Annotated in this window: 46 protein-coding genes and 1 other RNA gene (2 of these 47 running past the window's edge); 10 read left to right on the forward strand and 37 right to left on the reverse strand. The window is 57.5% G+C overall.

Translation table 11 applies throughout. From position 1 onward, the window contains the following. Positions 1-968, reverse strand: the 5' end (the start) of a protein-coding gene (gene ligA / locus J0X15_RS00505) for an NAD-dependent DNA ligase LigA (RefSeq protein WP_206937262.1). The gene continues 1,186 nt to the left of window position 1, outside the view; the window shows 968 of its 2,154 coding nt (coding positions 1-968); its start codon is at positions 966-968; its stop codon lies off the left edge, out of view. 158 nt (positions 969-1,126) lie between these two features. Here ligA and J0X15_RS00510 point away from each other — a divergent pair, with 158 nt between their 5' ends. Next, positions 1,127-1,309, forward strand: coding sequence for a hypothetical protein (locus J0X15_RS00510; protein ID WP_206937264.1), 183 nt, complete (start codon positions 1,127-1,129; stop codon positions 1,307-1,309). Between the two features lie 122 nt (positions 1,310-1,431). On the opposite strand, the gene recN is transcribed toward J0X15_RS00510, so the two are convergent. The 21 genes from recN to pdxR all read right to left on the reverse strand — a co-directional run bounded on the left by recN (position 1,432) and on the right by pdxR (position 26,806). Then, the gene (gene recN, locus J0X15_RS00515) at positions 1,432-3,102 is read right to left on the reverse strand and encodes a DNA repair protein RecN (protein ID WP_206937267.1); all 1,671 of its coding nucleotides are present in this window, start codon (positions 3,100-3,102) and stop codon (positions 1,432-1,434) included. Positions 3,103-3,130: 28 nt separating this feature from the next. Next, complete coding sequence (locus tag J0X15_RS00520) at positions 3,131-3,985, reverse strand: outer membrane protein assembly factor BamD (protein WP_408015313.1); 855 nt, start codon at positions 3,983-3,985, stop codon at positions 3,131-3,133. 267 nt (positions 3,986-4,252) lie between these two features. Further along, positions 4,253-5,194: a UDP-3-O-acyl-N-acetylglucosamine deacetylase gene (lpxC, locus tag J0X15_RS00525; protein WP_206937269.1), complete on the reverse strand. Its 942-nt coding sequence runs from the start codon at positions 5,192-5,194 to the stop codon at positions 4,253-4,255. A 283-nt stretch (positions 5,195-5,477) separates the two neighbouring features. After that, positions 5,478-7,358, reverse strand: a complete 1,881-nt coding sequence (ftsZ, locus tag J0X15_RS00530) for a cell division protein FtsZ (RefSeq protein ID WP_206938242.1) — start codon at positions 7,356-7,358, stop codon at positions 5,478-5,480. A 98-nt stretch (positions 7,359-7,456) separates the two neighbouring features. Further along, the gene (ftsA, locus tag J0X15_RS00535) at positions 7,457-8,779 is read right to left on the reverse strand and encodes a cell division protein FtsA (RefSeq protein ID WP_206937272.1); all 1,323 of its coding nucleotides are present in this window, start codon (positions 8,777-8,779) and stop codon (positions 7,457-7,459) included. Continuing rightward, positions 8,776-9,711 (reverse strand): cell division protein FtsQ/DivIB, encoded by a 936-nt coding sequence (locus J0X15_RS00540; protein ID WP_206937275.1) that lies wholly within the window; start codon positions 9,709-9,711, stop codon positions 8,776-8,778. Before J0X15_RS00540 ends, ftsA begins: the two co-directional genes overlap by 4 nt. Beyond that, entirely contained in the window at positions 9,678-10,619 is a 942-nt protein-coding gene (locus J0X15_RS00545) for a D-alanine--D-alanine ligase (RefSeq protein WP_206937277.1), read from the reverse strand. The genes J0X15_RS00540 and J0X15_RS00545 overlap by 34 nt, the downstream gene beginning before the upstream one ends. A 1-nt stretch (position 10,620) precedes the next feature. After that, positions 10,621-11,592 (reverse strand): UDP-N-acetylmuramate dehydrogenase, encoded by a 972-nt coding sequence (gene murB, locus J0X15_RS00550; protein WP_206937279.1) that lies wholly within the window; start codon positions 11,590-11,592, stop codon positions 10,621-10,623. A 4-nt stretch (positions 11,593-11,596) separates the two neighbouring features. Further along, on the reverse strand, positions 11,597-13,006 hold the full coding sequence (gene murC / locus J0X15_RS00555) for a UDP-N-acetylmuramate--L-alanine ligase (protein WP_206937281.1): 1,410 nt from the start codon (positions 13,004-13,006) through the stop codon (positions 11,597-11,599). Further along, on the reverse strand, positions 13,003-14,121 hold the full coding sequence (murG, locus tag J0X15_RS00560; protein WP_206937284.1) for an undecaprenyldiphospho-muramoylpentapeptide beta-N-acetylglucosaminyltransferase: 1,119 nt from the start codon (positions 14,119-14,121) through the stop codon (positions 13,003-13,005). Before murG ends, murC begins: the two co-directional genes overlap by 4 nt. A gap of 26 nt (positions 14,122-14,147) precedes the next feature. Beyond that, complete coding sequence (locus J0X15_RS00565; RefSeq protein ID WP_206937287.1) at positions 14,148-15,305, reverse strand: FtsW/RodA/SpoVE family cell cycle protein; 1,158 nt, start codon at positions 15,303-15,305, stop codon at positions 14,148-14,150. Beyond that, entirely contained in the window at positions 15,305-16,705 is a 1,401-nt protein-coding gene (murD, locus tag J0X15_RS00570) for a UDP-N-acetylmuramoyl-L-alanine--D-glutamate ligase (RefSeq protein ID WP_206937290.1), read from the reverse strand. Before murD ends, J0X15_RS00565 begins: the two co-directional genes overlap by 1 nt. A gap of 3 nt (positions 16,706-16,708) precedes the next feature. Beyond that, a complete protein-coding gene (gene mraY, locus J0X15_RS00575; protein WP_206937293.1) occupies positions 16,709-17,794 on the reverse strand; it encodes a phospho-N-acetylmuramoyl-pentapeptide-transferase in 1,086 nt (361 codons plus the stop codon). Positions 17,795-17,803: 9 nt separating this feature from the next. Continuing rightward, positions 17,804-19,234 (reverse strand): UDP-N-acetylmuramoylalanyl-D-glutamyl-2,6-diaminopimelate--D-alanyl-D-alanine ligase, encoded by a 1,431-nt coding sequence (locus J0X15_RS00580; protein WP_206937295.1) that lies wholly within the window; start codon positions 19,232-19,234, stop codon positions 17,804-17,806. After that, positions 19,231-20,703: a UDP-N-acetylmuramoyl-L-alanyl-D-glutamate--2,6-diaminopimelate ligase gene (locus J0X15_RS00585; protein WP_206937298.1), complete on the reverse strand. Its 1,473-nt coding sequence runs from the start codon at positions 20,701-20,703 to the stop codon at positions 19,231-19,233. The genes J0X15_RS00580 and J0X15_RS00585 overlap by 4 nt, the downstream gene beginning before the upstream one ends. Before the next feature lie 98 nt (positions 20,704-20,801). Then, entirely contained in the window at positions 20,802-22,514 is a 1,713-nt protein-coding gene (locus J0X15_RS00590; RefSeq protein WP_206937301.1) for a peptidoglycan D,D-transpeptidase FtsI family protein, read from the reverse strand. Between the two features lie 14 nt (positions 22,515-22,528). Further along, positions 22,529-22,888 (reverse strand): cell division protein FtsL, encoded by a 360-nt coding sequence (ftsL, locus tag J0X15_RS00595; protein ID WP_206937304.1) that lies wholly within the window; start codon positions 22,886-22,888, stop codon positions 22,529-22,531. A gap of 5 nt (positions 22,889-22,893) precedes the next feature. Next, positions 22,894-23,952 (reverse strand): 16S rRNA (cytosine(1402)-N(4))-methyltransferase RsmH, encoded by a 1,059-nt coding sequence (gene rsmH / locus J0X15_RS00600; RefSeq protein ID WP_206937306.1) that lies wholly within the window; start codon positions 23,950-23,952, stop codon positions 22,894-22,896. Then, positions 23,949-24,419: a division/cell wall cluster transcriptional repressor MraZ gene (locus tag J0X15_RS00605; protein ID WP_206937309.1), complete on the reverse strand. Its 471-nt coding sequence runs from the start codon at positions 24,417-24,419 to the stop codon at positions 23,949-23,951. The genes rsmH and J0X15_RS00605 overlap by 4 nt, the downstream gene beginning before the upstream one ends. Positions 24,420-24,846: 427 nt before the next feature. After that, positions 24,847-25,239, reverse strand: an RNA gene (rnpB, locus tag J0X15_RS00610) — RNase P RNA component class A. A gap of 88 nt (positions 25,240-25,327) precedes the next feature. After that, the gene (gene pdxR, locus J0X15_RS00615; protein WP_206937311.1) at positions 25,328-26,806 is read right to left on the reverse strand and encodes a MocR-like pyridoxine biosynthesis transcription factor PdxR; all 1,479 of its coding nucleotides are present in this window, start codon (positions 26,804-26,806) and stop codon (positions 25,328-25,330) included. Between the two features lie 201 nt (positions 26,807-27,007). Here pdxR and J0X15_RS00620 point away from each other — a divergent pair, with 201 nt between their 5' ends. Next, positions 27,008-27,622 carry a pyridoxamine 5'-phosphate oxidase family protein gene (locus tag J0X15_RS00620; RefSeq protein WP_231710227.1) on the forward strand — a complete coding sequence of 205 codons (615 nt, stop codon included), beginning with the start codon at positions 27,008-27,010 and terminating at the stop codon, positions 27,620-27,622. Positions 27,623-27,762: 140 nt separating this feature from the next. Here J0X15_RS00620 and J0X15_RS00625 read toward each other — a convergent pair whose 3' ends face one another. From J0X15_RS00625 to J0X15_RS00635, 3 genes are all read right to left on the reverse strand, one after another. Further along, positions 27,763-28,377: a lytic transglycosylase domain-containing protein gene (locus tag J0X15_RS00625; RefSeq protein WP_408015314.1), complete on the reverse strand. Its 615-nt coding sequence runs from the start codon at positions 28,375-28,377 to the stop codon at positions 27,763-27,765. Between the two features lie 460 nt (positions 28,378-28,837). Beyond that, a complete protein-coding gene (locus J0X15_RS00630; RefSeq protein ID WP_206937316.1) occupies positions 28,838-29,596 on the reverse strand; it encodes an N-acetylmuramoyl-L-alanine amidase in 759 nt (252 codons plus the stop codon). Further along, on the reverse strand, positions 29,593-30,285 hold the full coding sequence (locus tag J0X15_RS00635) for a J domain-containing protein (protein ID WP_206937319.1): 693 nt from the start codon (positions 30,283-30,285) through the stop codon (positions 29,593-29,595). The genes J0X15_RS00630 and J0X15_RS00635 overlap by 4 nt, the downstream gene beginning before the upstream one ends. A 360-nt stretch (positions 30,286-30,645) precedes the next feature. On the opposite strand from J0X15_RS00635, the gene J0X15_RS00640 reads away from it, so the two are divergent. Further along, complete coding sequence (locus J0X15_RS00640) at positions 30,646-32,859, forward strand: putative bifunctional diguanylate cyclase/phosphodiesterase (protein WP_206937322.1); 2,214 nt, start codon at positions 30,646-30,648, stop codon at positions 32,857-32,859. Between the two features lie 74 nt (positions 32,860-32,933). Here J0X15_RS00640 and arsH read toward each other — a convergent pair whose 3' ends face one another. The 7 genes from arsH to J0X15_RS00675 form a co-directional block, all read right to left on the reverse strand. After that, positions 32,934-33,626 carry an arsenical resistance protein ArsH gene (gene arsH / locus J0X15_RS00645; RefSeq protein WP_206938249.1) on the reverse strand — a complete coding sequence of 231 codons (693 nt, stop codon included), beginning with the start codon at positions 33,624-33,626 and terminating at the stop codon, positions 32,934-32,936. 35 nt (positions 33,627-33,661) lie between these two features. Further along, positions 33,662-34,072 (reverse strand): arsenate reductase (glutaredoxin), encoded by a 411-nt coding sequence (gene arsC, locus J0X15_RS00650; RefSeq protein WP_331461854.1) that lies wholly within the window; start codon positions 34,070-34,072, stop codon positions 33,662-33,664. 218 nt (positions 34,073-34,290) lie between these two features. Continuing rightward, positions 34,291-34,749: a winged helix DNA-binding protein gene (locus tag J0X15_RS00655; protein WP_206938251.1), complete on the reverse strand. Its 459-nt coding sequence runs from the start codon at positions 34,747-34,749 to the stop codon at positions 34,291-34,293. A gap of 169 nt (positions 34,750-34,918) precedes the next feature. After that, entirely contained in the window at positions 34,919-36,223 is a 1,305-nt protein-coding gene (locus tag J0X15_RS00660) for a TRAP transporter large permease (protein ID WP_206937324.1), read from the reverse strand. Next, positions 36,223-36,780 carry a TRAP transporter small permease gene (locus J0X15_RS00665; RefSeq protein ID WP_206937326.1) on the reverse strand — a complete coding sequence of 186 codons (558 nt, stop codon included), beginning with the start codon at positions 36,778-36,780 and terminating at the stop codon, positions 36,223-36,225. The genes J0X15_RS00660 and J0X15_RS00665 overlap by 1 nt, the downstream gene beginning before the upstream one ends. A gap of 93 nt (positions 36,781-36,873) precedes the next feature. Beyond that, positions 36,874-37,869 (reverse strand): TRAP transporter substrate-binding protein, encoded by a 996-nt coding sequence (locus tag J0X15_RS00670; protein ID WP_206937329.1) that lies wholly within the window; start codon positions 37,867-37,869, stop codon positions 36,874-36,876. A 155-nt stretch (positions 37,870-38,024) separates the two neighbouring features. Then, positions 38,025-39,233, reverse strand: a complete 1,209-nt coding sequence (locus J0X15_RS00675) for a glycosyltransferase family 87 protein (RefSeq protein ID WP_206937332.1) — start codon at positions 39,231-39,233, stop codon at positions 38,025-38,027. A 169-nt stretch (positions 39,234-39,402) separates the two neighbouring features. Here J0X15_RS00675 and J0X15_RS00680 point away from each other — a divergent pair, with 169 nt between their 5' ends. From J0X15_RS00680 to J0X15_RS00695, 4 genes are all read left to right on the forward strand, one after another. After that, positions 39,403-40,110, forward strand: coding sequence for an MBL fold metallo-hydrolase (locus tag J0X15_RS00680; protein ID WP_206937334.1), 708 nt, complete (start codon positions 39,403-39,405; stop codon positions 40,108-40,110). Between the two features lie 40 nt (positions 40,111-40,150). Continuing rightward, entirely contained in the window at positions 40,151-41,725 is a 1,575-nt protein-coding gene (locus J0X15_RS00685; protein ID WP_206937337.1) for a glycosyltransferase family 39 protein, read from the forward strand. A 173-nt stretch (positions 41,726-41,898) separates the two neighbouring features. After that, on the forward strand, positions 41,899-45,483 hold the full coding sequence (locus J0X15_RS00690) for a hydantoinase B/oxoprolinase family protein (protein WP_206937339.1): 3,585 nt from the start codon (positions 41,899-41,901) through the stop codon (positions 45,481-45,483). A 511-nt stretch (positions 45,484-45,994) separates the two neighbouring features. After that, complete coding sequence (locus J0X15_RS00695) at positions 45,995-47,743, forward strand: methyl-accepting chemotaxis protein (RefSeq protein WP_209014979.1); 1,749 nt, start codon at positions 45,995-45,997, stop codon at positions 47,741-47,743. A gap of 78 nt (positions 47,744-47,821) precedes the next feature. Here the strand turns inward: J0X15_RS00695 and J0X15_RS00700 are convergent, their stop codons facing one another. Beyond that, positions 47,822-48,544: a HugZ family pyridoxamine 5'-phosphate oxidase gene (locus J0X15_RS00700; protein ID WP_231710228.1), complete on the reverse strand. Its 723-nt coding sequence runs from the start codon at positions 48,542-48,544 to the stop codon at positions 47,822-47,824. 362 nt (positions 48,545-48,906) lie between these two features. Between J0X15_RS00700 and J0X15_RS00705 the strand changes: the two genes are divergently transcribed. After that, positions 48,907-49,311 (forward strand): BA14K family protein, encoded by a 405-nt coding sequence (locus tag J0X15_RS00705; RefSeq protein WP_206937344.1) that lies wholly within the window; start codon positions 48,907-48,909, stop codon positions 49,309-49,311. Positions 49,312-49,390: 79 nt separating this feature from the next. Here J0X15_RS00705 and J0X15_RS00710 read toward each other — a convergent pair whose 3' ends face one another. Beyond that, on the reverse strand, positions 49,391-50,167 hold the full coding sequence (locus tag J0X15_RS00710) for an extensin-like domain-containing protein (protein WP_206937347.1): 777 nt from the start codon (positions 50,165-50,167) through the stop codon (positions 49,391-49,393). Positions 50,168-50,288: 121 nt separating this feature from the next. Here J0X15_RS00710 and J0X15_RS00715 point away from each other — a divergent pair, with 121 nt between their 5' ends. Next, positions 50,289-50,915: a LysE family translocator gene (locus tag J0X15_RS00715; protein ID WP_206937350.1), complete on the forward strand. Its 627-nt coding sequence runs from the start codon at positions 50,289-50,291 to the stop codon at positions 50,913-50,915. 66 nt (positions 50,916-50,981) lie between these two features. Here the strand turns inward: J0X15_RS00715 and J0X15_RS00720 are convergent, their stop codons facing one another. Beyond that, positions 50,982-52,130, reverse strand: a complete 1,149-nt coding sequence (locus J0X15_RS00720; RefSeq protein WP_206937352.1) for a DUF2336 domain-containing protein — start codon at positions 52,128-52,130, stop codon at positions 50,982-50,984. A 772-nt stretch (positions 52,131-52,902) separates the two neighbouring features. Here J0X15_RS00720 and J0X15_RS00725 point away from each other — a divergent pair. Continuing rightward, on the forward strand, positions 52,903-53,220 hold the full coding sequence (locus J0X15_RS00725; RefSeq protein WP_206937355.1) for a hypothetical protein: 318 nt from the start codon (positions 52,903-52,905) through the stop codon (positions 53,218-53,220). Between the two features lie 65 nt (positions 53,221-53,285). Here J0X15_RS00725 and metH read toward each other — a convergent pair whose 3' ends face one another. Next, entirely contained in the window at positions 53,286-57,014 is a 3,729-nt protein-coding gene (gene metH, locus J0X15_RS00730) for a methionine synthase (protein WP_206937358.1), read from the reverse strand. Between the two features lie 32 nt (positions 57,015-57,046). Further along, positions 57,047-57,671, reverse strand: partial view of a methylenetetrahydrofolate reductase [NAD(P)H] gene (gene metF / locus J0X15_RS00735; RefSeq protein WP_206937360.1) — the 3' portion only. Its footprint extends 290 nt past the window's final position; the window shows 625 of its 915 coding nt (coding positions 291-915); its start codon lies off the right edge, out of view; the stop codon is at positions 57,047-57,049.

Consider the following 57,671-nt stretch of genomic DNA (forward strand, 5'->3'; position numbering starts at 1 on the left):
GGCGAGCGTGAAATGAACCCGAGCCGCTCCTGCAGGTCCAGTCGGTCCACCTTGTAGACCACCCCGTCAATGTCATAGCCCAAGGTCGCTCGGTCTTCCTCGATCCGGTGATAGACCTCCAGCAGCTCTTCCACCGCCTCGCAGCGCTTCATCAGTGGGTTCACCTGAAACCCCCATCTGGCGAAGGCCTCGACCATCCCCGTTTGAGTCTCCGCCGGCATATCGCTCATTTCGCCCCAGCTGTAAGCAAAGAAGCGCAATGGCCGGGAAGCGGTGATCTTGGAGTTCAACTGACGCAAGGAGCCAGCTGCAGCGTTGCGTGGATTGGCGAAGATCTTGCCGCCATTGCCCGCCATGCGGTCATTCAACGCCTGGAAGTCGGTGTGTGCCATATAGACTTCGCCGCGCACCTCGACCACGTCGGGGACCTCACCGGACAACTTGTGCGGAATGTCGCCTATCGTCCGGGCATTGGTGGTGACATTCTCGCCGACCGAACCGTCTCCCCGTGTCGCCGCCGAGACCAACTCTCCCTTTTCGTACCGCAAGGAAAGCGACAGCCCGTCGATCTTCGGCTCGGCAGTGACCGCAAGAGCGCCCATCAACGGATCGAATTTGAGGAAGCGGCGCACCCGGCCGACGAAATCCCTGACATCCCCATCATCGAAGGCATTGTCTAGCGACAGCATCGCCACCTTGTGGGTGATCTTGCCAAACCCCTCGGCAGGCGCCGCCCCAACGCTTTGCGATGGACTGTCAGTTCGTACCAGTTCCGGAAAGCGTGCCTCGATCTGGTTGTTACGACGTCGCAGGGCATCATAGTCAGCATCGGAAATAGTGGGCGCATCTTCACCATGATAGCGCCTGTCATTTTCTGCGATCTCATTCGCAAGCCGCAACAGCTCTGCTTTGGCATCTTCAAGCGTCAGATGTTCAACAGGGATTGCGGCGGCGGAAGTGTCGGTCATGGCGCTCATATTCTGCTGACAGGTCGGACAGGCCTGGGTTGGTCGGCAAGACCCAGTTTACCTTGTGAACGGCATAAAGGAACCAATTCAGCCGCTCAAGAGTTGTCCTGTCACAAGCCGGTTGAGAAACTGGAATGAATACCAAGGAGAGACCTGACATGGCCTATCAAGACCGCGAGACACGCCTTGTAGAAACCCGCAAGGGATCAAGCGCTGGATGGTTCATCGCTGGCGCCCTCGTAGTCGCGTTGATCGCCGGCGCATTTTTCTACTCGCAGGGCTACTTTCAGGACGACGATGTCAGCATCGAGTTGACCTTGCCGAACCTGAAAGCAGAATAAACGACCGTCCACCTCCGGACGCGAAACACATACTAAATTTCATCTGACCTCCCCCCGATGAAACTTCGGCGGCCCACTCCTCCCGGGCCGCCGTTTTTTTTTGCGCTCATCAATGACGAATTTCAGGATCCGGCTTCAGCCATCAGCTTGCCTGCGGCCGCACGCGCTTCTTCCGTAATCGTCGAGCCAGCCAGCATCCGCGCGATTTCTTCGCGGCGCAGATCATCCTCGATGCGTCTCACGCGGGTTGCGACACGAGTCTTGCTCGTCGCTTCCTTGGCAATCAGGAAGTGACCAGCCGCCCTTGCTGCCACTTGCGGCGCATGGGTGACTGTCAGAACCTGCACCGTTGCCGCCAGTCGTGCCAAACGCACGCCAATAGCCTCGGCCACAGCGCCACCCACCCCTGTGTCGATTTCATCGAACACCAGTGTCGGAGCTGAGCCTTTGTCGGCCAGCGAAACTTTCAGTGCCAGGAGAAACCGCGAGAGTTCGCCGCCTGATGCAACCTTCATCATAGGACCCGGACGGGTTCCCGGGTTGGTCTGCACATGAAACTCCATCTGATCGATGCCAGAGCGCGCACGAACCGAAGCATCGCTTGTGGTCGCTACGATAAATTTCGCCCGTTCAAGCTTCAAAGCCGGCAATTCCGCCGCAACGGTCTTTTCCAGACTGCGCGCCGCTTTCTCTCGCTTTACAGACAGCTTGACAGCCAACGCATCATAAGCGTCGCGTGCCTTTGTAACGGCCCCTTCCAGTTCAGCAAGCCTGTCTTCCCCCGCATCCAGATCCGACAGATCCTCGGCCATACGGGCCGCAAGTGCGGGCAATTCATCGGCGGAACAGGAAAATTTCCGAGCCGCTGCCCTCAAGGCAAACAAACGTTCTTCAGTGGATTCAAGCTCTCGTGGATCAAAGTCGGTTTCGCGAAGCGCACTCTCAAGGCCACTCCGCGCTTCTTCCAGCTGATCCAAAGCCATGGAGATCCCGCGCACCGGAGCATTAAGAAGATGCGGCACCTGATCCGCTTTGCGTTCGAGACGACGCAGCAGGCTCGCCAGTTCAGGGATTGGTGACGCGGAGCCGTTTAACGTCTCGAAGGCGTCGTTCAGATCACCGGCAATCTTCTCCACCTGCATCATGGTGGCGCGACGTTCAGCCAGCTCTTCCTCTTCCCCCAGCTTGGGAGCGAGGGCACTCAGTTCATCGACAGCCGACTTCAAAAAGTCAGCTTCACGTCGTGCCGTTTCAATGCGTGTTGCATGATCCCGTGCGGACTTTTCAGCTGTTCGCAAAGCTGCAAAAGCCTCGGCAACTTTGTCCACGTCCTTGGTCAAACCGCCAAAGCTGTCGATCAGCTCCCGATGGATCTCGGGATCGACCAGGGCACGATCATCGTGCTGACCGTGGATCTCGACCAGCAGGCTGCCCGTCTGTCGCATCAAGCCAACACTGACAGGCTGGTCATTCAGAAAGGCACGTGTCCGACCGTCGGAGGACTGGATCCGGCGCAGGATGATGTCGCCGTCATCTTCGACACCGTTTTCACGCAGAAGCGTGCGGGCCGGGTGGTCTCCGGCCACATCGAAAACCGCTGTAACCTGCCCCTGCTCTTCACCATGGCGCACAAGCCCGGCATCCCCGCGCCCGCCAATGGCAAGCGAAAGGGAATCCAGCAAGATGGACTTTCCTGCACCGGTTTCGCCCGTCAGCACGGACATGCCTTTGGCGAACTCCAGGTCAAGACGGTCGATCAGGACGATGTCACGAATAGACAGCGCGACCAGCATGAACGAAGGCTCCGCAAAAACGAAGGAATTAGAAGTTAGTCATACCCTTGAACGCCTTGCTGATCCAGCTGCCGCGGTTTTCCGAGGGCTCATATCCACCCTTTGACAGCAGGGAGTAGGCATCCTTGTACCAATCGGTATCAGGGAAGTTGTGACCAAGCACAGCAGCCGCAGTCTGCGCCTCATTCACAACGCCGAGTGCATAGTAGGACTCGGTCAAGCGGAATAGCGCTTCTTCAACGTGACGCGTGGTCTGATACCGCAACACGACAACCTTGAACCGGTTAATCGCAGCGACATAGCTGCGTTTTTCGAGGTAGTAGCGGCCGATCTGCATTTCCTTACCGGCCAGCTGATCCGCTGCAACCCGCAACTTGGCTTCGGCATCAGATGCATATTCGCTATCCGGATAACGCTGCAACAACTCCTGGAAGGCCGAGGCCGCTTTTTCGGTGGCTTCCTGATCACGGGTGATATCCGGCATCTGACGGAAGTAGCTTTGGCCGATGATGTAAAGTGCATAAGCCGCGTCATCATTGCCCGGATAAAGCGTCAGGAACCGGTTCGCCGCAGAAATGGCTTCCGGGTATTTGCCGCGCGAGAAGTTCACATAGGCCATGTTGACCAGCGACTTCTTGGCGAATTCGGAATACGGATAGAGGCGATCAAGCTGCTCGAACTTGTCGTTTGCCTGACGAAGCCGACCCTGAACACGCAGGGAAAGGCCCTCATTGTAGAGAACCTCCGGCGGTGTGTCGTTCAGTTCCAGATCGTCCAGGTCGTCTTTCGACGAACACGCTGCAAGCCCCACGGCGAACGTGAGAAGGGCAACCTTCAGGATGGCAGCAATGCTGCGTTTATAATCCTTCAGGTGTGCTTTAATGACCTTCACCCCAGACTCTCCTCATACCGAAAAATTCAATGACACGAATCCCGACAATAGGATTGGTCGAAAACAATACTCCCCGCACATAGACGAGGACTGCCCCGATTAACAAGTCTCTTGTCGGACAAGAGACTTCTTTCCCTTTTGGAAGCGGACTTTCGTCGCTGAATTTCTGAGCTTTTTTGTGGCAGGCGCCGCGGGCAATCGACAATAAAAAACAAAACGCGAGCCAAGTCAGGCTCGCGTTCTTCAAATGACGAGATATCAGGAAACGTCGGGAGCCAACGCCGCTGCGACCAGCCCGGCTTTCTCGGCTTGGCCAACGTCACGAAACACCGGCGCTTCGACAATCTCGTAGGCGCTTTCATCCTCAAACAGCTTCACCAGGATGGCATGGTTCATCTTGTGGCCGCCCTTGTAGGAGCGATAGTGCCCAAGGATCTGCAGACCGGCGAGCGACAGATCACCTACCGCATCCAGTGTCTTGTGGCGCACGAACTCGTCTGCCCAACGGGTACCTTCCGGGTTCAACACCTTGTCATCGGCAATGGCGACTGAGTTTTCCAGCGAAGACCCGAGCGCAAAGCCCATCTTCCAGAGCTTCTCGACGTCCTTCACATAACCGAAGGTACGGGCACGCGAAAGCTCGGTTTTGAACAACTCAGGTGTCAGCTCGACATCCAGTTCCTGGCGACCGATCAGGGGCGTATCGAAATCGATTGTGATGTCAAAGCGCAAACCGTTATGGGGATGCAGCTCGCACCAGGCAGAACCGGTGTCGACACGAACCGGCTTCTTCACCTTGATATAACGACGCCCACGGTCCAGGCGCTTCAAACCGACCTGTTCGATGGCTTCGACGAAATCAGCCGCACTTCCGTCCATGATCGGCATTTCCGGGCCATCGATCTCAACCAGAAGATTATCAACGCGCATCGCATAAAGCGCAGCCATAAGGTGTTCGACGGTAGAAAGACCGTGACCAGCCGGATCCCCAAGAACAGTGCACAGCGCCGTGGCGGATACGCGATCCCAACGAGCGGCAACCTCTTTGGCGTCATCCTTGTCGGAGCGAATGAAGACAATGCCGTTGTTGGCATCTGCGGGGGTCAGAGTGATGCTCGCAGGTTTCCCCGAATGAACACCAATGCCGGTCAGTGTGATCTGATCCGCTACGGTGGTCTGTCGGTCGATATGGTGCGTCATGCTACCCAGCCTTGCCCTTGCGCTAAAGGTTAATGTTCAAGTTTCTAACGATCGAAACCGGAGCGCAGTTCTAAACTTTTATTAACGATCTTAGATTGACCGCAACATACGCTTGGGTCAGACAAACCTGAAATAAAGGTTTGTTACGCTTTGTAACGTTCGGCACCAACCCAACCACTTGTAATCAATAGGGTAATTTTAGCTCGCTCAGGTGACGTAACGAAAACAGCCCGACCTTTCGGCCGGGCTGTCTCCGAGACAGGGAAGTTGCTCTCTTAACGACTCAGTTGGCCTGACGTCGCAGGAAGGCCGGGATTTCGAGCTGGTCGTCATCCATCATGTCAGGCGCACGCGCAGGCGCGCGGCCGGTGTTGTCGAGCTGACCGCTGGCACCATGAGCGGGGCGCTGAGCCTGCCGTGGAGCCGGTGGGCGCTGTGCCTGGACAGGAGCCTGAACCGACGCCTGCGGCTTCGCAGCAGGTGCAGGAGCTGCAGCCTGTGCCGGAGCCTGAGCGACATGATCGCCGAAGACGTCATGCTCATCGTCAAACTCGTCCTTGCGGCCAAGGCCACTTGCCAGACGACGCAACAGACCCATCGGGCGACGCTCATCATCGTGAGCCTCATGACCATGCTGACCAGCCGGAGCATAAGCTGCCGGAGCCTGCGTAGTCTGGACCGGCGCGGCCTGCATCGGCGCCTGTTGGGCAGGTGCCTGCTGGACCGGAGCCTGACGAACAGCCGGTTGCTGCTGAACTGGAGCCTGCGCCGGCTGAGCGGCGGCGGCGGCCTGTCGAGCCTTCATTTCGTTCTGCACGATCGGCGGAAAGTCTTCCAGACCGGGCATGCGCGGAGCCGGAGAATGCTGCTCCGCGACAGGTGGGATGTACGGCTTGCTGACCGGTGCGTCATCGGCAACGGCGGCAGGCTGTTCGTCATCCAGGTCCATCAATGGCGCAGTGGTCGTCATTGGCTCTGCAGATGGACGGAACGGCTTGATTTCCACTTCCGGGTCACTGGCAGCAGAGATCGCAGCCGGTTCCGGCATGGAGAATTCGCGTTCCAAGGTCGCGACAGCCTTGGCTGCAACTTCGTCATTGCGCTGAACCGGAGCGGCGGCGGCCGGCTTCGGAATAGACTTTATTTCTGGAGCACGAAAGCTAGCGGTATCGGCAGGGGTGATTTCACCCGCGTCCAATTCACGGTCGATACCGGTAGCCACCACGGAGACGCGGATGATGCCATCGAGGCTCTCATCGAACGTTGCGCCGAGGATAATATTGGCGTCGGAATCGACTTCTTCGCGAATACGGGTCGCAGCTTCATCAACTTCGAACAGGGTCAGGTCGTTGCCACCAGTGATGGAAATCAACAGGCCCTTGGCACCCTTCATCGAGCTTTCGTCGAGGAGCGGATTGGCGATTGCGGCTTCCGCTGCCTGCTGGGCGCGGTTTTCGCCTGAGGCTTCACCGGTTCCCATCATTGCCTTGCCCATGCCGCGCATGACCGAGCGAACATCGGCGAAATCGAGGTTGATAAGACCCTCTTTCACCATCAGGTCGGTAATGCAGGCAACTCCGGAGTACAGCACCTGGTCAGCCATTGCGAAAGCATCCGCAAAGGTGGTCTGGGCGTTGGCGATCCGGAACAGGTTCTGGTTCGGGATTACGATCAGAGTGTCAACGCTACGCTGCAACTCTTCGATGCCGGAGTCAGCGATGCGCATGCGACGCTGACCTTCGAACTGGAACGGCTTGGTAACCACACCTACCGTGAGTATACCCTGCTCGCGTGCCGCCCGGGCGATGACCGGAGCAGCACCTGTGCCCGTACCACCACCCATACCGGCGGTGATGAACACCATGTGCGAACCGGACAGATGATCGTTGATCTCGTCGATCACTTCCTCGGCAGCCGCGCAACCGACTTCCGGCTGGGAGCCGGCGCCAAGACCTTCGGTCACGGCAACGCCCATCTGAACCAGACGTTCGGAATGGCTCATGGCAAGCGCCTGAGCATCGGTGTTTGCAACCACGAAGTCACAGCCCTGAAGGCCGGCAGTGATCATGTTGTTTACGGCGTTTCCGCCCGCGCCGCCGACGCCGAAGACCGTAATGCGGGGCTTCAGCTCCTGAATGTCGGGCATCTTCAGGTTGATGGTCATATTATCCTCGCGACCCTCTTGGGCTTCCATTCTGGAGTTGCCCTCTACTTCCCTAATCTCGTCAGCCGTTGCCGGCGGTTCCTGTCCTGCGCTCATCGTCAGAAACTCTCCCTGATCCACTGTCCAACACGTGCCAGATAACCACTTTGCCCAGGCCAACCGGCACGCCGGTTTTTGGGTTCAAACTGCTCGATCTGTGCGACCTGCGGATATATGAGGAGGCCCACCGCAGTGGCAAAAGCCGGTCCCTTGGCAGCCTCCGGGAGGCCGGCGACGCCAAGCGGCCGGCCCAGACGAACGTTACGCCCCAGGACCCGGCGCGCAACTTCACTCAAACCCGTGAGCTGACTGGCGCCGCCGGTCAGAACGATCTGCTTGCCGACCCGGCCGGCAAAGCCGGAGGCCGTCAAACGATCACGCACGAGTTCAAGGATCTCTTCCACTCGCGGCCGGACCACACGGGTCAGCGCTGAGCGGGGAATTTGATTTGGCAAATCGCCGTCTGCTTCGAGCGGTGGGATCGTGAGCATGTCACGATCATCCGAGCCGAGTGTCAGCGGCGAGCCGTAAAGTGTTTTCAGGCGCTCTGCATCCTGCAGCCGGGTAGCGAAGGCGCGTGCAATATCCATTGTGATGTGATGACCACCAACGGCAATCGCATCCAGATGCACCATCTGGCCTTCAACGAAAACAGACAGAGTGGTCGTTCCGCCGCCCATGTCGATACAGGCAACACCCAGTTCGGTCTCGTCATCCACCAGAGTGGAGAGGCCGCTGGCAAACGGCGTGGCAACCATGGTCTCCACATGCAGGTGACCGCGATTGATGCAAAGCTCGAGGTTCCGCACCGGCGGCATTTCTGTCGTCACCACCTGCATGTCAACGCCAAGCTTGTTGCCGATCATGCCACGTGGATCGCGAATGCCGCGGTTGCCATCCAGGTTGTAGGAAATCGGCAAGGCATGGGTGACTGCCCGACCATCCGTCACCGAATGCGAAGACCCTGCGGTCAGGACCCGCTGAATGTCGGCCTCTGCCACGCTGGCGCCTGCCAGCGGAACCGACGCCGAGAAGATTTCACTCTGCAAGCGGCCGCAGCTGACGTTGGAAATCAAGCTTTCGACCGTCACACCAGCCATACGCTCTGCTGCATCAACAGCAAGGCGGATGGCCTGCTCGGCCGCATCCATATCGACGACAACGCCGGACTTGATGCCGCGTGAGCGCTGGTAGCCGAAGCCCAGAACCTGCACCGAGTGCGAGCGCCCTGCCAGAACGTCACCTTCTTCGCGCGGCGTCAGCTTGGCGATCAGGCAACAGATCTTGGTCGAGCCCACATCCAGAACGGACATGACCACGGCGCGGCGCCCCGGAAGCGGGCGCATGCGCGGCAAATAGAGGGAAGACCCGTTGCGGCTCATGTGTCGCGCTCCAGCTTGACCATGACGCCCGTTCCGTTCTTCATGGATTTTTGTCGTTCCATCGCATCCGGTGTCAATTTCACGACGACCCTGTCGTTAAGCCGCAGGTCGACCATGGTGATATCGCGGGTCAACAATCCGCTTTCCGCGTCCATACGCGTCAGTTCGGCCAAGGCCATGTCCATCTGCTCTTCTGGCAAACGCACAGTGATGCCGTTCTCCAAAACCAGGTCCCAACGACGGTCACCGATCAACTCAGCAGCCCGAACCCGGGACCGAAGACCCGGCACAGTGTCGAGCGCTGCCTGGATTTCCTGAACCTTGTGCTGAGCACCATGGTTCAGGACCAAAAGAAGATTGGCGTAGCGACCATCGACCTGGTCGGTAATCACTTCGCCCGTATCCGTAATGATGGAGAGATGATCACCACGCTGCCAAAGCGCGTAAGGAACTTTCTCTTCCACCGAAACCTGCAGTGTCCCCGGATAGAGCTTCATCACGGAAGCCTGACGGATCCAGGGGATGTCGTTCAGCCGAGCCCGCGCGCCATCCGCATCGAACAGAACCAGGGAAGAGCCTTCCTGAATTTCCAGTGCCTCAAGGATCTGGAAAGTGTCCGTTTCGCTCTGGCCGGACATCTTGATCGCTTCGATTCCGAACCCACTGGCCGAAAGCAAAGCATTGGTAACAACCTTGCCGTGGCCGCCCAGCACGATGCCGTAGCCCAGAGCCAGGGTCAGGAAAGCCGCTGACGCCAAAGTACCGGCACCGCGCGGACATTCGGCCAGAACGCCAGCAGCTCGCCAAACCGGCTGACGGTACAAACGCGCAACGCCACGGCCGCGCGGAGCCAGATCGGCCTCCAGCTGCGTCAGCGTTTCCCGCTTATTTTTCCGTCCTATCGACAGCAACTTGCGTCCTCTACCATCCATGAAACCAGGGCCTTGAAGCTGAAGTCCGAGTGCGCCGCCATTTCCGGCACCAGGGACGTCGGGGTCATGCCCGGTTGAGTGTTGACTTCGAGGCAAATCAATTCGCCGGTGCCGTCTGGTTTTTCGTCAAACCGGAAGTCCGCACGGGACACTCCTCGACAACCAAGCGCACGATGTGCCTTGAGTGCCAGTGTCTGTACTTCTTGGTAAACAATCGGTGAAATTTTTGCAGGAAGGATGTGTTTTGATCCACCTTCCACGTATTTCGCATCATAATCGTAGAAGCCTGGACCGGTCGGCAGAATGTCGATGACCCCCAGGGGCTTATCGCCCATAACGGCACACGTCAGCTCCCTCCCCGGGATGTACTTTTCACACATCAAAACGTCGGGATACGGCCAATCTTCGCCCCTTAATTCCTGCGGTGGATGGCTCTGATCTTCCTTGACGATAACCACCCCGAAACTCGATCCCTCATTGATCGGTTTGATCACATAAGGCGGCTTCATAGGGTGCTTTGGACCAATTTCGTGACGGTTCACAATTAAGTGTTCAGTAACTTTAATTCCCGCTGCAGACATGACGGCTTTCGCCTTCACCTTGTTCATTGCAAGCGCCGAAGCCATCACACCGGAGTGCGTGTAAGGGATCTCAAGCACCTCGAGGATGCCCTGAATGCACCCGTCTTCACCGAAGGGACCATGCAGGGCATTGAACACCACATCCGGCTTCAATTCACTCAGAACGGCTGCAATATTGCGATCGACATCGATCCGGCTGACCTGATAGCCAGCCTTTTCCAATGCATCAGCACATGGGGTGCCCGTCGCCAGGCTGACCGGCCGTTCATTCACCCATCCGCCCATCAGGACCGCGACATGTTTGTCTTTGTTTGCCTCGACGCTCATCTCAAGCGGCCTCCTCAGTTGCACCTAGAAAGGGCTCAACAGCTCCCGAGGAGCCGAATTGACCAAGCCGCTTGATTTCCCACTGCAGCTTGATGCCCGATGTTTCGAACACGCGTTTACGCACCGTCTCGCCCAACAACTCCAGATCCTGGCCGGTCGCTTCCCCGGTGTTGATCATGAAGTTGCAATGCAATTCAGACATTTGTGCGCCACCGATGGTAAGCCCTCTGCAGCCTGCCTTATCGACCTCCTTCCAAGCGGAAGTGCCGTCCGGGTTCTTGAAGGTCGATCCACCTGTCTTTTCCCGGATCGGCTGCGCCTTTTCCCGGTGGGCGATCACATCGGCCATGTCCTGACGAATCGTCTCCTCCGGCGCCGGCACGCCCTCCATCACCGCTTCGACGAAGATCAGCCCAGCCGAAGCACCGGAGTGGCGGTAGGCGTAGTCCATGTCCTTGTTGGTCAGCACGTGCCGCTCGCCCTTGCGGTCGAGCGCGACCAGCTCCACCATCCGCTCGCACGTCTCTGTACCGTGCGCACCCGCATTCATGCGCAAAGCGCCTCCAATGGCACCTGGAATGCCCGCGTAGAAGGAAAAGCCGCCCAGCCCTTCCTTGGCAGCGGCTTCCGCCAGACGCTTGTCAGGCACCGCCGCACCGACCCTCAGGCGATTGCCCCCGAGGCTTTCGATACCGCCAAAGCCCTTGGCACTTAAACGAACCACGACGCCTTCCAAGCCACCATCGCGAATCAGCAGGTTAGAGCCCAGGCCAACCGGAAGAACTGGCACATCTTCAGGCAGCTTCTTCAGAAAGGCGCTCAGGTCCTCCACATTCGCCGGCTGAAACAGCAATTGAGCCGGGCCGCCAGTACGGAACCATGTCACGGCGGAAAGTGGCTGATTGGCCACCAGTTTACCGAAAAGCCCCTGCCCTAGATCGGGATAGCGCTCAAGCAGGTCGGGAAAGCTCATCGCCTCACGCTCCTTTCAAGGCTTCAAGCTGATCCGGCAACGCATACGCCCACTGCGTGATGTTTCCCGCGCCAAGACAAATCACATAGTCTCCGGCCTCGGTCTTCTCCCGAACCAGCGCGGCCAGTTCCTCAGGCCCGGAGATGGCGACCACGGATCGATGACCACGGGTCTTGAGTCCCGAGACCAGATCCGTATGCAAGGCACCTTCAATCGGCTGTTCCCCCGCTGCATAGACCGGGGCCACAATCACCGTGTCGGCATCGTTGAAGCAGTTGGAGAAATCATCAAAGAGGCTTGCAAGCCGCGAATAGCGATGCGGCTGCACCACGGCCACGACCTTGCCCTTGGAAGCTTCACGGGCAGCGTGCAGAACCGCTCGGATTTCAACTGGATGATGACCATAGTCGTCAAAGATCTCGACACCATCCACCGAACCGGTGTGAGTGAAGCGGCGCTTCACCCCGCCGAATTCCGCCAAGCCCTTGCGAATGTTTTCCGGCGCAACCCCCAGCTGACTGGCCACGGCAATTGCCGCTGTCGCATTGGAGACGTTGTGCAGACCCGGCATCGGAAGAACCAGCTTTTCCAGCTCGACCACCTCCCCCGTCCTGCGGTTGGTCATCGTAACGGAGAACAAGGACTTGCCGCCATCCATGGACACATCCGTGAAACGAACGTCTGCCTGTGGGTTGGTGCCATAGGTGACAATGCGGCGGTCTTCGATGGTGCCGATGAGGGTCTGCACCTCCGGGTGATCCAGGCACATCACGGCAAAGCCGTAGAATGGAACATTCTCGACAAATTGCCGGAAAGCCGCCCGCACACCGGCAAAGTCGCCGTAGTGATCCAGATGCTCGGGATCGATATTGGTGACGATGGCGACGTCGGCGGGTAGCTTGACGAAGGTGCCGTCGCTTTCATCCGCCTCGACAACCATCCAGTCGCCTCCGCCCATCCGGGCGTTGGTGCCATAGGCATTGATGATACCGCCGTTAATGACCGTGGGATCGAGCGTTCCCGCATCCAGGAGGGCTGCAACCATCGACGTCGTCGTGGTCTTTCCGTGGGTCCCGCCAACGGCAATCGCCTGCTTGAAGCGCATCAGCTCCGCCAGCATTTCCGCCCGACGCACCACCGGAATAAGCCGCTCACGCGCAGCCACCAGTTCGGGATTGTCCTTCTTGATGGCAGAGGACACGACCAGCACTTCTGCTTCACCCAAATTCTCAGCCGCATGACCAACTGCGACCGAAATGCCGTTCTCTCGAAGGCGCTGCACGTTGGCGTTCTCAGCCATATCAGAGCCCTGCACCTGATAGCCGAGTGTCTTCAGAACTTCCGCAATGCCGCTCATGCCAATGCCGCCAATGCCGACAAAATGAACCGGGCCGATATCCTGCGGCATCTTCATGAGTGTGTTCCTTCTACGATTGCTTCACCGGCAGCAACGCGCTCCACAAGATCTGCCAGACGCTTCACAGCATCGGGCTTTCCCTGGGAAAGAGCAGCATCAGCGGCCGTTTTCAAAATGTTGGGACTGTCGAACAGGTGCACGAGGTCTTCGCACAGCCGCTCCGGCGTCAGATCTTTTTGCGCCACCGGCCATGCACCGCCAACCTTCGCCAACCCTTGAGCATTCGCCAGCTGGTCCTGATCGATGGCGCCAGGCAAGGGCACCAGAATGGACGGTCGTCCGATGACAGTCAGTTCGCTCAAAGTCGATGCGCCGGAGCGACTGATGACCAGATGAGCATTGGAAATCCGCGCCGGCATGTCCTGGAAGAATGTGTGCAAATTCGCCTCGACACCGCACGCCTGATAAGCCGCCCGGACCCGTTCCAGATCCTCCGCCCGACACTGTTGCACCAGATGAATGCGCGACTTCAGCGCCAGCGGCAGTTGCCCCAGCGCACTTGGCACACAGTCGGAGAAAAAGCGCGCGCCCTGCGACCCCCCAAACACAAGCAAATGAATGGGACCTGTTTCGTTTAGCACCGGATAGGCAGAACCTGCCACATCCATCACCGCATCACGCACGGGGTTGCCTGTTTCGACTGTTCGCGCTTCAAGCTCCGGATCAGCATTGACCAACGGCAAGCTGGTAGCCAGTGCCGAGACACTTCCCGCCAGCATCTTGTTGGCTCGCCCCATGACGGCATTCGATTCATGCAGGATCGATGGCGTTCTGGTCAAACGCGCGGCAAACATCGGTGGAAACGTCGGATATCCTCCGAACCCGACGACCACCTCCGGCTTCAGGTTCTTTAGGACAGCCCGCGCCTGCAAGGTCCCCTTTGCCAGGGAAATCGCCGTCTTTGCCAAATTGACAGGCGACCTTCCACGCAGGGTTTCCGAGGCAATCAAATGGACCTTGCGCGCCGGAAAAGCCGCGCCATATTTGTCAGCCCGCTCATCGGTTGCAAGCTCGACCACATGGCCACGCCGCTGCAATTCCCCCGCCAGCGCCTGCGCCGGAAACAAGTGTCCACCGGTGCCGCCGGCTGTCAGCAAGATTGTTCTGGTCATAAAAACCGGCCTTTCTGGCTCAGGACTTACAGCAGGCTGGAAGGTGACAGGCGCGAGATCGTCACCACATCACCACCACGCGGATGTGGACGCTTACGGGTCAGCGCAAGAATGCCCCCGGCGACCATGGCCGACGACAACAAAGACGAGCCACCATAAGAGATAAACGGCAACGTCATGCCTTTGGGCGGCATCATGTTGAGATTGACCGACAGGTTGATTGTCGCCTGCAAACCAAACAGCACTGTCAATCCTGCGGTCGCCAAACGGGAAAACGCATCCTGGTCGCGGCTCGCGTGGAGCAGTCCCCGGATCACGATGAAAGCGAAGACTGACACGATGAGCATGCAGACGATGGCGCCATACTCTTCACCGACCACCGCGAAGATAAAATCAGTGTGACTGTCCGGCAGAATGCGCTTGACCGTGCCCTCGCCCGGTCCACGACCAAACCAGCCGCCCGACAGGAAGGACTCCATTGCCGTATCGACCTGATAGGTATCGCCACTGTCGGGATCGAGGAAGCGGTTCACACGGTTGGTCACATGCGGCAGGAGCGCATAGGCCGCCGCCAAGCCACCAAGTCCGGCAACGCCCAAGCCGCCGATAGCGATCCATGGCAGGCCGTTCAGGAAAAACAATCCGGCCCAGACCATTCCCAGAAGCATTGTTTGGCCAAAATCCGGCTGAGCGATCAATAGTGCCGCGCAAATGACAAACAGCAGGACAGAGAACAGCACACCGGGAACTTCCCGCCGGCGTCCGCTTTCTGACAGGAAGAAGGCCACGATCACCACAAATGCCGGCTTCAGGAATTCCGAAGGCTGAAGCGAGAAGCCGAGAATATAGATCCAGCGCCGGGCGCCCTTGGCTTCCATGCCGAGAAAGAGCGTCGCCACCAGAGCCACAAGCGACACTGCGAACAGCAAAAGCGCCACACGGCGCACCAACCGGGGTGTCAACAAGGACCCTGCAAGCATGATCCCGAGTGCCGGGATCAGAAACAGCGCCTGCCGTTTGACGAAGAAGAAGGTTTCCACCCCCAATCGATCTGCCACTGGAGGGGAAGCAGCAAAAGACAGAACCACACCGCCAACCATCAGCAAGATGAAAGCTGCCAGCAGATAATGATCCACGGTCCACAGCCATTCGGCAAAACGGCTTCGATCAGCGCGGCTAACCATCAGGCGACCTCTTTGGACTGGTTCACGATTGGCAGAGCCCGGACGGCCTTGGCGAAGGCCTCTCCGCGCAATTCGAAATTGGCAAACTGATCGAAGGAGGCACAGGCCGGCGACAGAAGCACAGCCACTTCCCCCCTGGAATCCTTGGCAGCGTCTTTGGCAGCTGCTTTAACAGCATTTTCCAGCGTCCCACTCATCGCAAGCGGCGCATGATCTTTCAGCGTTTCAGCAAAGATTTCAGCCGCCTCACCGATCAGATAAGCCTTGGCAATCTTCGGGAAAAACGCATTCAATGGCTCAATCCCGCCCGACTTCGGCTTGCCACCGGCAATCCAATAGATCCTATCGAAGCTGGACAAGGCCCGCGCAGCGGCATCTGCATTGGTCGCCTTGCTGTCATTGACGAAGAGAATGTGACCGGTCTTGGCCACAAGCTCCATGCGGTGGTGCAAGCCGGGGAAGCTCTCGAAGGCCTCCGCAATCTCGGCTTCCGGCAGATCGAGAGCCCGTAAGGCCGCAAAGGCTGCAGCCGCGTTCTGCCCATTGTGAGCGCCACGCAACGTGTCAATGTCGGAAAGGTTTGCAACTGAGCGCGTTTCACCCGCCGCAGCCTGCTTCAGCTCGGTACCCTCAAGATAGATGCCTTGCGACACTGGGTTTTCCGCCGCAATCCGCCAGACCGGCATTGAGGCCAGGTCCTGCCGACCGGCGATCTGCGCAGACAGATCGTCATCAACGCCGACGACTGCAATCTTGGCACCCGCCACGAGACGCTCCTTGATGGCGGCATAGCTTTCCATATTGCCATGACGGTCAAGATGATCAGGAGACAGGTTGAGAAGCACGCCGACTGCCGGATCCAGGCTGGGTGCCAGGTCGATCTGGTAGGACGAACACTCGACCACGTAAATACGATGGTCTGCCAGCGGCTCCAACGCCAACACCGGAACACCAATGTTGCCGCCCATCTGAACATCCTGCCCGAGCGTCTTCAGCAGATGAGTGATCAGGGCTGTCGTCGTCGACTTGCCGTTTGTCCCGGTGATCGCGATGAGCTTCGCATCAGATCCCACGTGGCGACGCTCACGGCAGAAGAGCTCGATATCGCCGATAATCTCAACACCATGCTCAATCGCCAGTTTGACGATCCAGTGCGGCTCTGGATGGGTCAGTGGCACGCCCGGCGCCAGAACCAGCGCCGATACACCCTCCCAGTCGAAGTCACGCAGATCTTCCGCCGGAAGACCCTCAGCCTCAGCCGCAGAGATACGCTTTGGTGCGTCGTCCCAAACAGTGACGCGCGCTCCGCCAGCAACAAGCGCCTTTGCGGTTATCAAGCCAGACCCGCCAAGTCCGAACAACGCGAGTTTTTGTCCCTTGAAGCAGGTAACCGGTATCATCGCTTACCTCAACTTCAGGGTTGCGAGGCCAAGCAACGCCAGCACCACAGCAATGATCCAGAACCGGATCACGACCTGGGACTCTGTCCAGCCCATCAACTCGAAGTGGTGATGGATCGGCGCCATCTTGAAGACGCGCTTGCCGGTCAGCTTGAAGGACAGCACCTGAACAATCACCGAAACCGCTTCCAGTACGAAGAGGCCGCCAATGATGGCAAGAACGATCTCGTGCTTGGTTGCAACGGCAATGGCACCAATCATTCCCCCAAGCGCTAGCGATCCGGTATCTCCCATGAAGATGGCCGCCGGCGGCGCGTTGAACCAAAGGAACCCCAAGCCCGCGCCAATTACAGCCCCTGCGATAACCGCCAGTTCACCCGTGCCTGGAACGTGATGGATCTGCAGGTAGCTGGCAAACACCGCATTGCCGGAGAGATACGCAATCAGCGCAAAGGCGGCGCAAGCAATCATCACCGGCACGATGGCCAGACCGTCCAGACCATCCGTCAGGTTCACCGCATTACCGGCGCCAACAATCACGAATGCTGCGAACGGAATGAAGAAGATGCCCAGATTGAGCGTCAGCTCTTTCAGGAACGGGAACCCGATGGAGGTCGAAAAGGGTTCGTTGTCCAGAAGCGTCACGGCAAAGGCCGCCGATCCAGCAATGGCAAACTCCAACGCCAGACGGGATTTGCCACTGAACCCGTTGTGCGATGACTTGGTCACTTTCAGATAGTCATCGTATAGGCCGATGGCGCCGAAACCGACGGTCACACAAATCACGATCCAGACATAGGGGTTCGTCAAATCCGACCAGAGCAACGCGGCAACGAGCGCACCAGACAGGATCATCAACCCACCCATAGTGGGGGTGCCCTTCTTTGTCAGAAGGTGACCCTCTGGACCATCAGCACGGATCGGCTGACCATGACCTTGCCGCAACCGCAGACTCGAGATGATTTTCGGCCCGAACAAGAACACGAACAGCAGAGCCGTCATGATGGCCCCACCCGTCCGGAACGTGATGTACCGGAAGACATTCAGTGCGGAAAACGCGTCGGCAAATTCGCCGAAAAAGTGAAACATCCCAAGCCCTCAAACCAGTTCGACGTCATCCGTCGAAGCATATTCTTTTTTTAACGCCTCTAGCACCGGCCCCATGCGTGTGCCGAGAGACCCCTTGATCATGATCACATCGCCGGACTGAACATCCCGGATCAGCATGTCGATCAGCCCGCTGGAAACTTCCGCATAGCCACCGCGCGCGCCTTTCGGCAGCAATTCCCACAGATGGTGCATGTGTTCGCCCGCCAAATAAACCAGATCCACTCCGGCTGCCTTGATCGGCGCCAGAAGCTCACAATGCAGACGTTCTGCATCCGGACCAAGCTCACGCATGTCACCCAGAACCGCAATTCGACGACCCGGCAGACGAACAGGCGTCTCCCCGAGAACCGCAAGTGCGGCACGCATGGAGGCGGGATTGGCATTGTAGGTTTCATCAATCAGGTCGGCTTTGCCATCGCCCAGCTGCAGCTTGCTGAAGGCTCCGCGTCCTTTTGGCGCCTGAAGCTCCGCCAACGCCAATCCCGCCAGTGCGAGGTCAGCGCCGAGTTCAACCACGGCAGCAAGGACCGCCAGGCTGTTGCGCACCTGATGCTTGCCCGGCACCCCCACCTTGTAAGTCAGCTCCTGACCCAGAATGCGTGCCTGAATGCTGGAGCACCCTGCCTGAGCCGAAACTTTCTGCAGCAGGGCATCGCTCGCCGAATCCTCGCCGAAAGTCCGAATTTCTGTCACACCTGCCATTTTTGCGTGGAATTTCAGCAGATCGAATTGATCGTTGTCCGCGTTCAGGATCGCAACGCCGCCCGGCTCCAGACCGGAGAAGATCTCGGCCTTCGCCTGAGCGATCTGCTCGACGCTGTCGAAGAACTCAAGATGCACGGGCTGCACTGTCGTAATGATCGCCACATGAGGACGCACCATTTCGACCAGAGGCGTGATCTCCCCCAAGTGGTTCATACCGATTTCAAAAATGCCGTATTCCGTGTCAGCCGGCATGCGAGCCAACGTCAGCGGCACACCCCAATGGTTGTTGAACGACGCAACGGATGCATGAGTCTTGCCTGTTCGGTCCAGAGCAAAGCGCAAGGCTTCCTTGGTGCTGGTTTTGCCGACCGAACCGGTCACCGCAACGATGCGCGCATAGGTCCGTGCCCGCGCTGCAGCGGCAAGTTTCCGCAAGGCCTCCAGAGGATCGTTGACCACGACATAGCGCCCGGATTCCGGCAGATCTGCCAGCTTGTCGCGCGCGACCAGTGCCAGAGCAGCACCGGCATCCAGTGCGGCTTCAACAAAATCGTGGCCGTCCAACCTGTCTCCAACGATCGCGACATAGGCTTCGCCGGATTCAATCGTTCGACTATCGATGGAAATCCCGGTGATTTCTTGCGCGACGTCGCCACGCATTTCGCCGCCTGTTGCAGCCAGAAAATCGTCTCGGGTCCAAAGCGGCGCAGTCATGAAAGGCCGGCTCCTGCGGCTATGGCGGCTTTCACCACCTCGTGATCAGAAAAAGGAAGTACGGTGTCGCCGACAATCTGGCCCGTTTCATGGCCCTTTCCGGCCACACACAGAACATCCCCGGCAACCAGTGAGGAAACAGCCACCGAGATCGCTTCTGCCCGGTCGCCAACTTCAGCTGCGCCAGGCGCGCCTGCCAGCATTGCCGCACGGATCAAAGCCGGATCTTCGCTGCGTGGATTGTCGTCCGTAATGAAGACCTCATCGGCGCGCTCGGCGGCGATACGGCCCATGATCTCACGCTTGCCGGGATCCCGGTCACCACCACAGCCCACCACAACCTTCAGCTTGTTTTCAGCAAATGGCCGAAGCGCGGCCAAGGCGTTTTCGAGCGCATCCGGCTTATGGGCATAGTCAATAATGACAGTTGCCCCAGTTGAGGTCCGTCCAGCAAATTCCAGACGTCCCGGAGCCCCCTTCAGGTTTTCAAGAGCCCGCATGACCGAACCGGTATCATCCCCGGCAGTGATGGCCAGACCTGCCGCAATCAGTGCATTCGAAACTTGAAATCGACCGATGAGCGGCAACGTGACCTGATAGCGGCCACGCGCGGTATCCAGCGTCAGGAGTTGTCCGGAAGGATAGGATTTCAAGCCAGTGAGGATAAGGTCCTTGCCGGTCTCTCCCACTGTAAAAAGTCGAAGCCCGCGTTGCTTCGCCACCGCAATCACCCGGTCGGCATATTTCTCGCCTGGATCCACTACGACAGTTCCGCCAGAAGGCAGCAAATCCTGGAACAGACGAAGCTTGGCCCGCAGGTAGTTCTCTACTGTCGGATGATAATCCATGTGGTCGCGGCCAAGATTGGTGAAACCGGCAGACACCAGCCGCACACCATCGAGGCGATGCTGATCCAGACCATGGCTGGATGCCTCCATAGCAGCATGGGTCACACCGCCTTCAGCCAGAGCCGCAAGTTCCCGGTGGAGTGCGACTGGATCAGGTGTCGTCAACCCTCCGTAGGACTGGCCATCATTCGTTACAGTGCCAAGCGTGCCCAGACTTGCGGAGGCATGGCCGCAGGATTGAAAAATCTGACGGAGGAAATAAGCAACGGATGTCTTGCCGCTCGTGCCGGTGACAGCCGCCATGACTTTGGGCTGTTTCACATAGAAGCGCGCGGCCATCAGCGCCAAAGCCCGACGGGGTTCTGGGTCCGGCAGCACCACGACGTTGTCGGGCAAACTGCGTCTCAGATTTTCCGCGGCCTCCGCCTCGCACAAGATAGCCGAAGCCCCCTGCTCCACTGCTTTCGCAGCGAATTGGGCGCCATCCACCTTTGCGCCCTTGAGCGCGGCAAATAGGAAGCCGTTTTCGACCTTGCGGCTGTCCGCCGTGAGGCCACGGATCGGAAGCGCTCGGGCCTCCTGCGGCAGGCTCACGCCAGCGGCGAGTTGGTCAAGATCCATCTCTGTCTGTTGTCCGGTTTGTGCGTCGTCATCTGTGGCAACGAGAATACCGGAAAACGGCTGCGACCCCGCCGGTTCTTCTCACCCTGTGATTGGCATTAGTAGGATATTTCGATCGGTTCATCTCCATTGGCAAAACGCGGCATTACACCAAGCATCGGTGCACTGCGGCGAATGATGGCCCCAACGGTCGGTGCAGCGTTCATACCAGCCGTTGCTGGAATGCCCTCGCGCTCCGGCTTGGGTTCATCAAGCACCACAAGAACGACGTAGCGCGGATCATCCATCGGGAAGGCCGACAAGAACGAATTTCTGCGCTTGTTGTTCACATAACGGCCGTTCTCGACCTTCTCTGCCGTACCCGTCTTTCCACCGACAAAATACCCAGGCACTTCAGATCGGCGCCCAGAACCTGAAAGCACATTCAGACGGAAAAGATACCGCATGCTCCGGCTGGTTTCTTCGGAAATCACTCTTGTACCCATGGAGTTAGCTTCGTCTTCGGTGCGTGGGTAGAAGGTCGGGTGCAACAGCGTTCCGCCATTAACCAGCGCCGCAGCCGCAACTGCGGTCTGCATGGGCGTTACCGAGATACCGTGGCCGAACGAGATGGTCATCGCCGCCAGTTCGTTCCATTTCGGCGGCAACAGCGGCGCTGCGTTTTCCGGCAGTTCCGTCTGCAGGCGGCTCGTCAGTCCCAAGCGCCCGAGGAATTCCTGCTGCTTGTCGATCCCTGTCGCAAGCATCATCTTCGCCGTACCGATGTTGGACGAATAGATAAAGACTTCCGGCACGGTCAGTGCCCGATGTTTTCCGTGGAAATCGGTGATTGTGCGGCCGGCAGCCCGGATTGGCTTGGATGCATCGAAGGTATCGTTGATGGAAACCTTCCCCGAATCAAGCGCCATGGCGACCGTGAAGGACTTGAAGACCGAGCCCATCTCGAACACGCCGCCGGTTGCCCGGTTCATGCGCTTCTGCTCCAGCGCCTGCGACCGATCATTAGGGTCGTAGTCCGGCAGGGATGACATGGCGACCACTTCCCCGGTCTTCACATCCAGAACGATGCCGACACCGGCAATAGCGTGGAAACGGTCGACTGCCTTCACCAACTCATCACGCACCACATGCTGAACCCGCAGATCCATGGCCAGCGTGACCGGCTCAAGCCCACGATCGGACGTAAAACCGACAGATTGCAGATCGGCAAGCCAGGACTGATCGATGTGTTTCTCGATGCCGGTCAGCCCCTGATTGTCGACATTCACCGAACCGATGATGTGCCCTGCAGTTGAGCCGCCAGGATAAAACCGTTGGTTCTCCGACAGGAAGCCGATGCCTGGCAGACCGAGATTGTGCACCTGATCCGCCTGGGCCGGGTTCAATTCACGCTTCAGCCAGACGAAGCCGGCTCGGCTCGCGAGACGACGGCGGACAACCTCCGGGTTCAGATCCGGCAGAACCCGTATCAACCCGTCAACCGCTTCATCAACATCGAGAATGCGGCGCGGCTCAGCAAAGAGTGAAGCAGTCTTGATGTCGGTGGCGAGAATTTCGCCGTTGCGATCCAAAAGATCAGGTCGCGCGGCGGAAATGCTGTCCTGTGCAGAAATCCAGGCATTGGAAGGCGCTTCTTCCGATTGCGCGAGATGCACGAGCCGAACGCCAATTGCCAAATAAACAAAAGCAAAGGCGGCAATGGCGAAATAAACCCTGGATTTTACTGCCCCAGAGGAGATCGATCCGACGGTTGCCCGCGGCTTGGTTTTGCGAACTTGCAGGAAGCTGGAGGCCTCGCTCACGTGTGCCATCTTAACGAGCGCCTTTACTGAATCACGGGTGCACTGGCACCCGCGTAGCCGGAGAGCGGACCCTTGCCACCAATGGGCTCAAGCATGACCGGCCGCGGAGGAAGCTCTTCCGCGCTGACAATCTGGTGAGCATCCAGAGGCTCAAGTTCAAGAACATCATTGTATCGGTCGACCAAGCCCTGCAGCCGATCCGGCTGGTTAAGCACACTCCACTCGGCCTTCAGCGAGCGAATAGACTGCTGCTCCGCTTCGATCTCGCGTTGCAACTCCGCCACGCGGGAAGCGCTGTCCTTGGCTCCCAGCTTCATGTCGTAGAGCGCGGCGGCTCCGACAACCACCAGCAGAACGAAAAAGATGTTCAGATAGCGAACCATTCTGGTCAGCCCCCTAGCCCGTGGAAAGCGGCGAGCCGGGGCACGCCGATGGAGTGGATATCAAGGTCGCGGGCCGGAGCATCGGTGCGCAGACCCGCTCTGAGTTTTGCCGAACGCGCCCGTGGATTTCCCTCGGCCTCTTCGACAGTTGGGTCGATAGCCTTGCGGCTGAGAAGTTCAAACGTTGCCGGCGGCACGTCTTCCTCCGGCAGGTGGCGCGAGCCACCGCCCCGTGTCTTGCTGCGGTCGGCGAAAAACTTCTTCACCAATCGATCTTCAAGCGAGTGAAAGGAAACGATGACCAGGCGTCCGCCCGGCTTGAGAATATTTTCAGCAGCCTGCAGTGCCTGGGCAGCCTGATGCAACTCGCCGTTCACAAAGATGCGGAGCGCTTGAAAGGTGCGCGTTGCCGGGTGAATCTGAGCTTTTTTCGGGTTTCGACCCAGCACCTTTTCGACCAGCAACGACAATTCGGCTGTGCGCGTAAACGGCCGTTCAAGTCGCGCGCGCTCAATCGCATGCGCAACGCTTGGCGCACGCTTTTCTTCGCCCAAAAGACCAATGATGCGAATAAGATCTCGAACAGGCAGCTCGTTGACAACATCAGCCGCTGAGGGACCGGCCTGTTCCATGCGCATATCCAAAGGTCCGTCACGCATGAAGGAAAACCCGCGCTCAGCCTGATCCAGCTGCATCGAGGAAACACCAAGGTCGAGAACCACACCATCGACGCCATCATGACCAAGCGTGCGAGCATGCGCTTCCAACTCGGCAAACTGTCCCGGAACCAGCGTCAACCGTCCGTTGGACGCTTCAACCAAGGACTGCCCCCCAGCAATTGCATCCGGGTCACGATCAACGCCAATGACATGCGCACCACGCTCAAGAAACGCCCGGCTGTATCCACCAGCGCCAAAGGTGCCGTCAATGATAACCTCGTCCGGTTTGGGCGCCAGATAAGCCAGAACAGAATCCAGAAGAACCGGCACGTGACGCTCAGATCCACCGCCATCGACCGAGAGATTTACATCCCCGCCCGCTCCATTGCTTGTGCCCGCACTCATGCCGGCTCTCCTGGCTGCGCTGCGCCGGGAACCAACCCGGACAGCAATGCAAGCGCCCGCTTCGAGGCCTCTGCTCGGTGCTCGCGGAACTTTTCCGGCTGCCAGATCTGAAACTTGTAACCAAGACCAGCGAAGGTGACCTGATCCGTAATGCCAGTGCGCTCACGCACCATGTCGGAAATCATCATTCGCCCGTCACTGTCAATTTTCGGCGTTTCGCTAACCCCGAACAATGCCATTGCAAGGGCATCATGATCCGGCGTGAGTTTTGAGAACTGATCCAACCGACCCTGAATTTCGCTTAGAAGCTCATTGCCGCCAGCGTCGATCGCGCCGCAATGAGGAGAGGCAATCGCATACAGGCCTTCGAAACCGTCCCGCGCCAAAACCGCACGGAAGGGTGCAGGAATCGAAACGCGACCCTTGGCATCCAGCCGGTTGGTAAAGTGTGAAACGAAGCCCGCCATCTGTCCCCTCTGGGCGGATCGAAGAACCCGCAAAGCCCGCGAAACCCAAAACAGAAGGATGCGACCGAAAGCCGAGCAAGACACTCCAAAGAGCCTCTCGCTGAATCGCCCGTATGACGGGCTCATCATCCCCATTCTGGGTATATATGGGATACCATGGGATTTGATGGGAGGTCAATGGAATCTCGTGGATTCCTGCAGGTACTACGGATACTTTCTAACGCAACGGCACATATGACATGGACATGGTTAATGAAGGCTTGACACAAAAGAGGAATCGGATTCCGAGCCAAGCGACTTTCCATCCGGAAAGCCTGTGTTTTCCAAAGACGAGAAAAAGCAAAACTGTGGAAAGAAATTGAGGTTTCCCGCTCAGCCCGGCGCACAGGGCCAGCGGCAACGTTTGTTGAGTAGCGAAGGAATGGAAAATGCCAGTCGGCCTGTAAGCCGGGTTCTGTACGGCCCGCATTTGAGTGCGGACGCGACAGCCATTCATCTGGGACGTCCGTTACCGAACGCCTCTCGCAACCAACCCGGGCAACTGACCTGGAAACCGGCCTGGACCGAAGTCCGCGTCGCCCCTATTCGGTTTTGCTCCCGGTGGGGTTTACCGTGCCGCGTCCGTTACCGTCCGCGCGGTGGGCTCTTACCCCACCCTTTCACCCTTACCTCGAACGCATTCGAGGCGGTTTGCTTTCTGTGGCACTTTCCCTAGGGTCGCCCCCGCCGGGTGTTACCCGGCACCGTATTTCCGTGGAGCCCGGACTTTCCTCCCCCGCGGCCTTTCGGCACTTGCGGCAGCGGCTGTCCGGCCGACTGGCAGCCGCTGCCATAGGAGGGTTTGCTCATTCGGTCAAGCAATCTCGGTCGCAGACCTGCACGCGGCACAACAATGGAGCCCGCTGCCCTCACCCGTGCCCAGCAGCGAGCCGCGTGGAAAGCGCGTCCACAAAGCCCTCAATCTGCTGGTCTGTTGCCGCAGCAAATCCGACGATCAGGCCAGAAATGGCAGGCCTGTCGACATAGCAGGGACTGAGTGGCGATACCGCATATCCATGCTCCTGCAGGCCTGAGGCGACCTTCAGGTCATCCGCCGTCTGTGAAAAGCTCAGCGTCACCTGCACATTCCCTGTCGGCTTCTCGACATTGATCCGATTGCCCAGCCGGGCTTTCAAGGCTTCCACCAACTTCCCGCCACGCTCCTGGTAAACCAGACGGATACGCTTCAGATGCGCTCGATATTCGCCGCTTTCGATGAAATCCGCCAATGCGATCTGAGCATGGACATTGGCGAGTTTTCCCGTGTGCCTGAAAACTGCGCGCAAATCCTCGGCCAACGCCTCCGGCACAACGCAATAGGACAATCGCAGTCCAGGCAAGAAGCTCTTGGAAAAGGTGCCAAGGTAAATGACCTCTCCAGCGCGTGCCAATCCCTGCAAAGCCGCCACTGGCCGACCCTCAAACAGAAACTCGCTGTCGTAATCATCCTCCAGGATGACCCCGCCCTGTGTCCGCACCGCCTCCAACAGCGCCAACCGCCGACGCAGCGGCATACGGGTTCCCAAAGGGTAATGATGCGAGGGCGTCACATAAATCAGCTTTGGCGCCTCCGGGCGTTCAGTTAGCGCACGGACGTCAGCCCCCTGCCCATCGACCGGCAGGCCTGCGATCCGCAGTCCGGCGCCATGAAAGGCAGTCCTTGCGCCCAAATATCCAGGATCTTCCAGAAGAGCCAGGTCCCCCGGGTCTGCCATCGCCTGCGACAGGGCCGACAGGGCCGCCTGCATGCCGCAAGTAACGATGATCTGGTCGCTCGTTGCCTTTACACCGCGCTCCACTGCAAGATATTCCGCCAACACCCGCCGCAACTCCGGATGACCGGTCGGGGCTTGATAAAGCAACTCCGGACCGGGCGCACGCCGTGCCGCGCGGCGAAGCGATCTGGCCCAGAGATCATGTGGGAACACATCCAGCGCCGGTGCCCCAGGCTGAAGGGCACCATGCCGAGTGGGCCAAGCCTCACCACGAAGGTTTTGTGCTTGCAGGCGCCCACGTGAGGACAATCCATGACGCAAACCTTCTCCAGCACCAATCTTCAGCGCTGAAGGCGCCCCTTCAGGTTGCTCCTCTCGGGCAATCACCGTCGCAGCCCCTGGGCGCACGACGATGATTTGTTCCGCCTGCAACAGCTCCAAAGCCGCGTTGACCGTACTGCGGGCAACACCCAACCCCTCGGCCAGTTGGCGCGATGATGGCAATTTACGGCCGGGCAGCAATTTTCCGCCCCGCACAGCTTCCCGCAGCGACCGGTAGATCTGTTGACTTAGGGGCAGCGCAATGGACCGATCCAGGCGCACAAGCCCTTCCGGCAAAACTGGTATGCTCATTTTATAAATTCCGGACCTTTTCCAAGGCCGGTTATATCCACATAGTCGAGGTAGAGCAACGCCGCACGTATGTGCCCCTCCCTCCCCAGCTTGAAACAAGCCAGCCCGACAAGGCACACGATGGACCAGACAGTTCCCCCTTCAGCCAGCCAAACTATTCCAGACAGCCAAGACAGACCGGCTTACGCCAAGATCCGTCAGATGAAACGCGGCGACTACGACCGCAACATTGCCAACCAGATCCTCGATCAGGGTCTTCTCGGTCATATGGGCTTCATTGATGACGACCATCCGATGGTGATCCCGATGGTTTACGCCCGGGTCGGCAACACGCTTTATGTCCACGGCGCCTCCACCACGCGGCTCGTCAAGGCGCAGGCAAAGGGCGTACCTGCCAGCCTTACCGTCACACTTCTGGACGGGCTGGTTGTTGCCCGGGCCGCTTTCAGCCTCTCGATGAATTTCCGCTGCGCCATAGTCCATGGCACCGCCCGGCTGGTCGAAGACCTGGAGGAGAAGGAAAAAGCACTGGCCGCAATCACCGATCACATGCTTCCGGGCCGCTGGGACGAAAGCCGCCCCATGCTGGCAAAAGAACTGAAAGCCACCGGCGTCTTGAAGCTCTCTATGGACCATGTCAGCACCAAGGTACGCACCGGTCCTCCCGGCGATGATGCAGAAGATCTTGATTTGCCAATCTGGGCCGGTGTAGTGCCCGTCACCTCGGCACTTGGCCAACCTGTCGCCGATCCGCACACCGCCGAGACGACGCCGGCTCCTGCCAGCCTTCAGGCCGCCCGCAAGAAATTCGCCTGACAGGTCCCGGCGATCTGGAATGAACAGCAGACCAGCGGGGGGTAATTTCTGCAGAGTCCTCACCCAGCGGAGTCATAAAAAAAGCCCTGCGCTCAGGAGAGCACGGGGCTTTTTAGGACCATCAGAAAGACCATAATCGCTTAGCTGTGAGCCAGAATGGTCTTGACCTTCTTGCAATAGCGCGCGCTGACCGGGTTCATGCGCTTGGCATAATGACCCGCGTTGTAGCGCAAAATCGTACCGCAGACGTCGCCGCCGGAGCGCTGATGAGCGCCTGCCAGATAACGCATACCCCACTCCAGGTTGGTTTCCGGATCGTAGAGAGACTTCGTTGATCCTCGGTAGCCAAGACCACGAGCGGTGGTCGGCTTGATCTGCATCAGACCAACTTCACCTGCACTGCCGCGCGCCCGCGGATTGAAATTGCTTTCAACCTGAACAACGGCTTGGGCGATTCCAAGCGGTACGCCATGCTTCTTGGCAACCTTACGGATCAGTGCAGAATAGTCAGCGCGTTTTTTAACAAAAGCCTTTGAGCGCGATACGACACGCTTGGACTTTTTGGTTTTCTTTTCAGCAGTCTTTGCAGTGCCGCCGGTTTTGCCATCTTCGGAGCGAGCAGCCTTCCCAGCATTAACCACACGAACAGGAGCACCCGGGTTATTCTGGTAGGATGGAACCACCTGCTGCGTGCCAGAGTTCTTTAACGAAATAGGTTCTGGACGTACCAACTGCGAACCGGAGGAAGCTGCCACTGCGGTGGAAGCGAAGCCAAACGTGGCCAGACCCAGGCAAAGTGCCTGAGCGAGTTTCTTGCTAGACTGCAACATCGAGCCGAGCCCCTTGTTGTTTTTGTGACGTGAGGAATTCGTTTCTGGGGCAGGAGAAGTGACGGGCTTATGAGACGAAAATCAGCCCGTTTTGATCACGAAATATTTCAAGAATTTCGTTAAAATCGTCTCGATTATAGTAAATATATCGGTATTTTTCGGTAATTCAGGCAAAAAAGAGGCAGAATCAAGCGCATTCTGTGACGCAGCTTGACGGCTTTATGACCACCCATATTGCAGAGCACAAACTAGCCAGGCACCGGAAACCACTTCCCAGAAATCTCGCTCAAGCAAAATCGCATCTGCATTGCCACTGTTAGAAACGCTGCGGCCGCGATTTGGTTCCAAGAAAAACTCGGGACCAGAAGACGATTTGCAGATGACCTTAAAAGCCAGGCAAAGCTGCCAGAAGACGGTGCAGCGTTTCAACGGTCGACTGATCAACTATCCCGTCTACCTTTTCAGGCCGGAAATGGCGCTGAAATGCTGTAACCGCATGGCGCGTGGTGGCATCAAATTCACCACTGACGTCCACACCATATCCATAGAGCACGAGCATCGACTGAACAGCCTCAACCGGCTGTCCCGCGTCACCTTCCTGCATGAAAAGATTGCCACCGATGGGCGCTGGATCTACATGATGACCAACACCCGCACGGGCCAGCGCCTCCCATGGAAACAGCTCACCCGGGTCTTCTTTCCGGTCCGGCGCAATATCGGAATGAGCCAGCACGTTCCACGCCGCAATGCCGTGACGCGCACAGATATCCAGCGCCAGATCGCTGACAGCTGCGATTTGCTGCTCGGGAAAAGGCCGATACCCCCATTCGTGACCGGGATTAACGATCTCGATTCCAATCGAACGGGAGTTGATATCCTCTTCCCCCTTCCAGGTCGACTTGCCAGCGTGCCAGGCGCGACGGCTTTCGGGAACACATTGGAGGATCTGTCCATCCTCATGGACGAAATAATGCGCAGACACTTCCGTCGACGGATCGCAAAGTCTTTGCAAGGCCGCCTCGGCGCTTGGCATTCCAGTGTAATGCAGGATGAGCATAGCGATGGTCGCCCCATCCGGCCGTGCACCGTGATTAGGCGAAGGATGAACCCGCGCCTTGACGCTCGTATCAGTCGAAATACTCATAATTGTCTTTCCGCCCGGATCTGATCCCAGGCAACATTCAGAGCAGCCAACCGGTCATTGGCGATACGCACGAACTCCTGCGGTACACCACGGGCCATCAGCTGGTCAGGATGGGTTTGGCGCACGGCCTGGCGGTAGTGGCGCTTCAACGCTTCATTGTCCAACGAAGGGTCAGCACCCAGCACCTTGTAGGGATCGCCATCACGGCGGGCATGTCGTGCCAGAATATGGTCGAACTCCCTTGCATCAAGGCCGAAGATTTCAGCCACCCGCGCCAGATATTCAAGTTCAGCTTCGTGCAGGACGCCATCCGCTTTCGCAATATGAAAGAGCCCGTCGAGAATATCGATCAGGGTGATCCGGTCATAAGGGAACAGATCGGCCAACTTTTTGGCATAGATTTCAAAGCCCGCGACGTCTTCCTTGGCCAGGTTGAAAAGGCGCACCACATTGCGGCCTTCCCCCTCTGGAACTTCGAACAATTCGCCGAAAGCCAAAACCTCGTCATTTGTGACAATGCCGTCAGCCTTTGCCATTTTCGCCGAGAGAGCGATCATCGCAACCGTAAAGCCGACCGTATTCGCGCCTTCAGGTTTCGCCAGAACAAGCTGAACCAGACGATCGACAATCTGGGCACCGCCGGAGCCGATGGCCGAGACGATGCTTGCCAAACTGCTCCAAACGCTCAAGGGGAAACTCCTGATCGGACACATGAATACGGGCTGATAGCAAGGGAACTGCTCCCCGCCAGGGCCAGACCGCCGCCGTTGAATCAGGCGAACGAGACAACGTTTTATCCGCAGGGCCCCGACTTGCAAAGCCCTGTGCGGACTCCACGTTCCGCAGTGCATATATTACCGTCGCTCGCCGAGATTTAACCAGCAAAAATTCCCCTGCGAAAACTAGCTATTTAAACGTACATATTCACCTTGGCTAAACCTCTGCACGCTAGAGTGATCCCAATTGACACTGGTTAGAGATTAGCTCGGATGAAGACGGTATCCGTCAATAAAAACACTTTTATATTTTTATTTACTGCTGCGTTCGTCATGCTGCTGGCGCTTGGAATCTATGCTTCCAACCGACTGATGAGTTATTGGATCCTGAAGGATAACCTTCAGGAAACTCTAGCGAACTTCCCCGAGGCCCTCTCGCAGCAGCGACTGGGTAGCGACTTGAAAATCGTCATCGAGGCACGTGGGAAAAAGTCTGAAATCAGTGGTATGCGCCTCTCTGCCGCACCCAGCGAAACCACCAGTTCTGTGCCCACCGAGACCAAAGCCGAGCAGGATGCAGCCCTTCGTCGCCTGCGCGCTGCCTTATCAAAATTGCTTGAACCATCGCAGATTATGGACATTGTCCCCGCCGGGATCAGTGATCTGGAATTCCCGGCGGCCTCTCCTCTTGCCAAATTGACGGCCAGCTCTGCACTTCCCGCCGGCTCGCTTGAACACACCATCGCCCAACTGGCCAAAGCGTCGGGTCCGGTGACCCGTCTGGCACTCGATTGGCGTGGTGTCTTCAGTGAACGCTCCTATGTTTTGGTGCCACTCTTCCACAGCGGAAAGATCAATGGCGCGCTCGTCGTTCTGGCTGACCATAGCCCTCGCATCGCCGCCAACACACTCACGACGACAGTTGGCACCGCAATTGTTGCCATCCTCTGCCTGGCCTCTTTCCTCTTTGCCGGATTTCTTCTCTGGGTTCGCTTTCGCGATCAGGTCAAGACCAACCAGCACATGGAATACATGGCGCATCATGACGCCCTGACCGGGCTGCCGAACCGAGCCGTCTTCAACGCACAGCTAACCGAAGCCCTGAGGCTGGTCCACGCCAAGGCGACCAACATGGGAATCATGTTGATCGACGTCGATAAATTCAAGGAAATCAATGACACCCACGGCCACGGCACCGGCGATATCTTCCTTCAGGTGATTGCTGAGAGATTACGCTCTGTGTTTGGCGACCACCTCGTGGCCCGTCTGTCCGGTGACGAATTTGCTGTCATGATCAAATCGGTTTCCGATGTAGGGCGACTGACAAAACTGGCCGCAGACATGAACCGTGCCACGGTCGCCCCTTGCAACATCGACGGCAAGGAGATCAAGATCTCCCTGTCGATCGGGATCGCTCGAGCCAGCGACGGTAGCTGGAGATCGTCGCGTGTTCTGCACTGCGCCGATCTGGCGCTCTACCGTGCCAAGCACAGCGGTCGGTCCACTTTTGCCTGGTACACATCCGACATGGATGCCGATGCCCAGAAGCGCAAGGAAATCGAAGAAGGACTGGAGAAGGCCTTGCGCCTCAACCAGTTCCAGATCCTTTATCAGCCGCAATACTCGCTCAGCGACAACAAGCTGAAGGGTTATGAGTCCCTGATCCGCTGGCATCATCCCACAAAGGGAACTATTTCGCCCGAACTGTTCATCCCTGTCGCCGAAGACTGCGGACTGATCGAGGACATTGGCGATTGGGTGCTTTTCAACGCCTGTCATGAAGCCGCCGGCTGGGAAGACAAGAGCCTCCGGGTTGCCGTGAATGTTTCCGCCGCTCAATTCAAACCGCAGGAAACCGAACGCAAGGTCGCCCAAGCTCTCGCTGAAAGTGGACTGGCACCGGAGCGTCTGGAGATCGAGATCACGGAAAGCTTGCTCATCGCCAACACGGATGCCGTGGTCGAGACCCTGAACAAGATCCGCGAAATGGGTGTCTCCATTGCCATGGATGACTTCGGCACAGGTTATTCATCCCTGAGTTATCTGAGCCGCTTTCCCTTCGACAAGATCAAGATCGACCGGACCTTCATTCGCACGCTGGGCCAGGAAACCAGCACCGATGCCATCGTCACTGCCATCATTGGTCTGGGTCGCTCGCTCGATGTTCAGATCACCGCCGAGGGCGTGGAAAACATGGACCAGGTCATCCTGCTGAGAGCCGCCGGCTGCGATCTGGTGCAAGGCTATCTTTATGGCCGTCCAGGTCAGGTCAGCGATGCACCGAGTGTCCACGTCGGAAAGATGGGACCCAACAATGCCGCTCCCGACCTGCTGTATGAAAGCGAAAGCCGGGCCTCGGGGCACTCAGACGCTGACGTGATTGGTCAGGTGAACGGGCAATTCAATCCAATCATCAAGGGTGAAGAGATCACCCCGGTGACCAAGGAAAATGTCGAGCTTGCTCGCCAACGTCTCGCGGCGTCCGGCCCCTCCGCTGCAGGCCCTGGACCGTCAACCTCGCCTCTACAGGCCGCTTCTTCTTCCTGAAGGGCAACAGAGATCACATTGAAAAGGCTGCCCAATGAGGCGGCCTTTGTCGTTTGGTCACAAGGCAACATGCCTCAAATAGATCGTTGGTTGACCCGTTTTGACAGCTCGACAGCGCTCTCCTTGCGCTCGGAGTAACGATCCACCAGATAGTCGGACTTGCCGCGCAGCAGCAGCGTGAACTTCATCAGCTCCTCCATGACATCAACGACCCGGTCATACAGCGCTGAAGGTTTCATCCGACCGTTCTCTTCGAACTCGAGAAAGGCTTTGGGCACAGAAGACTGGTTCGGGATCGTCACCATCCGCATCCAGCGCCCCAAAATCCGCAACTGATTGACTGCGTTGAAGGACTGGGAACCACCAGAGACCTGCATCACCGCCAGTACCTTGCCCTGGCTCGGACGAACAGCTCCCATGCTCAGCGGGATCCAGTCAATCTGCGCCTTCATGATACCGGTCATTGCACCATGGCGCTCTGGAGAGCACCAGACATGTGCTTCTGACCAGAGAACGAGATCCCTGAGTTCCTGAACTTTCGGATGCTCTGGTTCCGCATCGTCCGGCAGCGGCAGGCCGGAGGGATCAAACACCCGCACTTCGGCACCAAGCCGTCGCAGAATGCGTGCGGCCTCTTCCGTCAACAGCCGGCTATAGGATCGCTGACGCAGGGAGCCATACAGCATCAGGATCCTTGGGGGATGTATCAGCGATGCAGCACCAAAGAGCTGATCCTCATCAATGGCTGGAAGCAAATCTTCGTTCAACGCCGGAAACGTGGCTTCACTGGAGTCACTCTCACTCACGCCCCGGGTCCTCCAACCACATCACCATCTTCCTTGGTGAAGCTGGCAATCGCACCTTCAGGCAGTAGCTCAAGCACCTTTTCTGAGGGACGGCACAAAGCGACGCCCATCGCTGTGACGACGATCGGCCGATTGATCAATATCGGATGCTTCATCATGAAATCGATCAGCTGATCATCGCTCCAACGATCCTCACCGAGACCCAGTTCGTCGTATGGTGTTCCCTTCTGGCGCAGAAGATCACGCGTCGGGATGCCCATACGCTCAATCAGGCTGACAAGCTCATCACGGCTCGGCGGGGTGATCAGATACTCGATGACCTGCGGATCCTCGCCAGCTTCTTTCAGCATTGCAAGGGTATTGCGGGACGTTCCGCACTTCGGATTGTGGTAGATGGTGGTCGGCACGATCTTGCTCCTGAAGCACCGCTTTCAAAAACTCGGGAACCTGCCATCGCCGGCTCCACGTCATTCAACGGCATTGAAGACACAGAGCCGTTGGCAGACTCTATTCATTTCGAAAATACACGAAATAACGAAGCGTTTAATGCCAGATATGCCACTGAGCAATACCCGGTCATCAAACGGCACCAGATTTGTTGCAATGCGCGGAGAGCCGGTGAAAGTTACATGGAGGCCGCTGCACGCGCCGCCTGATCATAGTGACCGGAAACCAGCCGCAAAGTCGCCGCGAGGCGAGAAATCTCAGCCTCGTCCAGACCCAGCGCCTTCATCGGATTGACCAAGAGGGCTTCGCGCAAATTCTTGTACTCGTTACAAGCCTTTTCGCCCTCCGCAGTGATGGCAACAGTCTTTTCCTTGCCCCTCTTGCCCGTGGCGATCAGACCGATCTTCTCGAGCTTTTTCAGCGCATAAGTCACCGTGTGAGTGTCCTCGATGTTGAGCACCAGACATATATCGGCAAGAGTTTTTGGACGCCCCCGGTGATTGACGGTATGCAGCGCCAGAATATCGAGCGGTCCAAGCCCCTCGGCACCGGTTGCCGCCATGCAGCGCACCATCCAGCGGTGATAAGCGTTGACCATCATCGTCACGCCGAATTCGATTTCCGACAAGGCTGGCATTGCACCCGAGGCTAGATGCGCAGATGAGACCACCGGTCCAATGGACGGTGCCGCGACGGTCGGCGTTTCGGGGGCAGTGCCGCTATCCCTGGTCTGCTCGTTCACGTCGTTCTCCACTCGGCTAAAGATATGGCCGCCCCCAGCGCAGAACCGGGAGCGGCTGCTTCCTTTAATTGGAAAGCATGTTTTCTGGCAACCACAAGGCGATCCCCGGGAATGCCACGATCAAAACGACGGCAAGCACCATCAACAGGAAGAACGGCAGAGCCATTCTCGCAACCTTGAAGATGTTGTGCCCCGTCATGCCCTGCAGCACGAACAGGTTGAAGCCAACCGGCGGGGTGATCTGGCTCATCTCTACGACGAGAACCAGATAGATCCCGAACCAGATCAGGTCCATTCCCGCCTGCTCCACCATCGGCAGGATCACCGAGGTCGTCAGCACCACAACGGAGATCCCGTCAAGGAAACACCCCAGCACAACGAAGAAGACGGTCAGCGCCACCAGCAGCTGCATCGGCGACAGGTTGAGAGATCCGATCCAGCCTGCAAGTTCACGCGGAATTCCGGTGAACCCCATGGCAACGGTCAAGAACGCTGCCCCGGCCAGAATAAACGCGATCATGCAGGAGGTGCGGGTAGCTCCCAGAAGCGCATCGCCAAAAGTCTTTCGCGACAAGGTTCCCGAAAAGAACGAGAGGATCAGCGCTAGCAGCACGCCGAGTGCTGCCGCTTCGGTTGGAGCTGCCAACCCGGCGTAGATCGATCCGATCACCCCAGTAATCAGCGCAATCACCGGGACCAGCCGACGTGATGCCCTGATGCGTTCGCCGAATGGAACTTTCGCTTCCGGCGGCGGCATCCTGTGACGGTTCAACAGTGCCCAGATGGCCACATACCCCATGAAGAGCACACAAAGCATTGCCCCGGGAAGCACACCGGCCATGAAGAGCCGCGAGATCGATTGTTCAGTTGCTGAGCCATAGACGATCAGAATGATCGATGGCGGGATGAGCAGGCCCAGAGTGCCCGAACCGGCCAGTGTGCCGATAGCCATGACTTCGTCATAGCCGCGACTGCGCAGTTCCGGCAGAGACATCTTGCCGATGGTGGCCGTGGTTGCAGCAGAGGACCCAGAGACAGCCGCAAAGATGCCGCAACCGAGAATGTTCACATGCAGAAGCCGGCCCGGCAGGTTGCGCATCCACGGTGACAGGCCGGCAAACATATCCTCAGACAAGCGCGATCGGAACAGGATCTCTCCCATCCAGATAAACATCGGGAGGGCCGTCAGATCCCAGGAATTGGATGCCCCCCACACGGTGGTGGCAAGCACCGGACCGGTCGGAGCCGACACCAGCAACATCATTGCAGTGAGGGCCACACCGAAGAGAGCCACAGCAACCCAGATACCGGTTGCAAGCGCGGCCAGCATGCCCAGGCCGAGACAGAAAGCGACGAGTGAAAGATCCATCAGTCTCCCCCCTCCCAGGCTTCGCCTTCGTTGGCGACATCATAACTGAGGTCACGACCAGTCAGCGCATGTATGAAGTCGTCCAGAAGGGCGATAGAGAAAACGGCAAGGCCTAGCGTCATCACCACCTGCGGGATCACCAGAGGGATCGGGATCATGCCGAAAGAGACTTCATTGTAGGCATAACTGTCCAGCGCCTGCAGCGCCGAGTGCCAGGTGAAATAGCCAGACAGCAACAACGCAACGCCCAGGCACCAGATTTCAAAAAACCGGGCAAGACGGACTGGCAAATGTTGCAGGAGAAGGCTGACTCGAATGTGGTCGCCGCGACGCAGCGTGCCTGCGAGAGCCAGAAAGCTGGCGGAAACCAGAAAGAACCCGCAGATTTCTGCGAGAGAGGGAACGAGGAGCCCAAGAATTTCGAACCCGAGGATCTTTCGAACCCCATCTATGATGCGGCCAAAGACCTGCAGCACAACCAGGCTTGCGATGGCGACAAGGCAGGCAGCCGCCAGTCCCAGTGCCAATCGATATAGGGCATCCAGACCAGCGCGCATGGGCATCAGCTCCGGTAATAGCGAGGGGAATGGCGATCGGATGCTTCTGGCCTCGACGAGGCCAGAAGCGGGAATGAAAGGCTTCGACGTAAATTAGTCGAGGAATGCCTTGACGATAGCGCCACCTTCGTCGCCGGCGCTTTCAGCCCATTCAGCTGTCATCGTGTCGCCGATTTCCTTCATCGCGCTTAGAAGAGCTTCGGATGGAGCTGCAACCGTAATGCCATTGTCGGACAGAATCTGTGTCTGCTCATCGGTCTCGGTCTTGGAAGCTTCCCAACCGCGCGTTTCCGCCTCAGCTGCAGCGTCCAGAACGGCAGCCTGTTCTTCTGCAGACAGGGCATCGAACGCGCTGGCGTTGACGATCACCATGTTCTTCGGCAGCCAGGCCTGGGTATCATAGTAATGATCCAGGTAATCCCATGCCTTGGAGTTGGCACCCGTCGACGGTGACGTGATCATCGCTTCGACGCGACCCGTGGAGAACGCGGTCGGCAGGTCAGCCACTTCGACCTGGGTCGGCACGGCGCCGGCCAGCTGGGCGAGGCGTTCGGTCGAGGCGTTGTAGGCGCGGAACTTCAGGCCCTTCAGGTCATCAATCGTATTGATGTCCTTCTTGGAATAGATGCCCTGCGGCGGCCACGGCACCGTGTAAAGCAGCTTCAAGCCCTGAGCGGACAGCTTCTCTTCAAGTGCCGGCTTGGAGGCCTGGTACAGCTTGAAGGCGCTGTCGTAGGAGTTTGCCAGGAACGGCACGGAATCAACGCCGAAAACCGGGTCTTCGTTGGACAGGCGGGAGATCAGCAGTTCGCCGATCGGAGCCAGGCCCTTACGTACGGCATTCTTGATTTCCGGATGCTTGAACAGTGAGCCAGCGGAATGCACCTGGATGCTCAGGCTGCCGCCAGTCTTGTCTTCGATGTCCTGGGCGAATGCCAGAATGTTCTGAGTGTGGAAATTGCTTTCGCCATAGGGCGTCGGCATATCCCACTTGGTTTCAGCCTGAGCTGCACTCATGCCACCCAGGGAAACGGCAGCAGCGGCCAGAAGGCCAGCACCGGCCAATGCGGAACGACGCGAAAAAATCATCAGTATTCTCCTCTTGGAAGCGGGACTTTGTCCTCTTGATTCCTGCCCAGCGCAAAGATGAAAGGCAGGACTGCAAGCAAGCTAGACCGCAGCGAAAAAAACATCAACAATTTATCGACAAAATATCAAAACAGCCCGCAATCTCATCATACCGCCTAGAGTTGAGGCGATGGAAGTTCGGTCTTTATGCCAGAGTTCGTCTGGATCGCCCGCCGAATGCACGCTGCGAATACCAGGACATTCGGCAAGAAAGCCGCCGAATGGTCGAGCCTAAGGCCCCACCCACTCGTGAAGAACATCGCGATGAAGGCAAGCAAAAGCATCTCCGCCTCGATCCGCAAGAAGCCTCCGGGCCACCCAAGCCGCATCAGGAGAACGACCGGAATTGCCAACAAGGCAAGATCGTAGTCGAGGATGAACGGCGTTGCCAGGCAAGCAGCAGAGACGAGAACAGCACCCTTGATAGCAACGGGCAGCGCGCCCCGCCAGATCCAGGCAACCGTGACGAAAACCAGGATGGAAACCAAAGCCTGAAGCCCGCTTGCCACTCCAAGGGGTACATCAAACTGCCGCAGAAGTCCGAACAATGACGCAAACTTTGACATCGGCACCATCGCATCCACCAGCCATGTGTTGGCAAAGGGAACCTGATCGAGAAAAGCCTGCCAGGTTTCAAGGCCAAACACCAAAGCACTCAACAGCGCGACAGCAACAGTGGTAGCCGCTGCAGCAGCAAAGGCCTTCCAATAACCACCAGCGAGGAAAGCCACGGGCACCAGCACACCGAGATGTGGTTTATAGGCCATCAAGCCTATCAAGACACCTGCCAGGATCTCCTGACGTCGCTCCAAGGCTGCAATGCATCCCCCGAACAGAGCGACGTTCAACATCGCGTTCTGACCGTGCAAAACCCCGAAGGACAGTCCAGGCCAGAGGAGTGCAAAGAAAGCGACGGAACTCGACTGCGCAAGGCCTGCGAGGGCCCAGCAAGCCAGTCCGACGGAGAGAATGACGAACACCAAAACTGCTGCCATGTAAGGCAGGAAACCAAGCGGCAGAATATAGAGAAGCCAGGTAGGTGGATAGAAAAACGCAAACTTATGCCAGACCATCAGCTCTTTCTGGCGGGCCGAGAAATCCTCGTAGTGATAGGGCAGTACGGGGTCGCCCCCGACGGCACTATGGGCAGCCGTCCAGAACGAGATGAAATCCGCAAAGAACGGCTTGCCGTCGCCAATGAACATATTGGCGATGTCCCAGCCGAGGCGACCCATGTAGATCACGATGACAAAGGCAGCAACCGCCTTGGCGATCTCGCTGCGATAAAACCTGGCAACAAATCCCTCTTGTCTCTTTTCGTTCATCAGAGACTGTCCGCCCCCCTGCCCCGCCTTGACCATTGCCATCCCTTTGCCCAAGCTTTGTGACCTGCCGTCTTCTCATATGCGCAAAGCCCTGAAGATCTGCTAAACCCTGTCAGAATCGCCAAGCCCTTCGTACCCGCAGGGACAATTCAGCCAGAAGGAGATGTCAATGAGTGAAGATGCAGCTGTTGAGTCCGTCCGCTATGACATTCTCGTGCCTGGATCCAGCCTCGCCATGGAAGGTTGCTTTCTCGGCATTTCAACCATTGTCCTGATCGAAGCCGGCGGTAAACGAGCTTTATTTGACTGCGGTCATTTTACCACTCGCCGACTGTTACTCGCAGCGCTTCGAGAAAGATCACTGGCACCATCGGACATCGACATTGTCATCCTGTCCCACGCGCATTTCGATCATGCCCTCAACATCGACCTGTTTCCCGACGCACAGGTTTATCTGAGCCAGGAAGAGTGGGACTACATTCAAGCCCCTTTCCCCGACGATCCGGCAACCCCGCCCTATATCGCTGACATTCTACGCAAGACATCGCTTGTTCTGATCGAGGGCGAAGTGGAAATCCTGCCCGGCGTCACCGCTTTCCCCACCCCGGGCCATTCGCCGGGCCATATGTCGCTGGAGCTTGTGAGCTCTGCGGGCGCAGTTGTTCTGGCCGCCGATGCGGTAAAAACAGCACGCGAAGCCCTGTCCGGCATTCCCGATATGGAAATCGACCCCAAGCAGCGCGCAGCCGCTTCTTTGCAGGAAGTCTTGCGGCGCGGACGGACGATCGTACCGGGTCACTTTCCCCCACTGACCCGCCATGACGACGGCAGAATAACCTGGAGCGAAATTCAGGTCGCACAGCTTCTCCTGCGCTGAACTACGCGCCAAACGTCCGCCCGCCAAGGATCAAGCCGACATGAGCCGTAAAGAACCTGCCAATACGTCCACAGCTGGACAGCCGTTCTTCAGCCGCTTGATGCAGGCCACACCACGAACGATCATGACCGTGGTCCTGATGATCGCGACGCTGATCCGGATGCCACTGCTGACCCGGACGAGCCTCTGGTATGATGAAGCGGCCTCCTGGGAGCAGTCACGCGGTACGTTGGCAGAGCTGATCGCCAAGGTCGCTGCCGACAATTACCCGCCACTTCACAATCTCATTCTCTGGCTTTTCATTCATCTGTTTGGCGACAGTGAGAGGATCCTGCGCCTGCCATCCTTGCTCGCAGGCGTGTTGGCGATCTGGCTGCTCTATCGACTGGGAGAGGAAATCGCAGGTTCTGCCACCGGAATGTGCGCAGCTGCGCTTCTGGCAATCTCGCCGTTTCATGTCTGGTATTCGGGCGAAGCGCGCATGTATGCGCTCTTCTGCGCCCTTGGCCTTGCTGTCATGCTGGCGCTTGTCCGCTATCTCAAGCGGCCAGACACAGCCGGATTTATAAGGTCGGCTGTTTTAGGCGGGCTGTTTCTCTGCACACATATATATGCCGCCTTCGGACTCGCCGGCGCAGCCACAGGGCTTGCAGTCTTTGCAATCCTGCCTGCCTCATCAAGCGCTCTCTCCAGGAAAACCGTTTTCAAGGCGCTTGCCGCCCTGGCGGTGAGCGCACTGCTGTTTACCCCCTGGGCTCTGGTCTTATTTGGGCGCGCCGAGACTGTTGTGTACGATGGCTTCTGGATCGCCTATCCGAGTGCCGACATGTTGCGAACCATGGCGCGAGAGATTGCCGGCAACAGTCAGATCTTCTGGCTGTTGGTTGCGCTTGCCGGCATCGGACTGTTGCTTACACTTTTCAGGCGGCGTCCATCGACAGCCTCTCCTGCCACTATCAAATGGCTCCTCCCCCCTCTTGTCGGCTTCACCATCGCCCCAGTCCTCATCGGCTACGCTCTTTCAATCACGCTCCGGCCGATCCTGTTCGACCGTTATCTGATCGCCGCCTTCCCCGGGCTCTTGCTGCTGGCCTGCCTTGGGGCCAGATCCCTGCTCCCACGAGGCGGAGCGCTGGCACTCATCGCCGTTGTCTTGTCTCTTGCGGCTGCGCCATTGGACCAGGTCGTTCTCGACAAGCTGAAGCCGCAATTTCGTGAGGCGGCCTTTGTCTATTTCAGGGAAAGTCAGACCGCGGTCTCCGACGGTCGGCTGCAGCCGCTCTACGTCTATAATCACGAAAGCGCGCTCGCCCTCAGCTATTACCTAGAAGATTTGACCGACATCCGCACACTCGACAGCCTGAAAATTCCCCGAACCGAAGATCCGCAACAGAAAATCTGGCTTGTTGCCAGCCATCTGAACAAGTCGGAATGGCAGGGTCTCACGAGCGCCGCGCCAGACGGCTATGCAGAAACCTTTCGTTGGCAGGGCTTTGGTTGGGGCGCCGGCGGCATCACTCTTTTGCGCTTTGAAGACCTCGCCCCATCAGCCGCACCCACGCACGATCTCTCCGTGACATCACACCCTGCCGGATCAAACAATCCGCCAGATTGAGAGGGTGAGGTCAGAGGTCTGCAATGACGTTGCGAACAATCTGTACGGATAAATCCAAGCTTTAACGTTGACATTTTATCGATAAATTGAAAACGATAGGCACTTGAAAGACAACATGCGGGACAAAACGAGGCGAAACAGCCATCCTGCATCTCCAGAGCAAGGAAGATGAAATGACAGCCAAGTGGGATTTCTGGGTCGATCGTGGCGGCACTTTCACCGATATCGTCGGCCGGGCTCCCGATGGCAGCCTGCATCCACACAAGGTGCTGTCAGAGAACCCGGAAGCCTACCGCGACGCGGCCATTCAAGGCATCCGCGAACTGATGGGTATCGAGACCGGCGCACCAATCCCCTCGGACCAGATCGCCAATGTAAAAATGGGCACCACGGTTGCGACCAACGCCTTGCTGGAACGCAAGGGCGAGCGCACCGCTCTGTTCATCACCAAAGGTTTTCGGGATGCGTTGGAGATCGGCTATCAAGCGCGCCCGGACATCTTTGCCAAGGAAATCATCAAGCCGGAACTGCTCTACGAAAAGGTCTATGAGATCACAGAGCGTGTTCGCGCCGACGGCGCCCTTGAGACTGCACTGGACGAGGCTGATGCCCGTGTTCAGATGCAGGCCGCCTATGATGCCGGCATCCGCTCCATCGCCATCGTCCTGATGCATGCCTATGCGTTCCCGGATCATGAAAAGTCTCTGGGTGAAATCGCTCGCAATGTCGGGTTCCCGCAGATCTCGATCTCTCACGAAGCGTCTCCTCTCATGAAGCTGGTGGGGCGAGGCGACACAACCGTCGTCGATGCCTATCTGTCACCGATCCTGCGTCGCTACGTCAGCCAGGTTCAGGAAGAGCTTGGCGAGGGCCCAGCGCTGATGTTCATGCAGTCGTCCGGCGGCCTGACCGCTGCGGACCTGTTCCAAGGCAAGGACGCCATTCTCTCCGGGCCAGCCGGTGGCGTCGTCGGGGCGGTTGAAACCTCCCGCATGGCAGGCTTTGACAAGATCATCGGCTTCGACATGGGCGGCACCTCGACCGACGTCTGCCACTATGACGGCGACTACGAGCGCGCTTTCGAGACCGAAGTGGCTGGTGTGCGCATGCGTGCGCCGATGATGCGCATCCATACGGTCGCAGCCGGCGGCGGCTCGATCCTGCACTACAAGGATGGCCGCTTCCAGGTCGGCCCAGATAGCGCCGGCGCCAACCCGGGGCCTGCCTGCTACCGCCGCGGCGGCCCGCTCACCGTCACCGATGCCAACCTGATGACCGGCAAACTGGCACCAGAGTTCTTTCCCAAGATCTTTGGCCCCAACCGCGACGAGCCTCTCGATTCACAGGCGGTGACCGATAGATTTGCAGAAATGGCCTCCGACATTGGTGACGGCCGGTCGGCAGAAGATGTAGCAGACGGCTTCCTCAAGATCGCCGTCGAAAACATGGCCAATGCGATCAAGAAAATTTCCGTGCAGCGTGGCTATGACGTAACCGACTATGCACTGACCTGCTTCGGCGGCGCGGGTGGTCAGACAGGGTGTCTTGTCGCCGACACACTCGGCATGAAGACTGTGATCGTTCATCCGTTCTCCGGCATTCTCTCCGCCTATGGCATGGGACTGGCCGACATTCGTGCGGACCGCCAGCAGGCCGTCGTCAAGCGCCTCGACGACCAACTCCTGACGGAACTCGAAGCGCTGCGCGACACGCTCGCCGCACAGACCGAGGCTGAGCTGGAGCGCCAGTCGATCACCTCAGACAAGCGCGAAACCCGCGCCATTGCCCACCTGCGCTACGACGGAACCGACACACCACTGCCTGTCGCACTCGCCGGTGTTGCGCAAATGCGCGAGGATTTCGAAGAGGCGCACCGCAAGCAGTTCGGCTTCGCCTATGAGGAAAAGCCTGTTGTCGTGGAAGCACTAGAAGTCGAAACCTTCGGTGGCGGTGCGGGCATCGACGAACCGGACCAATCGCTGACGTCCGACACACCCGAAGCTGCCAAGGCGACCCGCTTCTACAGTGATGGCCAGTGGCACGACGGCACGGTTTACACCCGTGACCTGCTTAAGCCGGGCGCCAAGGTGATGGGCCCTGCCCTGATTATCGAGCCGCATGCGACCATCGTTGTTGAGCCGGGCTGGCAGGCCGAAATCAACGCCAAGGATCACGTCATCCTCAACCGTGTCGTTGCATTGAAGCGCGCCGATGCTATCGGCACCCACGCTGATCCGGTGATGCTGGAGGTGTTCAACAACCTCTTCATGTCAATCGCCGAACAGATGGGCGTGACCCTTCAGAACACCGCTTATTCAGTGAACATCAAAGAGCGTCTGGATTTCTCCTGCGCGGTATTCGATGCCACCGGCGCTCTGGTCGCCAATGCACCACACATGCCGGTTCACCTCGGCTCCATGGACCGCTCCGTTGAAACGGTGATCAAGCTCAACGAGGGGCAGATCAAGCCAGGCGACGTTTTCGCGCTCAATGCCCCGTATAACGGCGGCACCCACCTGCCGGACATCACAGTTGTCTCGCCGCTGTTTGACGACGAAGGCAAGGAAATCCTCTTCTGGGCTGCCTCTCGTGGACACCATGCAGACGTCGGCGGCTCGGCTCCCGGCTCCATGACCCCGCGTGCCACCACAGTGGATGAGGAAGGCGTCCTCTTTGACAACTTCAAGCTGGTCGACGAAGGACGTTTCCGCGAACAGGATCTGATCGATCTCTTGACCGATCACAAGTTTCCGGCGCGCAACCCTCACCAGAATGTCGCCGATCTGCTGGCCCAGGTTGCCGCGAATGAAAAAGGCATTCAGGAACTGCGCAAGATGGTCGGCCACTTCAGTCTGGACGTGGTGCAGGCCTATATGGTCCACGTTCAGGACAACGCTGAAGAAAGCGTCCGCCGGGTGATCTCTGCCCTCACCGACAGTGAGTTCGAATATCCCACCGATCAGGGATCCGTGATCAAGGTCAAGATCTCCGTCGACAAGGAAAAACGCGAAGCCACCGTCGATTTCACCGGCACGTCAGGCGTGAAGCTCAACAACTTCAACGCCCCCGAGCCTGTCACCCGCGCGGCTGTGCTCTACTGCTTCCGTGTGATGGTCGATGGCGATATCCCGATGAATGCGGGCTGCCTCAAGCCGATCCACATCATCTTGCCGGATGACTGCATGCTGCGCCCATCATACCCGGCGGCCGTCGTTGCCGGTAACGTAGAGACCTCCCAGCATGTGACCAATGCACTGTTCGCAGCCCTGGGCGCCATGTCGAACAGCCAGGGCACGATGAACAACCTGACCTTCGGCAATAACACCTATCAGTACTATGAGACCATCTGCTCAGGCTCACCAGCAGGACCCGGGTTCAAAGGCACCGACGGCGTCCACGTGCATATGACCAACTCCCGCCTGACGGATCCGGAAGTACTGGAATTCCGTTTCCCGGTTCTTTTGGAGGACTTTCACATCCGCAAAGGCTCCGGCGGCAAGGGTGAATGGTCGGCAGGTGACGGCACACTCCGGACGCTGCGGTTCCTGGAGGAAATGGATTGCGCCATCCTCGCCTCTCACCGGACCATTGAACCGAAGGGCATGAACGGCGGCGAAAACGGCGAACTGGGCCGCACAGAAGTCCGCCGTCTGAATGGGCAGGTCGAGGTCCTTGATGGCTGCGATCAGACCATTCTGAAGGCTGGCGAGGCCGTGACAGTCATCACCCCGACCGCAGGCGGCTGGGGCAAGGCCTGACATTTAACTTGAGCAGACTGCCTTACCCGGCAGTCTGCTGTCCCTGATGGTCCGGCATCGGCGATCAGGCAGCACTGCAAAAATGCTCTCTATAAGAAGAACCCGTCGAGATCATCGGCGGGTTTTATTCGTCTGGAACTTGAAGTCAGTCTGTTCGGTCAATGCGCCATGCGTACTCCTTGGAGCAAAAGGCATGAGACCTCACACCTTCACCCGGACACCACCGAAAGCACGCGTATAAGTAGAAATTCGAAAGCTTCTACGGCCGCACTATGCTGCATCGCAAAATACATACGTAATTACCCTTACTCACGACAGCCAAAGACACCTGTCATTTATGACAAGGAAAAAATACAACTCTAAAACGAACATCATTAGCCATTAAAAACATAGACTTGTAAAAATTTAACGTCGAAACACAAAGAATTATTAACCGCTCGAAATCACTCTGGTTGCAGGCGTCTCATTCAATTGCACGCTCTCAACCCTTAGACCGTTCGGGCAAAAAATTATGCTTTCCATTGCATTGCATTCGGTTTCCGCCAAGATCCTGTACCTGGTAGCACTCGTAAGTCTTGCAACGGTGTGCGTCGCCGCGATTGGCGTGGGCCAAATGAGCAAGATCGGGCATGAGCTTGCTTCCATAACCGAAAACAACATCCCGCTGACCAAGACGGTCAACACAGTAACCTCGCATCAACTCGAACAGCAGGTTCTACTGGAGAAGATGCTCCGGACAGCAAACATCCATCTCGAAAATGAAGCCGCCCAGCTGCACTCATTGGAACAGCAAATCGAAAAGCTGACGCTGAGGGTGGAAGACGAACTCAAGGAAAGCGAGCAACTCACCCGCGCAGCGCTTGCCCATGCCGAAACGGACTATGATCGCTCGAAGTTCAGTGCCTTCCTGGACGAAATCCTCGTCATTGAAGGGGAATATGCCATTTTTGAGGAGCATATCTTTTCCATCATCAAGGCCATCGATGCCAATGAGATGGAAGAAGCAACGCGACTTGCCCAGCTGATCGAGGAAGAAGAAGCCCGCCTGGATTCAGAGCTGGTTCAGCTTCAAAGCGCGCTGGACATATTCACCTTGGAAGCTGCCCGATTGGCCGTCGAACATGAACAAACCGGCATCAGGCGGATGGTAATCATCGCCATCGTGTCTGTCCTGTTGGGGGCGACCCTCGCGGTTCTCTTTGCCAATTGGCGTATAGCACGTCCTCTCAAGGCGGTTACGGCAGCCCTCATTTCCCTCACCAGGGGAGACACAAGCGTCAGTGTCACCGTCACCAACAAGGACGAAATCGGCGCCTTGGCCAAGGCCTTTGAAACTTTCAAGACCACGATGATCGAAATCGAGCGGTTGCGTCTGGAGGCCATCGAAGAAGAAAAGCGGATCGAAACGGAAAAACGTGACGCCACACTGCGCCTGGCAGACAACCTTGAAGGAACGGTGAAAGCCGTTTCCGACAGCATTGCCTTAGCCATTCGTGATCTTGAGGAAACAGCTCAAAGCATGGCTGCCACGGCCACACAAACCTCTGAACGCTCGAATGCTGTTGCATCGGCAGCGCATCAGTCCGCCACGGGCATCCAGTCGGTTGCGGGTGCTTCAGAGGAATTGTTCAGCTCCATTCAGGAAATCAGCCGGCAGGTTACGGATGCCATGTCCGTCGTCGCCCAGACCTCCAGCCAGGCAGCCGACTCCAGCCGTAACGTCGAGAATCTCACGCAAGCCGCAAGCAAGATCGACGAGGTCGTCAATCTCATCAATGACATTGCCGGACAAACCAACCTCCTGGCCCTCAATGCAACCATCGAGGCGGCACGCGCCGGTGAGTCCGGCAAAGGCTTCGCCGTAGTGGCAGCTGAAGTGAAGGAACTGGCAACACAAACGGCCAAAGCGACCGATGACATCCGAAGTCAGGTTGAGGCCCTCCAACATGGATCATCGGAAACCCGACAGGCAATTACAGACGTTGTCGGAGCCATCCTCAGGATGAAAGATCAGATCGGGTCCATTGCCGCCGCCGTGGAAGAACAATCCGCCGTCACCAACGAAATTGCCCGCAATGTCAATGAAGTCGCCACCGGCAGCGAGGATATCAGCATGAACATCAACGATGTCAGCCTGGCTGCGACAAGTGCCAGTGCATCTGCTGAAGAACTGCGAGCAACAATCGGCTCGCTCTCAGGTCAGAGTTCCATGCTTCAATCCGAACTGGATGGCTTTCTTCTGAACATCCGCGCAGCCTAAAGGCACCACCGCTGCCACAAGGAAAAGCCCGTCACGCAATTGCTGACGGGCTTTTGTGCTTGTTCAAGGACAGGTCAATCAGCCCGCAGCGCTCTCCTGCATGGCCCGCGCCTTCTTCGCCAGCGCCACCAGGCCCATACGCATCTCGGTATCACCTTCCAGATGATCGGCGTACCAGAGCCGCTCTATTCGGTTGCCATGCCTCAGATCTACGCCTTCTGGGTCCAGACCACTGATGAGCCAATTGCCATCGCCCGCTTTCAGTAAAACTTCCGCATAGAGTTTGATGGCATCCCGATGATCTTCGTTCATGTGCGCGATCGCCCCAGCCTCACGTTCCAAAAGCTGCGCACACGCCTCAGAGCTGAGGATCAGGTCTTCCGTGGTAAGAGCGTAGGCGCGCCCAAATCCCCCATTCAGACTGGCGCCCAGGACCTGCAATCGGAAGAAATCAAAATCAAGGAACTCTGCATAAAGATCCGACTTGGGGTTCTTGGCAAGAAATCGGCGTTTGACCCTCTCCCGCATATCAGACCCTCGCTCGACTTTCTCCGCGCTGCAGGCCACGGACATCCGTGGATGTGCCAATGGATCACCTTTGCCCACATCGCCCACTAGCAGCGAACAGCGCAGATCCGCAGCGAGCGCCTTGGTATGGCCGGAAAGTTGGGAAATCAGAATGATCGGTGTGCCATCTAAATCGGTGGCAAGCGCAACCCGACTGGCCAAAGGATGACCGCTCTCCGGCTCCAAGGTCGCCAAAGCGCCATGGCGTGGAAGGCGCAAAAGGCCTCGCCCCATGCGTTTTGCCTCAAAATCTGTCGGCAAAATTACATCTTTAGATTTTTTTTCAGAGGAGCTTTCACTCGCTCCGGACGCGGTTTTCAGGTCGTCATTCATCACGTTCGCTCCGGCGAATTTCTCGAATTCGTCTTTAAAAACGGCCTCTTCGCGCCCTCGGCCAACTCCCTCTAGGGAATATTTATACCGGCCGTGGCGGCCGTTAGAAAGCCGGTTTCATTCACATGAATGGAAGATGAACAGGGATCTCAGAACCGGTTCAGCCGTTCACCTCCATATTGGCTGCATGAACAACGGGGCGCAGCGAACCCACTGCCCCCCGAGACATCAAGAGCCAAACCGATCCCCTGAAGGAGGATATCATGACCAAAACAAAGAAAATCATTGCAGTCTTTTTGACCGGTACCTTCTTGCTGCCGGCTGTTTCCGCCGCCGAAGCTGGCTCCCGCCATGGCTGGAGAGATCACGATCGCGGCTCTCGTCACCACAACTATCAGCCACGCCGGCACAACAACAACCGGATTGATCCCGGTGCAGCAGTTGCCGCAGGCATCTTTGGCCTGGCAGCCGGTGCACTGATTGCCGGAGCCGCCAACAATCAGCGGAACACTTACTCTGCTCCGGTCCCCGCTCCAGGAACAGCAACCATGGGTTACCAACCCTGGAGCCCAGCTTGGTACCGCTATTGCTCAAGCAAGTATCGTTCGTTCAACCCGAACACTGGCACCTTCACCACTTATGGCGGTGAGCAGAAATTCTGTCAGTAAGGACGGAACAGACACCATCAATAATGAAAGGCCCGGGGTTCTCCGCTCCGGGCCTTTCTCTGTCTACCTCAGAAACAGTTCATTGGCAGATCAGATAGGTACAGGTTTTGCCGTGGCAGCCGATATCCAAGTGAAAATGATTACGGTGATTGGCATCAGCATCCGGGCCCAGGACCGTTGTGAATTCAGAGCATGCCGCCGTGTGCACTGCCTTGAGAAAGCGCCCCTTGGGAGTGTCTTGGGCCCAGTCCTGCTCGACAGAAACTGCGCCTCCATCCTCCAGCTTAAATCCCATGACGTCGATTGCCTTGCCCAAGGCATGCTCAGAGATTTTACCGGTCGGCCGATTATTCCGGCGTCGGCAAACATACCCCGGCCCTGTTTCCAACTCCGCAACATGCGTTTTCAGATACAGTCGGGCAGCTGGTTGAACGCCCTTGCGAACAAAACGCGCAAAACTGCCAGCAAACTCACAGGTGATTGCCGGATGACCGCTCAGATCCATTTCGCTGGATGTACCGACAGAACGTAAGGATACCGCAGAGGGCACGCCGCAGGCGCCCTTGCCCGAAATCGGAGGTAGAACCTTCAAATCCACCCCGTCAATCTCACAAGATTCAGCGCTGTACTCGCCGGGATCAAGCCGCCGCTTCAATGACGGGTTCAGAGGGCGTGAGGGCGTGCTTTGGCTCTGCGACGCAGAAGTTGTGTCAAACTTGGAAGGTTTTGCGACAGGAGAAATCGGATCGGCCGGATCAACCATGTGGTCAGTCTCGCTACCTGAGAACGGCGCTGCAGCCGGCTTTTCCAGCGGGACCGGCTGACCGTATGCCGGCAGTACCGCGGCACTTGCCATCCCTAAAACGACAGCTCCGGTGCAAGCCACCACGGTTCGCAAGCCAAGAGCTGATAGCCTTGGTCTAACGGCTGCGATAGATTGCCACGACATATATCTCGACCCTTTCAGGAAAGCCCTCATGTCGTTTGAACTCTTCGCGGCTTATGTAGTTGCAACACTCATCGTCTTGGCCATCCCAGGTCCGACCGTCATGCTGGTTGTCAGCTATGCATTGACCCAGGGTCGCAAGACAGCAATTGCCAGCATCCTAGGAGTTGGTTTGGGTGATGCGACTGCCGCCACCGTATCATTGATGGGCATGGGGGCCGTGCTGGCAGCTTCCGCCACTCTCTTTACCTTTTTGAAGTGGGCCGGAGCAGCTTATCTCCTGTGGCTGGGTTTCAAGCTGTGGAACACCAGACCAGCAAACCCAGACACAGAGGAGCAGGCGCAGAAGCCAGTCACACCTCAAAAGGTCTTCGCACATTCCTTCCTGGTGACCGCGTTCAATCCCAAAAGCATCATGTTCTTCATTGCTTTCTTGCCGCACTTCGTAGTGCCCACCGCTCCCGCAGCGCCGCAGCTGCTTCTGCTTGGAACAACTTTTGTCGTGCTCGCAGTGGCGAATGCCAGCCTGTATGCCCTGGCAGCAGCCGAAGTGGGCCATCGGCTCAAAAAGCCGAAGGTTCTGGCACGTGTGCAAAAAGGTGGTGGCGCACTACTCATGGCAGCAGCACTGCTGTCCTTGAAACTTCAGAGGAACTGAAGTCCCAAGAACGCAGGCAATCCCCGGTAGTCCTGAAACAAGTCAGGGCCTGGAAAAAGAGTGGGGTCAGGAACCCTGTACGGCTGGACGTTTGCGCTTGGTCAGGAAAACACCCGCATCGGCCGTCTCTTCCTCTTCCGGGTCATCTGGTGGACCGGCCAGGCTCGCGCGCAAGCCAGCCAACGCGGTTTTTGCAGAGTCGACGGTGAAGGCTTCATAGCGCTTCATAGCATCATTCAACTCATGCACGCCGGTTCCTAATCGGCGCGCCCTCATCGTCAGAATATGCTTGAAAGCAGACACATCGAGATCATTGGCTTTACACAGAATGATCAGGGGCTTGTCTGATTTTGCGTAGATCAGACTGGAGATGGAGGCAGCCGGCAGGGAATTCACGGTCGCCAGCAAAATTCCAAGTTCGGCTGCCTTGTCGCCCTTTGCAAACAGGCCAACGGCATCTTCCAGAGAAGTCTTCTTGGCCCGGACTGCCATGATGACCTTCTTGGCCTGCTCCATGCTCTGACCAACCCGGCTGGCACGTGCTTTGACCTCTTCCATTGCGCGTCCAGCAAGCGTCGTCGCCAGCGTCTCATTCTCTCCGCCTTTGCCAAGCCGCTCACGCAGCTCGTCACTGACCATATCACCAAGGTTCTTGATGATGGCTTCCGGAAGATCTTCCCGCTTCACCAGGGCTTCAAGCAGCGGTGTGTTGGAACGCGCTTTCTCAACCAATTGGGTGAAGGTTTGCTGCGCCATTCGCGCCCCGGAGTTGTTGGCGACCTTCGTCAGAACTTCTTCATCGCCATGATTGACAAGCGCTTCGGTGACCTGCTCATCAAGGCCCTCCCGATCCGCGATGGCCCCCAGGTGCTGCATGCTTTCTGACTCAGCCAGGCCCGCCAGTTCCTCATTCGTAAGGACAGGAGATTGCTCAAGCACCGGCTTGGCCACGACGATGGAGTCTTTGGCCAGACTGGAAATAAGGTCTTTGGGGGCAGCTGGGTGGGAGCAAACTTTTTGTGAAAGCGCCATCCGGGTTTCTTCTTCAAGCTCGCCAAGCACGCGCATGACAATATCGCCGAACAAAAGACTGACCTGTTCAGCCTCCGTATTCTTCGATGCCAGGAACAAATCGGTTACCGCAGTAATCAGATTCTTCCGGCCATTTTTACTTCCGTCTTTGGCAAGATCGGAAAACATGCTCAGGTTCAGCATGACACCCTTCCGTTAAGTTAGCCCATCTAGGTGGAAGGGCTCTTTCTCCATATATGCAATTTTAACAAACTAAATGGAAAAAAATCGTTCACAAATCTGAAGAAGAGACTGCGTATTACTTCGTATCCACAATCGAACGATCGAAGCGCCTTTAAAGCGAAGTAGAATAATAAAACAACTTTTACGACATCAATCACATTGCAGCGCACAAGATGCATGACATTGATACTAAAAATCAATTTCTAACAATGGGGATTCAAACAGTCATTTTGGACGTACTCTCCCGCTGCGCAGCAACTTTTTTGCTTCGCTTCACCGTCAAGCTCTCATAAACTTGCCGAGGTTTTGCGACGAAACCGGGAGGCCAAAATGACACTGACACGCAACCTGAATATGATCGCTTTCTTAGTAGCGTTCGCTTTCTTGGCAGCCATCGTTCTGGGGATCGTCTGATAGACTTCCCCGTCTGTGCAGGCGCACTTCCAAAGCGCCTATTGGACCGCGTTATGCCCAGAAATGGGCCTTTTTCGGGTTGAGCCGAATTGAAGGCACTGCCAAATCTGAACACATGATCCGGAGCAATCGCTCATAGCGAGCTCCGGATTTATTGTGTCTCCAACCTCTTAAAATTAGGTAACCAAATCATCAGCCGAATCGGTCATGCACATCTACGCTGCATGGCCAACCAATCATGACCTTTGTGCCGTCACACAAACCAGCCCCCGACGTCCCTGCATGTGAACCTTTCACAAGCATCAGCAGGAGATGATCAATGGCCACGATTTGGGGTGTAGTGAGCGAGGCGGGAGCAATGCTCTCAGGCAGCACGGACCGGGATGGCAACCCAGCATTCAAAGTCGCGAACGTATCTCCCGGCGTGTATCAAATTGTGTTTGAGAGCACCTTCCCTAGCGTTCCCGCCATCACAGGATCGCAGGTCCTTTATGGAAAAACCTCTGAAATTCCACTCGACAACATCGTCTTTCCCCTGCTCGACGCAGAAGGTGCGACCGCCGTGGTTGGAGATTCTTCCGGAAACCTGATCAACCGCAGCTTTTCCTTCATCGTCGCCGGTGACGATGGCAGATAAGTAAAAAGGCTCCGCAGCCAGCGCTGCGGAGCCTTCAGAATGGCGGCAAAAAACGGTCACTGCGTTTATTCTGCAGCGACGCGCCTTGCAGGATCATAGTTGAGGATCGGCGCCAGCCAGCGTTCTGCCAGCTCGACAGTCCACTCCTTGCGGCTGGCATAATCCTCGATCTGATCACGCTCGATCTTGCCAACACCGAAGTAGTGGCTTTCCGGGTGCGAAAAGTAGAACCCCGAGACTGAGGAGCCAGGCGACATCGCAAAGCTCTCTGTCAGTCGAATACCGGTCTGGGCTTCCGCATCAAGCAGCTTGAACAGGGTTTCCTTTTCCGTGTGATCCGGCTGTGCTGGATAGCCCGGAGCGGGACGAATGCCTTGATACTTCTCTTCGATCAACTCTTCGTTGCTCAGAGTTTCGCTGGCGCCATAGCCCCAGAGTTCCTTGCGGACGATCTGGTGCAGTTTCTCGGCAAAGGCTTCAGCCAGCCGGTCGGCGATGGCCTGGCTCAGGATTTTATTGTAGTCGTCGTTTTCCGCTGCATAGCGCGCTGCAAGCTCTTCTTCACCGTGCCCCGCGGTCACCGCAAAGCCGCCAATGTAGTCGGCAATGCCGGACGCTTCGGGCGCAATGAAGTCACTCATGGCAACATTTGAACGGCCGCCCGCCTTGCGCACCATCTGCTGGCGCAGCGTATAGAGCATTGCCTTTTCGCTCTGCCGGGTATCGTCTTCGAAGAGAACGATGTCGTCGCCGCGTGCAGCAGCAGGCCAGAGACCAGCAACACCACGCGCTGTGAGCAACTTCTTCTCGACGATTTCATCCAGCATCCGGCGTGCGTCATCAAACAGCGAGCGTGCAGCTTCGCCGTAACGATCATCTGTCAACACCGCCGGATAACGGCCCTTGATTTCCCACGTGGAGAAGAATGGTGTCCAGTCAATGACAGGCACCAGTTCCTCGAGTGGGAACGCGTCAAACGCCTTTGTGCCAAAGAACGAAGGCTTGATTGGGGGGATGCCGGCGAAGTCCGGTTTCAGACGGTTCTCCCGTGCGGAGATGATCGACACACGTTCGCCACCACCACGTGAGCGGGCATGCTCTTCGGCGATGTGGGTATACTCTTCGCGGATCTGAGCATAGTAGGGATCGCGACCGCCTTCACTCAGAAGCTTGGAGACAACGCCGACTGCCCGGCCAGCATCGGTGACGTAAATCGCCTGACCACGGTTGTAGTTGGGATGGATCTTCACCGCCGTGTGGATACGGCTTGTCGTTGCGCCACCGATCAGCAGCGGCACATCCAGGCCTTCGCGCTCCAGCTCGGATGCGACGTGGCACATTTCGTCCAGAGACGGCGTGATCAAGCCGGAGAGACCGATGATGTCGACCTTATGGTTCTTCGCCTCTTCGAGGATGCGAGCCGAAGACACCATTACACCAAGGTCCACGACTTCGTAGTTGTTACACTGCAGCACGACGCCGACGATGTTTTTGCCGATGTCATGCACATCGCCCTTCACCGTCGCCATCAGGATCTTGCCGTTGGACGACATACCGGTGATGCCAAGCTCTTCCTTTTCCTTCTCCATGAAGGGCATCAGGTAAGCCACAGCCCGCTTCATAACGCGCGCGGACTTTACCACCTGCGGAAGGAACATTTTCCCGGAGCCGAAAAGGTCACCGACGACGTTCATGCCGTCCATCAGCGGGCCTTCAATCACATGCAGCGGACGATCGAACGCCTGACGCGCTTCCTCCGTATCCTCTTCTACATAATCGGCAATTCCGTTGACCAGCGCATGCTCCATGCGCTTGGCAACGTCCAGCGTTCGCCAGGTGAGGTCAGCTTCCCGCTTCTTGCCGCCCTCGCCTTTCCAGCGTTCAGCAGCTTCGAGCAGATTGTCAGTCCCGTCCGGCGTGCGGTTCAAGACCACATCCTCGCAAAGGTCGCGCAGTTCCTTGTCCAGCTTGTCATAGACAGCCAGCTGCCCCGCGTTGACGATCCCCATGTCCATGCCCTTGGCAATAGCATGGAACAGAAAGACCGAATGCATTGCCTCACGGACGCCTTCGTTCCCGCGGAAGGAGAACGACAGGTTGGAGACACCACCCGACACATGAGCATGCGGCAAGTTCTGACGGATCCAGCCGGTCGCTTCGATGAAGTCATTACCGTAATTGTTGTGCTCTTCGATGCCCGTTGCGACGGCAAAGATATTCGGATCGAAAATGATGTCTTCAGGCGGCAACCCGACCTGCTCAGTCAGGATCTTGTAGGACCGCGCGCAGATCTCGATTTTCCGCTCGTAGCTGTCAGCCTGACCTTTTTCGTCGAAGGCCATGACCACAACAGCGGCGCCATAGCGGCGGACAAGCGTTGCCTGTTCGATGAACTGCGCTTCGCCTTCCTTCATGGAAATGGAATTCACCACCCCCTTGCCCTGAATGCACTTCAGGCCGGCCTCAATGACAGTCCATTTGGAACTGTCGATCATGATCGGCACCTTGGCGATGTCCGGTTCCGCAGCGATCAGGTTGAGAAAGGTGACCATGGCCTCTTCAGAGTCCAGAAGCCCCTCATCCATGTTCACATCAATAATCTGCGCGCCGTTTTCCACCTGGTCACGTGCGACGCTCAAGGCGCTGGCGTAATCATTTTCCTTGATCAGACGACGGAAGCGCGCTGAGCCAGTCACGTTGGTCCGCTCACCGACGTTGACGAAGTTCACTTCGGGCGTCAGCACGAAAGGCTCAAGACCAGACAAGCGCATATGAACCGGAATATCCGGAATTTTGCGAGGTGCAAGCCCCTCGACCGCTTCAGTGATCGCACGAATATGCGCCGGTGTTGTGCCGCAACAGCCGCCGACCACATTGACCAAACCGGCCTCTGCGAAATCGCGGATCAGGCTCGCCATGTATTCCGGGCTCTCGTCGTATTCCCCGAACTCATTCGGCAGACCGGCATTCGGGTAGGCACAGACTAGCGTGTCGGAGATGCGCGAAAGCTCATCAACGTGAGCCCGCATTTCCTTTGCGCCCAGCGCACAGTTCAAGCCGATGGTGATTGGCTTAGCATGGTTGACCGAATTCCAGAAAGCTTCCGGTGTCTGACCGGAGAGTGTCCGTCCCGACAGATCCGTGATCGTGCCAGAGATCATCACCGGCAACTTGTAGCCAATTTCCGCGAAAACCTCATCGATGGCAAACAGAGCTGCCTTCGCATTCAAGGTATCGAAGATCGTCTCGACAAGAATGATATCGGCGCCACCAGCGATCAAGCCACGCACAGCCTCCGCATAGGCAATCCGCAGAGTATCAAAGGATACAGCACGGAACCCCGGATTGTTTACATCCGGCGAAATCGACGCAGTCCGGTTGGTCGGCCCCAGCGCTCCGGCGACATAGCGCGGCCGCGAGGGGTCTTTCGCGCTGACCAGATCGCAGGCCTCACGGGCCAGGCGCGCGCTGACTTCATTCAGCTCATAGGCCAACGCCTCCATGCCGTAATCGGCCTGGGCAATGGTGGTGGAGGAGAACGTGTTGGTCTCGACGATATCGGCACCAGCTTCCAGGTAATCCACATGGATCTGGCGGATCACATCCGGCTGGGTCAGGCTCAGAAGGTCATTGTTGCCCTTCACGTCCTGCGCCCAGTCGGCAAACCGCGCACCGCGATAATCCTCTTCGGAAAACCGGTGGTTCTGGATTTCCGTACCCATCGCTCCATCAAGAACGAGGATGCGTTTGGCCGCGGCGTTCCGCAGGTCGTCAAACAGGTGACTCTTGCTCATTTCGTGGGTCCAGCCCTTCAATTCTGTCCGCTTCAGGCGGCCTCTTGTCCGTTCTCATCACCGCCCAGGCCGAGCTGTCGGCATAGTGCGTAGGTCAGATCGGCACGGTTCATTGTGTAGAAGTGGAAATCCGTAATGCCGCGGTCCACCAGGTCCATCACCTGTTCGCAGGCAACACCGGCTCCCACCAGCTTGCGCGTATCCGCATCATCATCCAGTCCGGCAAAGCGACGGGCCAGCCAGTCGGGGATCGTGGTACCACAGTTTTTCGAGAAGGCGACTGTCTGATGGAAGTTCTGGATCGGCAGGATGCCAGGAACCACCGGAATGGTAATCCCCGCCTTACCCAGATGCTCCAGATATTGCTCAAACAGATCATTATCGAAGAAGTACTGAGTGATGATCCGGTCTGCACCCGCATCCACCTTGCGCTTCAGATTGTCGATTTCCACCGACCAGTCTCGACTTTCAGGGTGGCGTTCCGGATAGCCGGAAACGGACACATCGAAGTTGCCGATTTTCTTCACGCCAGCAACCAGATCGGCCGCATAAGCGTAGCCTTCCGGATGCGCTTCATAAGGAGTGCCAATGCCCGACAAAGGATCGCCGCGCAGCGCCACCAGATGCCGCACGCCCATGTCCCAATAATCCTGAACA

This window comes from Roseibium limicola (assembly GCF_017313085.1).
Lineage (GTDB): Bacteria > Pseudomonadota > Alphaproteobacteria > Rhizobiales > Stappiaceae > Roseibium > Roseibium limicola.

What these genes read in the sequence shown, in the direction of transcription:
- J0X15_RS00510 (WP_206937264.1), top strand. Translation starts at nt 1,127, where the DNA reads ATGGCCTATCAAGACCGCGAGACACGCCTTGTAGAAACCCGCAAGGGA.
- recN (WP_206937267.1), bottom strand. Translation starts at nt 3,102, where the DNA reads ATGCTGGTCGCGCTGTCTATTCGTGACATCGTCCTGATCGACCGTCTT.
- lpxC (WP_206937269.1), bottom strand. Translation starts at nt 5,194, where the DNA reads ATGACGCACCATATCGACCGACAGACCACCGTAGCGGATCAGATCACA.
- ftsZ (WP_206938242.1), bottom strand. Translation starts at nt 7,358, where the DNA reads ATGACCATCAACCTGAAGATGCCCGACATTCAGGAGCTGAAGCCCCGC.
- ftsA (WP_206937272.1), bottom strand. Translation starts at nt 8,779, where the DNA reads ATGAGCCGCAACGGGTCTTCCCTCTATTTGCCGCGCATGCGCCCGCTT.
- J0X15_RS00540 (WP_206937275.1), bottom strand. Translation starts at nt 9,711, where the DNA reads ATGGATGGTAGAGGACGCAAGTTGCTGTCGATAGGACGGAAAAATAAG.
- J0X15_RS00545 (WP_206937277.1), bottom strand. Translation starts at nt 10,619, where the DNA reads ATGAGCGTCGAGGCAAACAAAGACAAACATGTCGCGGTCCTGATGGGC.
- murB (WP_206937279.1), bottom strand. Translation starts at nt 11,592, where the DNA reads ATGAGCTTTCCCGACCTGCTTGAGCGCTATCCCGATCTAGGGCAGGGG.
- murC (WP_206937281.1), bottom strand. Translation starts at nt 13,006, where the DNA reads ATGAAGATGCCGCAGGATATCGGCCCGGTTCATTTTGTCGGCATTGGC.
- murG (WP_206937284.1), bottom strand. Translation starts at nt 14,121, where the DNA reads ATGACCAGAACAATCTTGCTGACAGCCGGCGGCACCGGTGGACACTTG.
- J0X15_RS00565 (WP_206937287.1), bottom strand. Translation starts at nt 15,305, where the DNA reads ATGGTTAGCCGCGCTGATCGAAGCCGTTTTGCCGAATGGCTGTGGACC.
- murD (WP_206937290.1), bottom strand. Translation starts at nt 16,705, where the DNA reads ATGATACCGGTTACCTGCTTCAAGGGACAAAAACTCGCGTTGTTCGGA.
- mraY (WP_206937293.1), bottom strand. Translation starts at nt 17,794, where the DNA reads ATGTTTCACTTTTTCGGCGAATTTGCCGACGCGTTTTCCGCACTGAAT.
- J0X15_RS00580 (WP_206937295.1), bottom strand. Translation starts at nt 19,234, where the DNA reads ATGACTGCGCCGCTTTGGACCCGAGACGATTTTCTGGCTGCAACAGGC.
- J0X15_RS00585 (WP_206937298.1), bottom strand. Translation starts at nt 20,703, where the DNA reads ATGGATCTTGACCAACTCGCCGCTGGCGTGAGCCTGCCGCAGGAGGCC.
- J0X15_RS00590 (WP_206937301.1), bottom strand. Translation starts at nt 22,514, where the DNA reads ATGGCACACGTGAGCGAGGCCTCCAGCTTCCTGCAAGTTCGCAAAACC.
- ftsL (WP_206937304.1), bottom strand. Translation starts at nt 22,888, where the DNA reads ATGGTTCGCTATCTGAACATCTTTTTCGTTCTGCTGGTGGTTGTCGGA.
- rsmH (WP_206937306.1), bottom strand. Translation starts at nt 23,952, where the DNA reads ATGAGTGCGGGCACAAGCAATGGAGCGGGCGGGGATGTAAATCTCTCG.
- J0X15_RS00605 (WP_206937309.1), bottom strand. Translation starts at nt 24,419, where the DNA reads ATGGCGGGCTTCGTTTCACACTTTACCAACCGGCTGGATGCCAAGGGT.
- pdxR (WP_206937311.1), bottom strand. Translation starts at nt 26,806, where the DNA reads ATGAGCATACCAGTTTTGCCGGAAGGGCTTGTGCGCCTGGATCGGTCC.
- J0X15_RS00620 (WP_231710227.1), top strand. Translation starts at nt 27,008, where the DNA reads ATGAAACGCGGCGACTACGACCGCAACATTGCCAACCAGATCCTCGAT.
- J0X15_RS00630 (WP_206937316.1), bottom strand. Translation starts at nt 29,596, where the DNA reads ATGAGTATTTCGACTGATACGAGCGTCAAGGCGCGGGTTCATCCTTCG.
- J0X15_RS00640 (WP_206937322.1), top strand. Translation starts at nt 30,646, where the DNA reads ATGCTGCTGGCGCTTGGAATCTATGCTTCCAACCGACTGATGAGTTAT.
- J0X15_RS00655 (WP_206938251.1), bottom strand. Translation starts at nt 34,749, where the DNA reads ATGCCAGCCTTGTCGGAAATCGAATTCGGCGTGACGATGATGGTCAAC.
- J0X15_RS00660 (WP_206937324.1), bottom strand. Translation starts at nt 36,223, where the DNA reads ATGGATCTTTCACTCGTCGCTTTCTGTCTCGGCCTGGGCATGCTGGCC.
- J0X15_RS00665 (WP_206937326.1), bottom strand. Translation starts at nt 36,780, where the DNA reads ATGCGCGCTGGTCTGGATGCCCTATATCGATTGGCACTGGGACTGGCG.
- J0X15_RS00670 (WP_206937329.1), bottom strand. Translation starts at nt 37,869, where the DNA reads ATGATTTTTTCGCGTCGTTCCGCATTGGCCGGTGCTGGCCTTCTGGCC.
- J0X15_RS00675 (WP_206937332.1), bottom strand. Translation starts at nt 39,233, where the DNA reads ATGAACGAAAAGAGACAAGAGGGATTTGTTGCCAGGTTTTATCGCAGC.
- J0X15_RS00680 (WP_206937334.1), top strand. Translation starts at nt 39,403, where the DNA reads ATGAGTGAAGATGCAGCTGTTGAGTCCGTCCGCTATGACATTCTCGTG.
- J0X15_RS00685 (WP_206937337.1), top strand. Translation starts at nt 40,151, where the DNA reads ATGAGCCGTAAAGAACCTGCCAATACGTCCACAGCTGGACAGCCGTTC.
- J0X15_RS00690 (WP_206937339.1), top strand. Translation starts at nt 41,899, where the DNA reads ATGACAGCCAAGTGGGATTTCTGGGTCGATCGTGGCGGCACTTTCACC.
- J0X15_RS00695 (WP_209014979.1), top strand. Translation starts at nt 45,995, where the DNA reads ATGCTTTCCATTGCATTGCATTCGGTTTCCGCCAAGATCCTGTACCTG.
- J0X15_RS00700 (WP_231710228.1), bottom strand. Translation starts at nt 48,544, where the DNA reads ATGGGGCGAGGCCTTTTGCGCCTTCCACGCCATGGCGCTTTGGCGACC.
- J0X15_RS00705 (WP_206937344.1), top strand. Translation starts at nt 48,907, where the DNA reads ATGACCAAAACAAAGAAAATCATTGCAGTCTTTTTGACCGGTACCTTC.
- J0X15_RS00710 (WP_206937347.1), bottom strand. Translation starts at nt 50,167, where the DNA reads ATGGCAAGTGCCGCGGTACTGCCGGCATACGGTCAGCCGGTCCCGCTG.
- J0X15_RS00715 (WP_206937350.1), top strand. Translation starts at nt 50,289, where the DNA reads ATGTCGTTTGAACTCTTCGCGGCTTATGTAGTTGCAACACTCATCGTC.
- J0X15_RS00720 (WP_206937352.1), bottom strand. Translation starts at nt 52,130, where the DNA reads ATGCTGAACCTGAGCATGTTTTCCGATCTTGCCAAAGACGGAAGTAAA.
- J0X15_RS00725 (WP_206937355.1), top strand. Translation starts at nt 52,903, where the DNA reads ATGGCCACGATTTGGGGTGTAGTGAGCGAGGCGGGAGCAATGCTCTCA.
- metH (WP_206937358.1), bottom strand. Translation starts at nt 57,014, where the DNA reads ATGAGCAAGAGTCACCTGTTTGACGACCTGCGGAACGCCGCGGCCAAA.